Annotated in this window: 67 protein-coding genes and 2 pseudogenes (1 of these 69 running past the window's edge); 18 read left to right on the forward strand and 51 right to left on the reverse strand. The window is 42.8% G+C overall.

Annotated elements, in window-relative coordinates:
- Positions 1 to 30: 30 nt before the first annotated feature.
- The 8 genes from JOJ89_RS11780 to JOJ89_RS11815 all read right to left on the reverse strand — a co-directional run bounded on the left by JOJ89_RS11780 (position 31) and on the right by JOJ89_RS11815 (position 6,671).
- Positions 31 to 486, reverse strand: a complete 456-nt coding sequence (locus tag JOJ89_RS11780; protein WP_203287469.1) for a VOC family protein — start codon at positions 484 to 486, stop codon at positions 31 to 33.
- Between the two features lie 220 nt (positions 487 to 706).
- Positions 707 to 1,255 (reverse strand): 6-phospho-3-hexuloisomerase, encoded by a 549-nt coding sequence (gene hxlB / locus JOJ89_RS11785; RefSeq protein WP_203287471.1) that lies wholly within the window; start codon positions 1,253 to 1,255, stop codon positions 707 to 709.
- Positions 1,252 to 1,869, reverse strand: a complete 618-nt coding sequence (hxlA, locus tag JOJ89_RS11790) for a 3-hexulose-6-phosphate synthase (protein ID WP_203287473.1) — start codon at positions 1,867 to 1,869, stop codon at positions 1,252 to 1,254. The genes hxlB and hxlA overlap by 4 nt, the downstream gene beginning before the upstream one ends.
- 51 nt (positions 1,870 to 1,920) lie before the next feature.
- Positions 1,921 to 2,934 (reverse strand): LacI family DNA-binding transcriptional regulator, encoded by a 1,014-nt coding sequence (locus tag JOJ89_RS11795; protein WP_242524601.1) that lies wholly within the window; start codon positions 2,932 to 2,934, stop codon positions 1,921 to 1,923.
- A gap of 55 nt (positions 2,935 to 2,989) precedes the next feature.
- Positions 2,990 to 3,655, reverse strand: a complete 666-nt coding sequence (locus tag JOJ89_RS11800; protein WP_203287475.1) for a bifunctional 4-hydroxy-2-oxoglutarate aldolase/2-dehydro-3-deoxy-phosphogluconate aldolase — start codon at positions 3,653 to 3,655, stop codon at positions 2,990 to 2,992.
- 18 nt (positions 3,656 to 3,673) lie between these two features.
- Positions 3,674 to 4,954 carry an MFS transporter gene (locus JOJ89_RS11805; RefSeq protein WP_029280596.1) on the reverse strand — a complete coding sequence of 427 codons (1,281 nt, stop codon included), beginning with the start codon at positions 4,952 to 4,954 and terminating at the stop codon, positions 3,674 to 3,676.
- A 13-nt stretch (positions 4,955 to 4,967) separates the two neighbouring features.
- Positions 4,968 to 5,915 (reverse strand): sugar kinase, encoded by a 948-nt coding sequence (locus tag JOJ89_RS11810; RefSeq protein WP_203287477.1) that lies wholly within the window; start codon positions 5,913 to 5,915, stop codon positions 4,968 to 4,970.
- 6 nt (positions 5,916 to 5,921) lie between these two features.
- Positions 5,922 to 6,671: a sugar phosphate isomerase/epimerase family protein gene (locus JOJ89_RS11815; RefSeq protein WP_203287479.1), complete on the reverse strand. Its 750-nt coding sequence runs from the start codon at positions 6,669 to 6,671 to the stop codon at positions 5,922 to 5,924.
- Between the two features lie 259 nt (positions 6,672 to 6,930).
- Here JOJ89_RS11815 and JOJ89_RS11820 point away from each other — a divergent pair, with 259 nt between their 5' ends.
- Positions 6,931 to 7,149, forward strand: a complete 219-nt coding sequence (locus JOJ89_RS11820) for a hypothetical protein (protein WP_203287481.1) — start codon at positions 6,931 to 6,933, stop codon at positions 7,147 to 7,149.
- 126 nt (positions 7,150 to 7,275) lie between these two features.
- Here the strand turns inward: JOJ89_RS11820 and JOJ89_RS11825 are convergent, their stop codons facing one another.
- The 12 genes from JOJ89_RS11825 to JOJ89_RS11880 form a co-directional block, all read right to left on the reverse strand.
- Positions 7,276 to 7,590: a hypothetical protein gene (locus JOJ89_RS11825; protein ID WP_203287483.1), complete on the reverse strand. Its 315-nt coding sequence runs from the start codon at positions 7,588 to 7,590 to the stop codon at positions 7,276 to 7,278.
- 163 nt (positions 7,591 to 7,753) lie between these two features.
- Positions 7,754 to 8,050 (reverse strand): putative quinol monooxygenase, encoded by a 297-nt coding sequence (locus JOJ89_RS11830; RefSeq protein ID WP_203287485.1) that lies wholly within the window; start codon positions 8,048 to 8,050, stop codon positions 7,754 to 7,756.
- 20 nt (positions 8,051 to 8,070) lie between these two features.
- Complete coding sequence (locus JOJ89_RS11835; RefSeq protein WP_029280589.1) at positions 8,071 to 8,706, reverse strand: nitroreductase family protein; 636 nt, start codon at positions 8,704 to 8,706, stop codon at positions 8,071 to 8,073.
- Positions 8,707 to 8,727: 21 nt separating this feature from the next.
- Positions 8,728 to 9,171 (reverse strand): MarR family transcriptional regulator, encoded by a 444-nt coding sequence (locus JOJ89_RS11840; RefSeq protein ID WP_203287487.1) that lies wholly within the window; start codon positions 9,169 to 9,171, stop codon positions 8,728 to 8,730.
- A gap of 159 nt (positions 9,172 to 9,330) precedes the next feature.
- The gene (locus JOJ89_RS11845; protein ID WP_029565938.1) at positions 9,331 to 9,864 is read right to left on the reverse strand and encodes an NTTRR-F1 domain; all 534 of its coding nucleotides are present in this window, start codon (positions 9,862 to 9,864) and stop codon (positions 9,331 to 9,333) included.
- Positions 9,865 to 9,986: 122 nt separating this feature from the next.
- Entirely contained in the window at positions 9,987 to 10,823 is an 837-nt protein-coding gene (locus tag JOJ89_RS11850) for a hypothetical protein (RefSeq protein ID WP_242524603.1), read from the reverse strand.
- A gap of 45 nt (positions 10,824 to 10,868) precedes the next feature.
- Positions 10,869 to 11,138 (reverse strand): hypothetical protein, encoded by a 270-nt coding sequence (locus JOJ89_RS11855; RefSeq protein ID WP_203287489.1) that lies wholly within the window; start codon positions 11,136 to 11,138, stop codon positions 10,869 to 10,871.
- 277 nt (positions 11,139 to 11,415) lie between these two features.
- Positions 11,416 to 11,673, reverse strand: coding sequence for a hypothetical protein (locus tag JOJ89_RS11860; protein ID WP_029280582.1), 258 nt, complete (start codon positions 11,671 to 11,673; stop codon positions 11,416 to 11,418).
- A 160-nt stretch (positions 11,674 to 11,833) separates the two neighbouring features.
- Positions 11,834 to 12,700: a PPK2 family polyphosphate kinase gene (locus JOJ89_RS11865; RefSeq protein ID WP_203287491.1), complete on the reverse strand. Its 867-nt coding sequence runs from the start codon at positions 12,698 to 12,700 to the stop codon at positions 11,834 to 11,836.
- Positions 12,701 to 12,840: 140 nt separating this feature from the next.
- Positions 12,841 to 13,800, reverse strand: coding sequence for an ABC transporter permease (locus JOJ89_RS11870; protein ID WP_203287493.1), 960 nt, complete (start codon positions 13,798 to 13,800; stop codon positions 12,841 to 12,843).
- Entirely contained in the window at positions 13,797 to 14,501 is a 705-nt protein-coding gene (locus JOJ89_RS11875) for a hypothetical protein (protein WP_203287495.1), read from the reverse strand. Before JOJ89_RS11875 ends, JOJ89_RS11870 begins: the two co-directional genes overlap by 4 nt.
- Positions 14,501 to 15,352, reverse strand: coding sequence for an ABC transporter ATP-binding protein (locus JOJ89_RS11880; protein ID WP_203287497.1), 852 nt, complete (start codon positions 15,350 to 15,352; stop codon positions 14,501 to 14,503). The genes JOJ89_RS11875 and JOJ89_RS11880 overlap by 1 nt, the downstream gene beginning before the upstream one ends.
- Before the next feature lie 116 nt (positions 15,353 to 15,468).
- On the opposite strand from JOJ89_RS11880, the gene JOJ89_RS11885 reads away from it, so the two are divergent.
- Positions 15,469 to 16,065: a TetR/AcrR family transcriptional regulator gene (locus JOJ89_RS11885; RefSeq protein ID WP_203287499.1), complete on the forward strand. Its 597-nt coding sequence runs from the start codon at positions 15,469 to 15,471 to the stop codon at positions 16,063 to 16,065.
- A 45-nt stretch (positions 16,066 to 16,110) separates the two neighbouring features.
- Here JOJ89_RS11885 and JOJ89_RS11890 read toward each other — a convergent pair whose 3' ends face one another.
- The 3 genes and pseudogenes from JOJ89_RS11890 to JOJ89_RS11900 form a co-directional block, all read right to left on the reverse strand.
- A complete protein-coding gene (locus tag JOJ89_RS11890) occupies positions 16,111 to 17,871 on the reverse strand; it encodes a M3 family metallopeptidase (protein ID WP_242524604.1) in 1,761 nt (586 codons plus the stop codon).
- Positions 17,872 to 17,976: 105 nt separating this feature from the next.
- Positions 17,977 to 18,619 (reverse strand): annotated as a pseudogene (locus tag JOJ89_RS11895) (HAD family hydrolase).
- Between the two features lie 11 nt (positions 18,620 to 18,630).
- On the reverse strand, positions 18,631 to 18,867 hold the full coding sequence (locus JOJ89_RS11900; RefSeq protein ID WP_029280568.1) for a hypothetical protein: 237 nt from the start codon (positions 18,865 to 18,867) through the stop codon (positions 18,631 to 18,633).
- 262 nt (positions 18,868 to 19,129) lie between these two features.
- On the opposite strand from JOJ89_RS11900, the gene JOJ89_RS11905 reads away from it, so the two are divergent.
- Positions 19,130 to 19,414 carry a hypothetical protein gene (locus JOJ89_RS11905; RefSeq protein WP_203290331.1) on the forward strand — a complete coding sequence of 95 codons (285 nt, stop codon included), beginning with the start codon at positions 19,130 to 19,132 and terminating at the stop codon, positions 19,412 to 19,414.
- Between the two features lie 148 nt (positions 19,415 to 19,562).
- Here the strand turns inward: JOJ89_RS11905 and JOJ89_RS11910 are convergent, their stop codons facing one another.
- The 3 genes from JOJ89_RS11910 to JOJ89_RS11920 all read right to left on the reverse strand — a co-directional run bounded on the left by JOJ89_RS11910 (position 19,563) and on the right by JOJ89_RS11920 (position 23,234).
- Positions 19,563 to 20,729 (reverse strand): iron-containing alcohol dehydrogenase, encoded by a 1,167-nt coding sequence (locus JOJ89_RS11910; protein ID WP_203287504.1) that lies wholly within the window; start codon positions 20,727 to 20,729, stop codon positions 19,563 to 19,565.
- Between the two features lie 60 nt (positions 20,730 to 20,789).
- On the reverse strand, positions 20,790 to 22,211 hold the full coding sequence (locus JOJ89_RS11915; RefSeq protein ID WP_203287506.1) for an NAD-dependent succinate-semialdehyde dehydrogenase: 1,422 nt from the start codon (positions 22,209 to 22,211) through the stop codon (positions 20,790 to 20,792).
- A 171-nt stretch (positions 22,212 to 22,382) separates the two neighbouring features.
- The gene (locus tag JOJ89_RS11920) at positions 22,383 to 23,234 is read right to left on the reverse strand and encodes a LysR family transcriptional regulator (RefSeq protein WP_203287508.1); all 852 of its coding nucleotides are present in this window, start codon (positions 23,232 to 23,234) and stop codon (positions 22,383 to 22,385) included.
- A 145-nt stretch (positions 23,235 to 23,379) separates the two neighbouring features.
- On the opposite strand from JOJ89_RS11920, the gene JOJ89_RS11925 reads away from it, so the two are divergent.
- Complete coding sequence (locus tag JOJ89_RS11925; protein ID WP_029280555.1) at positions 23,380 to 24,045, forward strand: type 1 glutamine amidotransferase domain-containing protein; 666 nt, start codon at positions 23,380 to 23,382, stop codon at positions 24,043 to 24,045.
- A gap of 115 nt (positions 24,046 to 24,160) precedes the next feature.
- Here JOJ89_RS11925 and JOJ89_RS11930 read toward each other — a convergent pair whose 3' ends face one another.
- The 4 genes from JOJ89_RS11930 to JOJ89_RS11945 all read right to left on the reverse strand — a co-directional run bounded on the left by JOJ89_RS11930 (position 24,161) and on the right by JOJ89_RS11945 (position 27,575).
- Positions 24,161 to 25,171: an ROK family transcriptional regulator gene (locus tag JOJ89_RS11930; RefSeq protein WP_203287510.1), complete on the reverse strand. Its 1,011-nt coding sequence runs from the start codon at positions 25,169 to 25,171 to the stop codon at positions 24,161 to 24,163.
- 11 nt (positions 25,172 to 25,182) lie between these two features.
- Positions 25,183 to 26,388, reverse strand: coding sequence for an MFS transporter (locus tag JOJ89_RS11935; protein WP_203287512.1), 1,206 nt, complete (start codon positions 26,386 to 26,388; stop codon positions 25,183 to 25,185).
- On the reverse strand, positions 26,385 to 26,984 hold the full coding sequence (locus tag JOJ89_RS11940) for a DUF1349 domain-containing protein (RefSeq protein WP_203287514.1): 600 nt from the start codon (positions 26,982 to 26,984) through the stop codon (positions 26,385 to 26,387). Before JOJ89_RS11940 ends, JOJ89_RS11935 begins: the two co-directional genes overlap by 4 nt.
- 159 nt (positions 26,985 to 27,143) lie before the next feature.
- A complete protein-coding gene (locus JOJ89_RS11945) occupies positions 27,144 to 27,575 on the reverse strand; it encodes a hypothetical protein (RefSeq protein WP_203287516.1) in 432 nt (143 codons plus the stop codon).
- A gap of 92 nt (positions 27,576 to 27,667) precedes the next feature.
- Here JOJ89_RS11945 and JOJ89_RS11950 point away from each other — a divergent pair, with 92 nt between their 5' ends.
- On the forward strand, positions 27,668 to 28,222 hold the full coding sequence (locus tag JOJ89_RS11950; protein WP_029280547.1) for a TetR/AcrR family transcriptional regulator: 555 nt from the start codon (positions 27,668 to 27,670) through the stop codon (positions 28,220 to 28,222).
- Between the two features lie 43 nt (positions 28,223 to 28,265).
- Here JOJ89_RS11950 and JOJ89_RS11955 read toward each other — a convergent pair whose 3' ends face one another.
- The 4 genes from JOJ89_RS11955 to JOJ89_RS11970 all read right to left on the reverse strand — a co-directional run bounded on the left by JOJ89_RS11955 (position 28,266) and on the right by JOJ89_RS11970 (position 30,943).
- Positions 28,266 to 29,294: an alpha/beta fold hydrolase gene (locus JOJ89_RS11955; protein ID WP_203287518.1), complete on the reverse strand. Its 1,029-nt coding sequence runs from the start codon at positions 29,292 to 29,294 to the stop codon at positions 28,266 to 28,268.
- Between the two features lie 70 nt (positions 29,295 to 29,364).
- Positions 29,365 to 29,817, reverse strand: a complete 453-nt coding sequence (locus JOJ89_RS11960) for an NUDIX hydrolase (RefSeq protein WP_203287520.1) — start codon at positions 29,815 to 29,817, stop codon at positions 29,365 to 29,367.
- A gap of 61 nt (positions 29,818 to 29,878) precedes the next feature.
- Positions 29,879 to 30,349 (reverse strand): NUDIX hydrolase, encoded by a 471-nt coding sequence (locus JOJ89_RS11965; RefSeq protein ID WP_481825257.1) that lies wholly within the window; start codon positions 30,347 to 30,349, stop codon positions 29,879 to 29,881.
- A gap of 102 nt (positions 30,350 to 30,451) precedes the next feature.
- On the reverse strand, positions 30,452 to 30,943 hold the full coding sequence (locus JOJ89_RS11970; protein ID WP_203290333.1) for a lactoylglutathione lyase family protein: 492 nt from the start codon (positions 30,941 to 30,943) through the stop codon (positions 30,452 to 30,454).
- A 132-nt stretch (positions 30,944 to 31,075) separates the two neighbouring features.
- On the opposite strand from JOJ89_RS11970, the gene JOJ89_RS11975 reads away from it, so the two are divergent.
- Positions 31,076 to 31,402 (forward strand): winged helix-turn-helix transcriptional regulator, encoded by a 327-nt coding sequence (locus JOJ89_RS11975; protein WP_203287522.1) that lies wholly within the window; start codon positions 31,076 to 31,078, stop codon positions 31,400 to 31,402.
- A gap of 13 nt (positions 31,403 to 31,415) precedes the next feature.
- Positions 31,416 to 31,568 (forward strand): hypothetical protein, encoded by a 153-nt coding sequence (locus JOJ89_RS11980; RefSeq protein ID WP_203287524.1) that lies wholly within the window; start codon positions 31,416 to 31,418, stop codon positions 31,566 to 31,568.
- Between the two features lie 84 nt (positions 31,569 to 31,652).
- Here JOJ89_RS11980 and JOJ89_RS11985 read toward each other — a convergent pair whose 3' ends face one another.
- From JOJ89_RS11985 to JOJ89_RS11995, 3 genes are all read right to left on the reverse strand, one after another.
- A complete protein-coding gene (locus tag JOJ89_RS11985; RefSeq protein ID WP_203287526.1) occupies positions 31,653 to 32,096 on the reverse strand; it encodes a PaaI family thioesterase in 444 nt (147 codons plus the stop codon).
- A 131-nt stretch (positions 32,097 to 32,227) separates the two neighbouring features.
- Positions 32,228 to 32,797, reverse strand: coding sequence for a hypothetical protein (locus tag JOJ89_RS11990; protein ID WP_203287528.1), 570 nt, complete (start codon positions 32,795 to 32,797; stop codon positions 32,228 to 32,230).
- 10 nt (positions 32,798 to 32,807) lie between these two features.
- Positions 32,808 to 33,284: a DUF2975 domain-containing protein gene (locus tag JOJ89_RS11995; protein WP_203287530.1), complete on the reverse strand. Its 477-nt coding sequence runs from the start codon at positions 33,282 to 33,284 to the stop codon at positions 32,808 to 32,810.
- A gap of 199 nt (positions 33,285 to 33,483) precedes the next feature.
- On the opposite strand from JOJ89_RS11995, the gene JOJ89_RS12000 reads away from it, so the two are divergent.
- Positions 33,484 to 34,203 carry a polysaccharide deacetylase family protein gene (locus JOJ89_RS12000; RefSeq protein WP_203287532.1) on the forward strand — a complete coding sequence of 240 codons (720 nt, stop codon included), beginning with the start codon at positions 33,484 to 33,486 and terminating at the stop codon, positions 34,201 to 34,203.
- A gap of 39 nt (positions 34,204 to 34,242) precedes the next feature.
- Here JOJ89_RS12000 and JOJ89_RS12005 read toward each other — a convergent pair whose 3' ends face one another.
- On the reverse strand, positions 34,243 to 35,469 hold the full coding sequence (locus JOJ89_RS12005) for an MFS transporter (RefSeq protein WP_203287534.1): 1,227 nt from the start codon (positions 35,467 to 35,469) through the stop codon (positions 34,243 to 34,245).
- A 183-nt stretch (positions 35,470 to 35,652) separates the two neighbouring features.
- Between JOJ89_RS12005 and JOJ89_RS12010 the strand changes: the two genes are divergently transcribed.
- Both JOJ89_RS12010 and JOJ89_RS12015 read left to right on the forward strand, forming a co-directional pair.
- A complete protein-coding gene (locus tag JOJ89_RS12010) occupies positions 35,653 to 36,444 on the forward strand; it encodes a hypothetical protein (protein ID WP_203287536.1) in 792 nt (263 codons plus the stop codon).
- A gap of 189 nt (positions 36,445 to 36,633) precedes the next feature.
- Positions 36,634 to 37,092, forward strand: a complete 459-nt coding sequence (locus tag JOJ89_RS12015; protein ID WP_029280527.1) for a divergent PAP2 family protein — start codon at positions 36,634 to 36,636, stop codon at positions 37,090 to 37,092.
- Positions 37,093 to 37,307: 215 nt separating this feature from the next.
- Here the strand turns inward: JOJ89_RS12015 and thrS are convergent.
- The 5 genes and pseudogenes from thrS to JOJ89_RS12040 form a co-directional block, all read right to left on the reverse strand.
- Positions 37,308 to 38,978: pseudogene (gene thrS, locus JOJ89_RS12020) on the reverse strand (threonine--tRNA ligase); the annotation flags it as partial.
- Between the two features lie 923 nt (positions 38,979 to 39,901).
- The gene (locus JOJ89_RS12025; protein WP_203287547.1) at positions 39,902 to 40,525 is read right to left on the reverse strand and encodes a hypothetical protein; all 624 of its coding nucleotides are present in this window, start codon (positions 40,523 to 40,525) and stop codon (positions 39,902 to 39,904) included.
- A 64-nt stretch (positions 40,526 to 40,589) separates the two neighbouring features.
- Positions 40,590 to 41,399, reverse strand: a complete 810-nt coding sequence (locus tag JOJ89_RS12030; protein ID WP_203287548.1) for an alpha/beta fold hydrolase — start codon at positions 41,397 to 41,399, stop codon at positions 40,590 to 40,592.
- 17 nt (positions 41,400 to 41,416) lie between these two features.
- Entirely contained in the window at positions 41,417 to 42,100 is a 684-nt protein-coding gene (locus tag JOJ89_RS12035; RefSeq protein WP_203287549.1) for a hypothetical protein, read from the reverse strand.
- Positions 42,101 to 42,130: 30 nt separating this feature from the next.
- A complete protein-coding gene (locus JOJ89_RS12040) occupies positions 42,131 to 42,928 on the reverse strand; it encodes a TIR domain-containing protein (RefSeq protein ID WP_051827254.1) in 798 nt (265 codons plus the stop codon).
- 295 nt (positions 42,929 to 43,223) lie between these two features.
- On the opposite strand from JOJ89_RS12040, the gene JOJ89_RS12045 reads away from it, so the two are divergent.
- Positions 43,224 to 43,778: a peptidoglycan-binding domain-containing protein gene (locus tag JOJ89_RS12045; RefSeq protein ID WP_051827255.1), complete on the forward strand. Its 555-nt coding sequence runs from the start codon at positions 43,224 to 43,226 to the stop codon at positions 43,776 to 43,778.
- A 104-nt stretch (positions 43,779 to 43,882) separates the two neighbouring features.
- Here the strand turns inward: JOJ89_RS12045 and JOJ89_RS12050 are convergent, their stop codons facing one another.
- From JOJ89_RS12050 to JOJ89_RS12060, 3 genes are all read right to left on the reverse strand, one after another.
- Positions 43,883 to 44,017, reverse strand: coding sequence for a YjcZ family sporulation protein (locus tag JOJ89_RS12050; protein WP_081414138.1), 135 nt, complete (start codon positions 44,015 to 44,017; stop codon positions 43,883 to 43,885).
- A 99-nt stretch (positions 44,018 to 44,116) separates the two neighbouring features.
- Positions 44,117 to 44,899, reverse strand: coding sequence for a GNAT family N-acetyltransferase (locus JOJ89_RS12055; protein WP_203287550.1), 783 nt, complete (start codon positions 44,897 to 44,899; stop codon positions 44,117 to 44,119).
- Positions 44,892 to 45,278, reverse strand: coding sequence for a VOC family protein (locus JOJ89_RS12060; RefSeq protein ID WP_029565968.1), 387 nt, complete (start codon positions 45,276 to 45,278; stop codon positions 44,892 to 44,894). Before JOJ89_RS12060 ends, JOJ89_RS12055 begins: the two co-directional genes overlap by 8 nt.
- 215 nt (positions 45,279 to 45,493) lie before the next feature.
- Between JOJ89_RS12060 and JOJ89_RS12065 the strand changes: the two genes are divergently transcribed.
- A complete protein-coding gene (locus JOJ89_RS12065) occupies positions 45,494 to 46,300 on the forward strand; it encodes a DUF4397 domain-containing protein (RefSeq protein ID WP_203287551.1) in 807 nt (268 codons plus the stop codon).
- Positions 46,269 to 46,910 carry a class F sortase gene (locus JOJ89_RS12070; RefSeq protein ID WP_051865349.1) on the forward strand — a complete coding sequence of 214 codons (642 nt, stop codon included), beginning with the start codon at positions 46,269 to 46,271 and terminating at the stop codon, positions 46,908 to 46,910. Before JOJ89_RS12065 ends, JOJ89_RS12070 begins: the two co-directional genes overlap by 32 nt.
- A gap of 657 nt (positions 46,911 to 47,567) precedes the next feature.
- Here JOJ89_RS12070 and JOJ89_RS12075 read toward each other — a convergent pair.
- A complete protein-coding gene (locus tag JOJ89_RS12075) occupies positions 47,568 to 48,410 on the reverse strand; it encodes a sulfite exporter TauE/SafE family protein (RefSeq protein WP_203287552.1) in 843 nt (280 codons plus the stop codon).
- A gap of 104 nt (positions 48,411 to 48,514) precedes the next feature.
- Between JOJ89_RS12075 and JOJ89_RS12080 the strand changes: the two genes are divergently transcribed.
- Positions 48,515 to 49,348 (forward strand): LysR family transcriptional regulator, encoded by an 834-nt coding sequence (locus JOJ89_RS12080; protein WP_203287553.1) that lies wholly within the window; start codon positions 48,515 to 48,517, stop codon positions 49,346 to 49,348.
- 102 nt (positions 49,349 to 49,450) lie between these two features.
- On the opposite strand, the gene msrA is transcribed toward JOJ89_RS12080, so the two are convergent.
- Positions 49,451 to 50,398 (reverse strand): peptide-methionine (S)-S-oxide reductase MsrA, encoded by a 948-nt coding sequence (gene msrA, locus JOJ89_RS12085; protein WP_029565973.1) that lies wholly within the window; start codon positions 50,396 to 50,398, stop codon positions 49,451 to 49,453.
- A 235-nt stretch (positions 50,399 to 50,633) separates the two neighbouring features.
- Between msrA and JOJ89_RS12090 the strand changes: the two genes are divergently transcribed.
- Both JOJ89_RS12090 and JOJ89_RS12095 read left to right on the forward strand, forming a co-directional pair.
- On the forward strand, positions 50,634 to 51,062 hold the full coding sequence (locus tag JOJ89_RS12090) for a MarR family winged helix-turn-helix transcriptional regulator (protein WP_029280499.1): 429 nt from the start codon (positions 50,634 to 50,636) through the stop codon (positions 51,060 to 51,062).
- Between the two features lie 58 nt (positions 51,063 to 51,120).
- Positions 51,121 to 51,369 carry a hypothetical protein gene (locus JOJ89_RS12095; protein ID WP_029280497.1) on the forward strand — a complete coding sequence of 83 codons (249 nt, stop codon included), beginning with the start codon at positions 51,121 to 51,123 and terminating at the stop codon, positions 51,367 to 51,369.
- A gap of 69 nt (positions 51,370 to 51,438) precedes the next feature.
- On the opposite strand, the gene JOJ89_RS12100 is transcribed toward JOJ89_RS12095, so the two are convergent.
- Entirely contained in the window at positions 51,439 to 52,236 is a 798-nt protein-coding gene (locus tag JOJ89_RS12100) for an alpha/beta fold hydrolase (protein WP_029565974.1), read from the reverse strand.
- Positions 52,237 to 52,380: 144 nt separating this feature from the next.
- Here JOJ89_RS12100 and JOJ89_RS12105 point away from each other — a divergent pair, with 144 nt between their 5' ends.
- Both JOJ89_RS12105 and JOJ89_RS12110 read left to right on the forward strand, forming a co-directional pair.
- A complete protein-coding gene (locus tag JOJ89_RS12105; protein WP_029280494.1) occupies positions 52,381 to 53,148 on the forward strand; it encodes a DUF4397 domain-containing protein in 768 nt (255 codons plus the stop codon).
- A gap of 162 nt (positions 53,149 to 53,310) precedes the next feature.
- On the forward strand, positions 53,311 to 53,529 hold the full coding sequence (locus JOJ89_RS12110) for a hypothetical protein (RefSeq protein ID WP_029280493.1): 219 nt from the start codon (positions 53,311 to 53,313) through the stop codon (positions 53,527 to 53,529).
- 45 nt (positions 53,530 to 53,574) lie between these two features.
- Here the strand turns inward: JOJ89_RS12110 and ypmT are convergent, their stop codons facing one another.
- Both ypmT and JOJ89_RS12120 read right to left on the reverse strand, forming a co-directional pair.
- Positions 53,575 to 53,775, reverse strand: a complete 201-nt coding sequence (gene ypmT, locus JOJ89_RS12115; protein WP_203287554.1) for a protein YpmT — start codon at positions 53,773 to 53,775, stop codon at positions 53,575 to 53,577.
- A gap of 5 nt (positions 53,776 to 53,780) precedes the next feature.
- On the reverse strand, positions 53,781 to 53,886 hold the 3' portion of the coding sequence (locus JOJ89_RS12120) for a S1C family serine protease (RefSeq protein ID WP_029280489.1). It continues 1,016 nt past the right edge of the window; 106 of the gene's 1,122 nt are visible here — the last part of the coding sequence; the start codon falls outside the window, past its right edge — the gene reads right to left on this strand; it ends in the stop codon at positions 53,781 to 53,783.

The raw sequence follows: 53,886 nt of genomic DNA on the forward strand, positions 1-53,886 counted from the left end.
GTCAGGTTCACAAGAACTTTTCTAAGTATATTATTTACTATTCCCCAGCTCTTCCGCCAACCCAATTAAAATTCCTTCTGTTCCGCGAATGTAGCATAGCCGATACGACTCCTCGTACTGAACTACTTCACCGACGAGCTTAGCCCCCCGTTTTGTCAGTCTTGATACCATCTCATCAATGTCTTCAACAGTAAACATCACACGCAGATAACCAAGAGCATTTACAGGAGAATTCCGGTGATCTGATATAGTGGCGGGGTTTAGAAATCGCGAAAGTTCAAGCCGGCTATGGCCATCCCGGGTAACCATAACAGCAATCTCTACACTTTGATAACCCAGTCCAGTTACACGGCCAGCCCATTCATCTTCTACGGTTGCTCTGCCTTCAAGACTCAGGCCAATCTCTTCAAAAAAAGAGATAACGTTATCAAGGGATTCTACTACGATGCCGACATTGTCCATTCTTAACAATTTGTTTTTAGCCATAATTTTATCTCCTTGTGTAACTCAGTTGCCAATCATTTAAATAACTTCGGCTTTTCAGCAAACTATTCCTTCCCTTTACCCTATTAAATGGATGCTAAGATAACGAAGTAAAAGGGGAGAATAAAAAAACAGCAGGCGCATTTATAAAATCCGCCTGCTGAATGATGTTCGAAATACAGGAAAATCAACTGTCCATTGTTCCTTGTTTTGTCGTTTTTCCCTACTCCACATTACTATGCTTTAAAAAAGCCTGCTCATTTGAAACCTTCTTCAGATCAGCGTATTTCAGGCAGATTGCGTCAAAAAGAAGGTGGACACACTGATCGAATAATGAACCCAGGGGCTGGACCGTCGGCTGTTCGCCTTCTTTGCGGTACTTAGTGGCTGCGGGTACATGGAGAGACATGAATGCTGTTTCTGCAAGCGGACCTTCTGGATCAGCTGTAATTGCCAGAACGAAGCAGCCTAGTTCCTTTGCTTTTTCAGCTGTCCACAGAACACTTTTCGTTTTGCCTGAACCGGATACGGCAACAAGAATATCATCACCCGACATGCCTGGTGTGATCGTTTCTCCGACAGCATAAACCTCCGCTCCCAGATGCATCAGGCGCATGGCAAACGATTTTGCCATTAGTCCCGAGCGACCTTCTCCTGTGACAAAAATCCTCCTATTATTGTTTAATTCCTCAGCGATGGCGATCAACTCACCATTGTCTATTTTGCCTAATACGGTTTCAATCTCTTTTAAAATCGTGTCCGTTCCGCTCATTGCATTGCCTCCTTTTCAAGAATCAGGGCTCGCAGTTTTTCTGCTGCAAGACCGGGATATTCTGCATTTGTAATAGCCGACCCTATGATGAGAATGTCAGGAAGCTCTTTCATCCCGCTGATGGATTCAGGCGTCAGTCCGCCTGCTGCAGCTGTCTTAAGTCTTCCGCCAGTAAAGGTAAGGCTTGCTCCCGTCAGCTCTTGTTCATCCTTGCTCACATGCTCGCAGAAAACCGCATGTTTAAACACAGCAAGTTTTTCCCGCTGTTCTGCCGTGGTGTTCAACAGGTCAATCATTACCTGTTTCCCTCTTTTTTCAGCTTCTTTCACGCATGCTTCCACTGTTTGAATGGGACTTGCCCCCATCACGGTCATTATGTCAGCTCCCGCATCAAAGCACAGACCGCACTCGTATACCGCGTTGTCCATGGTTTTCATGTCCGCCAATACATACTTGTCCGGAAAAGCTTCCTTCAATTTCTGGACGCTGTTCATGCCAAATTCTTTAATTAGGGACGTTCCAGTCTCCAAAATATCAACATGCGGTGCAGCTTTAGATGCTACTTCTATTGCTTCTTCTATCGTCATTCGGTCGAGCGCAAGCTGTATCTTCATTTACACCCTCCTAAACCGGTTTAGTATTTCCGTTTTAAAAAAAGAGAATCATCAGGAAGATTCTCTTACAATTAATTCGCATTCAAACACTTCTTCGGCAGGGGCAACATGTTCACCATTGATTTTTTTCAGCAGGAGCTCTGCAGCTCTCTGTCCCATTCTGTACCCTGGCTGGTCGATCGTCGTCACCCCTGTTTCAGCCAAATGGGCAAGCGGAATATTATCGAATACGACCAGTGCCGCATCCTTTCCGATCTTCAGCTGATTGTCTTTGAAAAATTCAAGAGTTTCCATAAAAACCAAGTCATTTCCTGCAAACAGCGCGGTCGGGGGATTCTTCAGCGAGAACAGCTTTTTAAGTTCTGATTTCATCTGCTCTCTTTCTGTATGAATCATATACTCCTGTTTAAGCGGAATGCCTGCTTCACGAAGGGCTTCTTTGTACCCGCTCAGTCTATCGATCCTCGGACTGATGACAAGGGGCTGGGTTGCGATGGCGATTTCCCTGTGGCCACCAGAGAGCAGATGCCTGATGGATTCCGCAGCTGCAGCTTCATTTGCCGCCAGCACGTAGTTTGCTTTCAGTCCTTCCACCCTGCGGTCCATAAATACGACAGGATAGTTCTCATTGATCAATTTTTGATACAAATCCAGATTTCTGCCGGTCGGAAAAATGATCAGACCATCCACCTGCTTGGCGTGGAGCACTTCTATATACTTACGCTCTTTTTCCGGATCATCGTCCGCATTGCAGAGAATGGCGTGAATATCATGTTTATGGCAATAGTCTTCAATTGAACGGCTGACTTCAGTCGAAAGTCTGTGCATGATATTTCCGACAATAATGCCGATCATGGACGTACGTTTTTGCTTCAGGCTTCTGGCCAGATAATTCGGCTGATAGCCAAGGTCATTAATCGCTGCTTCTATTTTCTTTTTTGTGTCTTCTCCCATATATTCATAGCGCTTGTTGATAAACTGGGAAACCGTGCTTTTCGAAACTCCGGCTTTTCTGGCAACATCCGCCATTGTAATACGTGCCATTTTCATCACTCTTTCAAACATGTCTTCCCCTTCATTCTATCCGATAGATGAGGGGGAATCCACTGCTTTAGCCGATTCAGCCTCCCCTGACTTGCGAGTATTTCTCCGCGTGGCGGGCTTTGTTCACTTCTTCGATAAAGGCTGCAGCTTTTTCTGTCATTTGATAAAGTACCTGATCAGTAAGCTCTGCTTTTGTATTGACAAGTGTGCTCCCCACTCCTACGGCAATGGCGCCTGCTCTGATGTAATCCCCTGTGTTGTGGAGATCAACCCCTCCGGTCGGCATGAGCGGAATATGCGGAAGCGGTCCGGCAATATTTTTCAAGTAGCCTGGTCCGACTGAATCTGCCGGAAACACTTTTATCAGGTCGGCTCCATATTCAAATGCCGTCAAAATCTCTGTTGGTGTAAAGGCTCCGGGCACGCTGATGACTCCGTATCTTTTCGCCATGGCAATCGTTTCTTTTTTGACAGTTGGCGAAAAGATGAATTTTGCACCCGACATAATGGCAGCGCGCGCTGTTTCAGGGTCAAGAACGGTTCCTGCTCCTACAAGCACATCGCTTCCGAAATGAGAAGCTGCTGACTCAATTACGCTGGAAGCTTTCGGTGTTTCCATCGTAATTTCAAGGGCCGTTACCCCTCCTGCTTTCAGAGCACTTCCGATTGATAGAATGGATTCCGGTGTAGCCCCTCTTATGACTGCTACAACTCCGCGTTTTCTGATTTCTGCTGCTCCCATATAATTGGCCTCCTTTTATTATGAAACGTTTAATGCATTGTTTTTCATCTGTTTGTTACCGGACTGTTTTGTTGCCAGAATAGTTAAGATAGCTGAGATGAGCAGCGACCCTGCCATAAAGAGATAAGAAGCTCCAAATCCTCCTGTAGAACCATTCAAATAACCCACGACATATGAACCAACAAATGATCCTAGTGCCCCCATGGAATTAATCAGGGCCATGGCGCCGCCTGCAACATTTCTTGGAAGTATCTCCGGAATAATGGCAAAAAACGGACCGTACGGAGCGTACATGGCTCCTCCTGCTAAAACAAGCAGACCGAAGCTTAGCCAGAAATGATCAGGACCGATTAAATAGGATGCGTAAAAAGCAATCGCTCCAATGAATAGAAATGGCCAGACAAACTCTTTCCTCTTTTGAAGCTTATCTGAGTAATGCGAAGCTAGAAGCATCAGAAGAACGGCCAGCACATAAGGAACAGCCGAAAGCCATCCTGTTTGGACAATGCTCATATTCGGAGCTGCTTTTATGATCGAAGGCAGCCACATCACAAAACCGTATAGTCCGACGCTCCAAAGAGCATATTGTGCAGCCAGTAAAATAACAACTTTTGATTTAAACGCCTCTTTATAGTTTTTAACCGGCTTGATGCCCTGCTGTTCCCGTTCCAAAGCATACTGCAGGTCCGCTTTTTCTTTCGCGCTCAGCCATTTAGCATCTTTTGGATGGTCAAATACGAGTTTCCACCAGAGGAACGCCCAGATGACCGCAGGCAGGCCTTCGATAATAAACATCCATCTCCATCCGTAAGCTTCAAGCAGGTAACCTGAAACAATCGACATCCACAGCACCGTCACAGGATTTCCAAGAATCAGGAACGTATTGGCTCTTGAACGCTCTGCTTTGGTAAACCAGTGACTTAAAAAGACCAACATAGCAGGCATAACGGCACTTTCAACTACTCCGAGCAAAAAACGGATCGCAAACAAGTAGTTGACATTTGAGACCATTCCGGTCAAGGTGGCAAGAATCCCCCAGCCGATAAGCGACCAGAAGATTAATACCTTGGCACTCTTTTTTTCCGCATAATGCGCGCCGGGCACCTGAAAGAAAAAGTAGCCGAGGAAAAACAGGGAACCGAGCAGAGATGAAATGGCAGGCGTAATCTGCAGATCTTCTGCAAGGCCCCCCGCTGCTCCGAAAGCGTAATTCGCCCTGTCCAGATAAGCAAGGCTGTAAGTAATAAAAACAACGGGTATTAAGCGGATCCATCTTTGCTTTGCAAGCGGCTGATTCATGGAAACGTCCTCCTCAAATAGTCTGATTCATATAGTCAAATAAAGCATGCCTGTCAGGGTAGCCATCATTATCTCCCTGGGACTGAACAGCAAGTGCGCCAATTGCATTTCCCCGCAGAACAGCATCGTGCAGGCTGAGGTTTTCGAGCAGACCGCTGATGAGCCCGACTGCAAAACCGTCTCCCGCACCTACGGTATCGACAACGGCTTCTACCGGGAAGGGACTGACAACCCCTTCTTCTTTAAAGGTTTTGTAATAGGCTCCATCTTCTCCAAGCTTGATGACAACTGCTTTTACACCTTGATTTAAATAAAATGCAGCAATTTCCTCCGGACTGCTCAAACCGGTCAAAACCTTTCCTTCCGCTAAACCGGGAAGGACATAATCTGCCTGAACGGCCATTCTGTTCACGGTTTCAATCATTTCCTCTTCGGAAGCCCATAATGCCGGCCGCAAATTCGGATCAAATGTTATGCTTTTTCCAAGTGTTTTCATGTGCCTCTGTGCTTTTTCTGCAAATGAACGGGTATGAGAAGAGACGGCAAGCGGAATGCCTGTCATATGTAAATGTGCCGCACGGCTGAAATAGTCAGGCCTGAAATCTTCTTCGTTCATATAACTTGCTGCGGAGCCCTTTCTGAAAGACTGAACGAAAGGGTCACCCGACAGAACTTTTTCCTTCAGCTGGAACCCTGTCGGATACCGTGAATCTTTAAAAACATGCTCTACATCCACTTTTTCCTCTGAGAGCCTTTTCATAATGTAGGTGCCAAACGCATCTTCCCCGACCTTGCTTGCCCATCCGGCATTGAGACCAAGCCTTGCAAGTCCGATCGCAACATTCGTTTCAGCGCCTGCAAGTTCACGGGTAAAGTGCTTTACTTCATCAAGCGGTCCCGTTTCATCAGCCATGAACAGCGCCATCGCTTCACCAAACGTCACAACATCCAATGGATTCATACCCTCTCACCCTTCCATCTGATTTTCTCTTGCTAAACCGATAAATTCTTTTAATCTTTCGTGGGGCTGTATTGGGAATTCCAGTGCAGCCGGCACAGATTTCCCCGTCCTGTTGTGAAACATCCTCCACCCTGCATGTTTTGCCGCTGACAGTCCGGCTGGGTGAAGCTCTCCATCTCTTAATGCCACTTCTTTTAAATGTAAATAGGAAATGTACTCTCGTAATCTGCTAAATGCTGATTCCGGCTTCTCACCTGTAAAGTGCCAGTTTCCAATGTCAAACGTCATCCTAACTGGAATCTCTATCTTCGAAGCGCTTTCAAAAAAGTCGGCCAGATGCTCAATTTTACCTCCGTGAGGTGTCTGATCATTTTCAATCAGGAGCTGTATCTCTTGATAATCCTTTAAAAATAGATCCAGTTCAGCAAGATCAGAAACTCCGTGTAAATAATAACCGAGTGGGAGTTTCAGCCATTTTGCCCCAACTGCAAGAGCCTCACCGAACACTTTTACTAGTTCATAAGAATTTAAGCGTCCCCCCTCACCCCATACCTCAGACGGGGCAGAGTAAACTGTGAACATAGCTAGACGAGTAAGTTCTTCTTTCAGATGCGACAATGAGTCACTTTCTGAAAGCAGCTCCTTGCGTATCTCAATTCCATCCGCTCCTGCTTCGGCTGCTTTTCGGATAAAATCCAGCTGGCCACTCTCTAAAACTACTTTTCTGTCAAAAACATTCATTGGAATGATAATCAAGCAGCGATCAGCCTCCTAATTTATTGATAAATCGGTTTAGTAAATCGGTTTAGTGAAAGTATAATCTTTTTGAAAGCGTTTTACAACTACTATTCATAATTTTTTAAAACAATGGATCAGCCGCCGCTATTTTCATCATTTTTAATCCTTGTATCCTTCCTGCAATTGTGCAGATTTTCAACATCCTGATAAGTCTCATGGAATTCATGTTAAAATTAAGGTTACGATATCATGATCAAGTGCGGACGGTGATCGAAAAGTGACTAACATTAAAATACGAGTTCAAGATACGATTATAGAAATTGAAGAAAACGAAAGATATTTTATTGAAGTTAAAGATAGGAGCTTTACCGGTTCAATCCTTGAGAATATGAATTTTGAGTTCGGCGGACGGGTATTCTTTTACATCCTCACTGATGCAGAAAACGAAGATTATCAACTTGCAGAAGATGAAATCATAACCATTAAAAAACTTTAAGTTTGCGAGAATGGAATCATATCCACAATCTTTACGAAAACAGACTTTCAAAAGTACTGTTTTTATCCAAGAAAGCCCCTGCATGAAGAAATTGAAAAGGGACCGCTCAAATGCAGTCCCTTTATTTTATCTATAATATTTTAAGTACTTGGTTTCAAGGTATTTCCCATTTTTATCGTAATAGACATTTTTTATGTAGTGCCATACCGCATCAAAATCTTCGTAGACCTTATAGTAACCAGCAGAATGATATTTAGTCGTAACATACGTCCAAGTATATCCTCCGCCGCCCGGATCTTCTACCGCCTGAATAGAAACGCTTTCTCTATTTGGGGTAGTTGATGCATTCAGCTGCTTTGCCGATGCGCTCTCCCCCGCAAATCCTGCAGTCAAAATCCCTACTGATAGAAAAGTGACTGTCTTTGCAATCATTTTTTTCATATCTTTCTCCTCCTCTAAAGTATTTTACTTCTTTTTCCAGTTTAATATGTTACTAAATACAATCAAAGGGTATATTATACTATTTTGTATTATTTTTCTATCTCTCTCTTATTTTTCTATTTAAAAACCCAGTCCTTCTAAAGGACTGGGTTTTTAAATAAAATTATGATTTTACTTGCTCACCATTGAAAACTTTAACCTCAGGCGGTGCAGCCAAAAACTGCATCGCTTTTCCAGAAAACACTTTAAAATGCTCGCTGCTGTTATGAAGTTCAACTGCTTCTGCATCCTTCCACAGCTCGATCATTTTGTACGCTCCTGCTGTTTCAGTGTCTTTCATTAAATCATAAGAAATGTTGCCATCCTCTTCTCTTGAAGCTGCAACAAGCTGACGAATTTCGCTTAGAAAGTCAGCTTCCTTTTCAGATAATACCTTAAAACCTGCATGTATAATGATCATTTTTATATCCTCCTCTTTCGTTATTTCCACTCTGTAATTTTTTCAACAGGAAGTCGGACAGACTGATAGCCTTCATCTGCTGCTCTACCAATTGAAATGAGCATAACAGGATAGTAGCGCTCTTTATCGAGTCCGTAAGCTTCTGCAATCTTATCTTTTTCAAAACCACCAATCGGATTTGTATCAAAGCCGTGTGCTCTTGCAGCAAGCATCAGCTGCATGGAAACGAGCCCTGCATCAATTAAGTTCATATCTTTTAGCTGATCAAATGTCATTACCTCAAAAAAGCCTTTTATGGCCGCAACCTGCTGATCGCGTACATCCGCAGGCATAAAGCCTTTTTCCACAGCAGTGCTGTAGATTTCTTCAAGATATTCATCGCTTTTCATATCTGCAAAAACAGCAATTACAGCGGCTGACGTTTCAACTTGTCTCTGATTAAATTTGGCAAGCGGCGCAAGCGTTTCTTTTCCTTCTTTAGTGTCAATGACAACAAAGCGCCATGGCTGAAGGTTAACTGATGACGGAGCAAGTGCTGCTTCTTCAAGAATCTCAGCCATTTCCTCTCTGCTGATTTTAACGGACGGATCATAATTTCTGATGGATCTGCGGCCTCTTACAATTTGCTGGTAGTCATTAATAAGTGTTTGATTCATGATGTATGTTCCTCCCTGATGCTATTCGTTTATTTTTTCAACATTCTCTTTAATGCGGGAAAGCATTCCCAGCAGGACTTTACGTTCATCTTCTGAAAAGTCTGCGAGCACATTTGAGATAAATCGCTGTTTTTCTGAGCGGTATGCAACAATTTTCGATCTTCCTTCTTCGGAAAGACTTACGTAAGTAAATCGCTGATCGTCAGGGTTTTTCCTCCGGACAACCATTCCCTTTTCCTCAAGCTGCTTAAGGTGCCTCGTCACAGCTGCATGATCAATGTGAACAAGCTTTTGCAGAGCCCTCTGACTGATCTCGTCCACTTCATAAAGCTGGTGGAGCAGATCGAGACGGGCCTGGCTGATGCCTGTACAGCGTTCAAACTTGCTCATCGTCTGTTTTGTAATTTCAAAAACCCGGTACAGTATCTCTTCTTCTTCTTCTTTGCAGAAACGAGGCAATCGCATCCTCCACCTTATATAATTGATAAGTCAATCATTGACCTGTCAACTACTATAAACCATCTATTTTCAAAAGTCAAAAGAGAAGATTTTTGTTTTGACTTCATTAAAAATAGCGCTCCGCCAGGGAACGCTCATTAGTTTTTTCCGACTTATACATATAATTTATTTTTGACCTCTTCTCTGAATCTCCTTGTACAAGTTCACAAAAGTTGTACGGCCATTGCGAAGGTTTTCAGGTCCGTCATTTCCAATTGGATAGAGCTCAAGATTCTCCACAATAACATCAGGCGCCCCTACTTGCGGCATTTTATTGATCATGACAAGCGCCTGGGTTGTTCCAGGAGGTGCAGGTGATGCAATCCATACCCACTCTCTGCTTCTTTTATCATTCAGTCTTCCAGCAGGAATCGTTCTGATCAAACCGTGTCCAAGAAGCTTAAATGCCGCATTATAGTATGCTATGGATACACTGATCTGCGGGCTGCTGAAAGCCCCGCCATTTGATAAAGCTGCATTGAGTTCAAAACTTTCCCCCGGAAAAGCTTTAACATATTGAGTAATGAAACTGTTTAATTCCCCGCCAAGCAAACGGACAGCATAGATTCCGCTGCGTTTGGCAATGACCGCATGAAATCCTGTCCATGGTGAAAGGCCGCCTGTTTTAAAGTTGCCGTTTACAATCCGATTATCTGTCACGCTGGTTCCCCCGAATCCATCAAACTTAATTCTTATTAATGTATGTCCATTAACGGGAGTTGACAGTGCGTATGACTACTTGAGTTAGTTGAATAAAAAATAGATATAAAATCTCTGATGAGTTATTGAATCTTGGCAAGAATCCGTGAAACGGAATCGCTATTTTCATCAATCTTCATGTGAGCACACAGCCTTTTATGAACAGCTATGAATTCAGGGGTCATTTCATGAAGGACACAAAGAATTTGCTCTTTTTCTCTCCCCGTGTACCACCCATTTAAAAGCAACCGCTGATTTTCCGTAAGCTTACCCCTTGCCCCTTCTATTTTTGCCCAGTCTCCAGGATTATTAGGCGGATATCCCTTTTCCATATACCAGCCTGCAGCAATCGACCATCGCATCATGTCCAAACAGTGTAAAGCATAATAAATTTCATTCCTCATACATCTCCGGTAAGCTTCATGTGCATATGCAAAAAACTTGTTTCTCCAAATGTCAAATTCAGCCTCACTGGCCTTATACTTTAGAGGTTTTGATTGACTGCGAAGATTTTCCAGAAAACACTCATGATCTTTAACTATTTTTATATCTCTCAACCACACAGAAGGAGATAAATCACCGCTCTTGTAATAAAAGGAATCAACTTTAATAAAACAGTCAAAGTGAGCAATACTGTATACTGTCCACGGAAAGTCTTCAAAAAACAAAACATTTCCCCATCTTTCTGCCCGATTCTTTTTATTTTGCCGGTACTGCTCAAACTCGTCATCTTTAACCACAATACGCAGATCGATATCTGAATAGAGGTCTGTGTTTCCGGCTCCTATTGATCCCCCATAAAAGACCGCTGAGACGCTATCATCGAGAAGAAGATCCTGCTCTACTTCTGCCATCAATTCTTCCCGCCATTTTGGCAGATTTGAATCCCTCTCTTCAAATTTCATTAATGACATAGTCATAAAAAAGTACTCCCTCCCCTATTAATCTTCCTTGCTGTTTAAGGATTAAACAGCGAGATAAAAACTCATAAATATACACATTATGCCCGTGGTGAGTAAGAGGATGCAAAACAGCCTGCGCCATAATCCGCCGATGAAATAAAGTGCAAGCAAGAGATAATAAATCCCAGCAATAATGCCTAAAAACAACAAAAATTCAATTTGTTCATTTGGAGGAAGAGGATTTGTCAGGGCTGTCAACGCTGAACCTCCAATTAAGAGGATGCCAAAAAGCATCAATAGGTTCTTCATACTTTGCTCCCTGGATGTATTCATTTTATCAGTCTCCCAGTTTTTAAGTTTGCCAGTGCTGCAAAACTCTTCACTTTTCCAATTATGCAAGATAGGTAGTGTCACGAACAATCCTTACTGGAAAGAACGGTCTAGATTCATTGAATGCCGTGTAATAATTAGCCGTTCTTAAGTACTTGGGCTTTGAAATACAAATCAAGCTAATACTTATTTCAGCCTGTCTAAAATCGAGCAGTAAAATTGTTGATATGATAAGAAAAGCATAATAAAAAGCCACTTCAATAGAAGTGACTCTATCGTTTTATGGCGTGTTCCAAAATAGGGTAGAAGCAGTCGGGATTACAACAGCCCATAATAGCACAAACGAATTCCCAACCAGACCCACTATTTTAAGAGATGTTATCTTAGTAAGCAAGGCTGTCATGATTCCGATAATCGGCAGTACTCCTGCTATAATTATGGCTGAATTTGAGAATAAATCTTCGTTAAAAAACCAAGCTGTATACACAAGCATAGAAATTAAAAAAGCCGTAATTGATATGATGCCTGACTTTCTCATATCCATCCCCCTCTCAGGTATAAATCAATTTGTTATCCTTACTTATTTTACCACTTGTTATTTGTTATTAAAAACAAAACAACAGCAATTTTCAAAAAACAGTCTATATAAAACATAAAAGAGCCCGTCACATGGATGGCGGGCTCTTCCTGACTAAAATTCATTCTTTTTCACTTTCAAGCATCTCAATGTAGTGATCCAGCTTCTCTTTGTTCTCCTGAGAAATTTCAGGGAACTGCGGATCTATCTTTTCCAGGCATTTATTCATAACTTCAGAAATGATGTAGCGTGAATACCATTCATCATCTGCAGGGAGTATGTGCCAAGGGGCATATTCCGTTGATGTATGGTTCAGCATGTCTTCAAAAATGTCCTGGTAGCTGTCCCAATGCTTCCGCTCTTCCACATCGCTGAAGGAAAACTCCCAGTTCTTCTTTGGGTTTTTCATCCGCTCGAGGAGTCTTTCCTTCTGTTCTTTTTTCGACATATGAAAGAAGAATTTCACCACTTCAAAGCCATTTTCCGTTAAATAGCGCTCAAAGTCATTGATTTGTCTGTAGCGGACTGCCCATGTTTCTTCTTTCTCCTTCTCATCAGGCACCGATTCTTCTTTAAGCAGATCATGAACTCTCGGAGCTATAACTTCTTCATAGTGGGAACGATTCAGAATCCCGATTTGACCTCTCGCAGGAAGCGCTTTATGGATTCTCCAAAGATAATCATGCTTTTGCTCTGAGTCCGACGGCTTTTGAAAGGAAGTCGTTTTCAGGCCCTGAGCGGTTAAGTTAGAAAAAATGTAGCTGATGGCTTCATCTTTTCCTGCAGCATCCATAGCCTGCAAAACGACGACAATGCCCTTCTTCTCTTCCGCATGAAGGCGCCAGTGCAATTCCTTCAGCCTGTCTATGCTTTCAGGAATAAGATTCTCCAGCAGTTCTTTTTCTGAGTAATCATGCTTCTCACTCGGTGAGTAATCTCTTAATTTTAATTGTTTATTGCCTTCAATTCTGTATTTGTTTACGTTCATTTTTTCCTCCTAGGTCCGCTGAACAACCATTTCCTGATGCCGCTGAAAAGCTAGCGCATTTTGTGTTCATTCCTCCATCTTTACCCAAGTTCATGAAAGCGTAAACGGGAAACGCAAATGGTATCTCTGCCTCATAACTTTCAATAAGTTTTTGCCTTCTTTATGCCATATGGCGTCCTATGCCAGTTGGCTGCAATCATGCACAAAGCAGCGGCGGATAAACCAAGGCTCAAGTATACATACGTGTAGTTCAAGTCATTCATATACAACCCATAGACTAGCTGCAGCAGCCAGTAGAATGGGTCTGCCATCGCAATATTATGCATGATTTCTCCCTCTAAAAAGAATCCCAGTCCGGGAATCGCCATTAAAAAGACAAGTGTGACAGGTTTTAATATAGCAAGTGCCTGCGTTTCAGTTGATGCGTAAAAAGCCATTGCCATTCCAAGAACGGTCCCAAGCAAAATACCGATTAGGATGATAAGTCCCGCTGTCTCCCAAACAAAAGGCAGTTTTAATAAATAACTGCAGATCACAAAATCAAATAATGTAATGAATGAGGCAATAGTTATTTTAGAAAGAATTGGTACTGCCGGATGTACCGGCTGGACATTTTGAAGCTCTGTTGTTTTATTCTTCCGTTCTTCTACCAGACTGAACAAAATGATGATGCCAAAGAAAAGAAAGGATCCATAAAGGTTAAAAGCATACACTTTTTCAAATAGACTGGAACTCAAGCTGTCTGATTCAATAGGTTTTTCTTCAAGGATCCGCTTTGCTTTCTCAACCGCTTCAGCCGGTTCACGGCCGTCTGTAACCAGCTTTCCTTCAACAAAGCCGATCTTGGCATCAATATCGTTTACCTCCTGAATTAAATCTTTCTGAGTAGCTGAAATCAAAACTTGAACTCCATCCGGAATGCGAAATTCATTTTTTTCTTCTTCAAGAACGACAATTTTCGGTGTATCCGAATAGGTTTCTGTGATGCCGGAAGCCCCAAATGCCGTAATGATTGGGAAAAGGACAATAAGCCAAATGAGCATATTTCTTCTTGAAAGCGCAAAATCTTTTCTTATATAAGCTGTAAACACTTTTTTCATAGCCTGAACCCTCTCTCGAACGTTACTTTTTTAAAAATCAAAAGACTGATAACGTAAATCACTACGGCAAAAATAGTGAGTTCGATATAAGTACCTGCAGAAGGCCCTTCCGGCAAATATAAGGAATAGTATGCCCCAATGAATGGTTCAAATGGGTTAAATGGTACAGGCTTAATATTCCACATCGGCAAAACGAGACGTATCATGACCGCAAATATGAACCCTGTCACAACACTTCCGGCAAGCATGACAACACTTTGTTTTTTAACAATCATCGCCAGAAGCATCCCGCTTGCAATCATAACGATTGAAAGAATGAGGGTTAAAAACAGGAATTGCAGCAAAAACGCGATTTGATTCACTGCAGGTATGAGTGCCAGGAAGGCTGCTGCAACAATAATCATCAAAAGCAAAACATGCTTACTGAAAAAATAGTGTGCGACCGTTCTGCTTGTTCTCATAACTTGAATCATATTTGTCTCCATATCCTCTGAAATCTGCATAGCCGCCATCCAGAATAAGAGGTCAATAAGAATAATGATATAGAAAATTGTAAAAACCGGAAGCCACGATTCAACCCATGAAACTTCCTGAAATCCAAATGCCAGAATGTTGATTCCAAGCGACATTAAAAGGATGTAGCCGAATATCAATGCGACGATATTATTCCGAATAAGCTTAATCCATTCCATTTTCAGCATCACGCTTCCCCCTTCAGCCCCCGGCCGACAACCTTGATGAAAATTTCTTCCAGGCTTGCTTCCTGAGTATGAATGCTGTCGAAGTGCCTGCTTTTAATGATTTCGGTCAGTTTCGTCAAATCATCTTCTTTAGAAAAAGTTATCTTCTTTCCGCTTTGTTCAATTGACACAGTCTGCTTGCCAAAACGCTTCTTATAGTTTTCAGGAGTATCGAGTTCAACAATCTTTCCATTATTAAAAAAGGCAATTCTGTCACAAAGTTTTTCTGCTTCATTCATATCATGAGTTGTCAGGAACATGGTGGTGCCTCTTCTATTCATGTCCTTTACCACCTCGCGTACATAGGCTGCAATTTCAGGATCCATACCTGATGTCGGTTCATCCATGAACAGGATTTCCGGATTAGTGACAAGCGCTCTTGCCAGAACAAGTCTTGTTTTCATTCCTTTTGAGTACTCGCCTGCTTTTTTATCTTTCGATTTATAGAGATCCATTTTTTTCAGTATGTCATAAACCTCGTCTTTCCCTGTCCCATACAATCCTGCATGAAAGATCAGGTTCTCATAACCGGTCAATGTCGGGTAAAGCACATCATTTTCGAAAGCAATGCCTATTCTTTTGTAAAAAGAGTGATTTGCTTTTGACATATCCTGCCCCAGAATAAACACTTTTCCAGGCGGAGGTGCAATCAGTCTGGTTAACAGTTTAATCGTAGTGGACTTCCCAGCGCCGCTCGGTCCCAGGAAACCAAAAACCTCTCCCTTCTTCACTTGGAATGATAATTGATCTACTGCATTGCTTTTTCTGTCATATGAATAAGTCAATCCTTTTGCTTCAATTGCAAAGGTCATCTCTCCACTCTCCTTTTTGAAACAATTTAATTAATTTGTTTCATTTGTTATAAAATCAGTATAGTACTTTTTGAAACAAAGTCAACAATTTGTTATAATATTTACGAGGTGAAGGAATGGACGGCTTTAAAGCAAGAACAGATAAAAAAAGAGAACTGATTATACAATCAGCTCTCATGCTATTTACACATTTATCTCCAAGTAAAGTTTCTATCAGGGAAATTGCTGCAAAGGCACAGGTCTCGGTCGTGACCATTTACAATTATTTTGGAAGTAAAGAAGGGCTGATGCTTGAAGTTGTCAGGTCTGTACTGGCAGCGCAATTACAGCTGGCAGAAGAAATCACGCAATCAAATGACCCTGCTGATAAGAAGATATCAAGACTGATTTTTACAAAAACTGAGCTGCTCAGTCAATTTCATCCTGATTTTATTTCTTTTATCATGAATGACTCCAGCATGAAAAAATTAATAGAAGAAGAATTTCTCACCAGGACTTACGAGCTGATTAAGGATTTTATCCACCAGGCTAAATCCGAGGGCGCTTTTTCCAAAGAGCTGCCGGATGAAATGATCATGAAAGTGATCGAACTTTACCGAAAAGATATCTCTTCTGAAAACAGTATTCTTTTTTCAAGTCAGGAAGAGTTGAAAAGCCATGAAACCATATTAAAAATTCTGCTGTACGGAATAGCAGGCTATAAGAATCTTTAATATAGACAGACGTGTAACAGCCTCCCTAATAGGAGGCTGTTTCAGTTATTTCGAATGAACAGGTAACTCTTTATATTGATCAATATCTTTTATCATGTTTTTCAACGGTCTGATCCAAAAATCTGACTCTGTTAAATCAATAGCAAAATGTTTTTTTACTAGCTGTTCTAGCGGAAGTGTTCCCGTTTCACCTAGAAACTTCAGAAATTTCCCATCAAAATCCTCATCTATTTTTGATTTCTCCAAGAGACCTGCACTCAATAAGAAACCAAATGTATAGGGATAATTATAAAAAGGAACATCCGCCTGATAAAACTGCCCATATTTTATCCACACGTAAGGTTCATATTCACTCAAAGCTCCGCCAAACGCTTTTTTCTGGCACTGCAGGGAGAGCTGCTCCATTTTCGCTGCATCAATGTCTTTTGTCTTATTGAGCTCATAAAAGCTTTTTTCGAATAGAAAGGCCCCTCTGATTGACATAAGATAATTTAATTGACGTTCAATTTTCCAGCCTAGAATGGCTTTTTTTGTTCGATTATCTTTTGTGTTTTCAATGACGTAATCAATTAGTGCTGTTTCAAATAAGATGGAAGCCGTTTCGGCAGCAGTCATTTCAAACGTCTCATCTGAAAAGTGCAGGGACGGAACAGCTCTCATTTGTTTGAAATGCCAGGCATGGCCTAATTCATGAGAGAGTCTTCTCGCACTTTCTAAGCTGTTGTCAAAGGAGAGAGAGATTCTTGACTCACCTTCTGCAAGAAATGGTGCACAAAATCCCCCCGGCGGCTTTTCTTTCCGCTGTTCCAAATCCACCCACCCATTGGTGATCACATGATGGATAAATTCAGGAATTTCACCGTCAATCCTTTCAAGAGACTTCGAAATTGCGTCAACAGCGTCAGAAACCGAAAATTCAAGGTGCACATCTTGTGTTGAAGTCATTGCCTCATGCCATGTGAGCTTCTCCTTATTAGCTTCCTCCGCTTTTACCAGTAAATACTCTGAAAGTTCAGCTGAACATTCATCCACCGCAGCCCACATTGCTTCTAGTGAATGCTTTGAAATTCCGTTCTGTTCGAGAGAGTGATCAAAGAAATGAATATCTTTTACTCTATATTCATTTAATTTTATTTCAGCCATTTGGCCATAGATAGCCGCAAATCTTTCTCGTTGTTTTTCCAGTGTTTTATTCAAACTTTTGAATGCATTGGTTTTCACTTTCAAATCTGAATGAGACATGGCCATATAACTGGCTTCCCCATAAGTGAACGTTTTTTCCCCATCACCGGCATGAATACTTATGTTCAATTGATTCCGCAGCTGTTCATAGTCGTATTGAAGCCCTCTCAACTTTTCTTTAGATAGACGTGTGTTCTTATCTTCTTTACGATTTATCTTATTGCTTCTCAATTGACCTATTAATATGTCTTTCTCAGTCATTCGTATGGGCAATACTCCCTTCTCCTGACGATCCTCATTGAAAAGGTTTTCCGCCAAATTGAACCGAATATGAAGCAGTCTTGTTTTCAGAGCTGAAATTCGGCTGTATACGTCTGCTAACAGAGAAGACTCTCCTTTCTCTGTAGTCAGACAATAATAAAATGATTCCAATGATTCAATTTGACGGATGCTGTTCGAAAAATCGGAAAGTGTGTTTTCATTTATACCATCCGATTTAGAAGCTGATTCCAGAAACGATACTGTTTCTTCTATATTGCCGGCATACTGGCTTACCTTTTCCAGGTCTGACCCAGTAAGAAGAGTGTCTAGATTCCAACGGGTTTTATAATCGGCGGTCTTCAATCCCAATCCTCCCATTTAACCGTTATCATTTTCATCCAGTTTAAAAAACGCATAACACTTTATGTCATGCGTTTTCAAGAGTTAAAATTTTCCGATTTTATACTCTCAGTTATTTCTAACAAACAAACGATTTAAAATCTGATCTGCTTCCATTAAATCGGCCACCACATAATCCGCCTGCGCTAATTCTTCCCTGTCGGAAAAGTCAAACCTGCACCCGATTGCTTTTAGGTGATTGTCTTTCGCAGCAAGGATATCTGACAATCTGTCGCCGACAACAGCGCCTGCATTCAGATTGTATTTATGTAGGATTGATCTTACGAGGTCTGATTTGTTCTGGGAAACAATCTGCTGGATGCTGAAGGTTTCTGTGATCCACTCCGCAAGTCCATAGTGATCAACGATTGTCTGAAGGTAACGTGTCAGCCCGTTGCTTGCAATAAACAGCTGAAATCCAGAACAAGCAAGCTTCTCCAGCAATTCCTTCGCATTTGGATATAATGCCCCCTGATCCGCTTGTATCGCCACAAGCAGTTTGTCGAGAAAATATCCGTCTGCAAAATCACGGTCTTCCTGCGGATGATTCGGCAATAATGTCTCCCATACAACCGGAAGAGGCACACCCATGATTTTCGTTCTCCCATTTTCCAAGTTCCCTAAGCTGTACAAACGTCTCCTCAAGAGCCCATTCCAAAATAAGATCGGTTTGAAAAAGTGTTCCGTCCATGTCAAAAATCACAGCTGTCATATGTATACTCCCTAAGCTTTTTTATTTAAGTCTTCTTTTTCAGCAGCAAGCAAATACAGGATTCCTGCAATCAGTGCCAGAATGCTGAATGTGTTAAGTGTAAATCCCACACTTTTAATCATGGCATCATAAATTTTTTCATCCCATGTGGTAACTCCTGACCCGAACATGGCCGCGCTGATATACTTAGCGGCAAGCAAAAAAGCGGAAATAGCTAAAAAAGAAACACCGGCACCCCGTTTGTTCATCTCACATTCCCCCAGCACTTTTATAAAGACTTGTTTTCTCTCATTATAGCATTTATTTCCACTTTATCTTCAAACTATTTTTCTATTGAAAAAACAGTGACATGTAAGGTGCAAACAAGGAAATATTCATTCAAAACATACTGTATTTCTCATTGAAAACTAGAAAAATATGTTAAAATATACATGAGGAATATGCTTATCACCAGTCAGGAAACGGACAGGATTGCACAAATTTAAATGAAAATACAGTGGAGGCATCATGATGTGGTTACTATTAGGACTTATTGCCATTGCAGCAACATTTATAAATCTTTATATGTATAAAACAGGCAAAGATTATAAACTTGCTATGGCTGCAGGCTTATCATTTACAGCATTAACACTTTGTTCAGAATACAGCCTGGTGTCCCGGTGGGTAAAAGCGGAAGATTGGTCAGCTCTGCTTGATGTAGTTCCTGGCATGGAAAGGGGATTATGGTTTTTGACAATTGTTTCGATTTTGCTGAATATAGCACCTGTTCTTTTAGAACTAAGGAATAAAAAATAATCATTTAACGGTAAATGATAACTAACTATGATACCTATATAGTAAAAGGCTTAGAGAAAAATCCTCTAAGCCTTTTTGAGTGATTTGGTTGTTTGCACCTCACAAATAAACTCTCTTAACGTGTGCTTCACTCGTTATTTTGTTTATCTTATAAGGAATTCACTAATATCGTTCTAACATCATCTTTGTTTAACGGCACATAGCTTCCAATCGTGTCTCCCACCATGGAGCGCTCAACCATCAATTCTATTTCACGGCTGTCAATCCCGTAATCTGACAGATTTTCAGGGGCGCCAATTGATGCCCAAAACTCTTTAACACGCTGAATTGTTTCTCCTGCAAGATCATTCAGTGATTTGCCTTCAGTGTTCAAATCAAATACACGAATACCGAGCTGAGCGACTTTTTCAGGCTTTGTCTGTGCGACAAACTCCATCCAGCGCGGGAATAAAATGGCTAGTCCCCCTCCGTGCGGAATATCATGAACAGCAGAAACCGCATGCTCAATCATGTGGGTAGCCCAGTCTGTTTTGACTCCCATTGTTAAAACCTTGTTTAATGCAAATGTCGCATTAAGCATAATCACTTCACGGAAGTCGTAATTTTCAAGATCCTTGATCAGTTTAGGCGCAACATCAATGGTAGTTTTGAGAATAGACTCCCCGAAACGTTCCTGAAGAGGTGCGTTTTCTGATGCATGGAAGTATTGTTCAAATACGTGTGACATCAAGTCAACAATCCCGTATACCGTCTGATCTTTAGGGACAGTATATGTGTTTTGCGGATCCAGGACACTGAATTTAGGGTATGTGTGGATGGAGCTGAACGCACGCTTGTCTTTTTCCTCCCAATTTGTGATCACGGAATTTCCGTTCATTTCTGTTCCTGTTGCAGCCATAGTCAGAACCGTTCCAAGCGGCACAGCCGATGCCGGAGCTGCTTTTCCGGTCACAATGTCCCAGACATCTCCATCATAATGAACGCCTGCTGCGATTGCTTTTGCACAGTCAATGACGCTTCCGCCGCCGACAGCAAGGATGAATTCCAGATTATTTTCTCTGATTAACTGGATTCCCTTGTTTACTGTTGAAAGTCTCGGATTTGGTTCAACTCCGCTCAATTCAACTATTTCCGCATCTGGAATGGCTTTCAGCTGCTCCATGACGGTATCATACAAGCCGCTTTTTTTGATGCTGCCTCCGCCATACACAAGCAGAATTTTATTTCCATACTGAGCTGCCTCGTCCTTGATGGCAGCTGTCTGATTTTTTCCAAAGATAAGTTTTGTAGGGTTTACATATTGAAATTGATCCATTTTTTATTCCTCCAACGGGTATTTTTTAGTGATTGGCGTTGCATAAAACTTTGAGATTTTTTAAAAACCAAGCGATACATATTTTACTTCCAGATAATCATGGATGCCATGATCTCCGCCTTCACGGCCAAGTCCGCTTTCTTTATAGCCTCCAAACGGGGCCTGGGCTGTTGAAGGAGCACCGTCATTCACTCCGACAATTCCATATTCAAGCGAGCCTGACAGCTTCATGATTTCAGCAATGTTTTCTGTGAAAACGTATGCGGCAAGCCCATACGGCGTATGGTTCGCACGGCTGATTACCTCATCCATTGTTTTAAAGGTTGTAATCGGTGCAAGCGGGCCAAATGTTTCGTCATACATGCAGAGCATGTCATCTGTCACATTGCCAAGGATGGTTGCTTCGTGGAAAAAGCCTGCTGAGGATTTACTTGCTCCTCCTGTAAGCACAACAGCTCCTTTAGCGGTGGCATCTGCAATGTGTTCTTTTACTTTTTCAACTGCCTTCTGATTAATCAGCGGCCCAAGAGTTGTGCTTTTCTCCATGCCGTTGCCGGTACGCAGTTTTTTCACTTCCTCAACAAAACGGTTTGTAAACTCCTCTGCGACACGTTCATGTACGTAAAAGCGGTTGGCAGCAACACACGCCTGACCTCCATTTCGGAATTTAGAACTCATGGCCCCTTGCACAGCTTTATCAATGTCTGCATGTTCTGTCACAATAAACGGCGCATGTCCGCCAAGTTCCAGTGAAATTTTTTTCATGGTATCGGCAGCGTCTTTCATGATTTGCTTGCCAACAGGTGTAGATCCCGTAAATGTAATCTTTCTCACTCTGCTGTCTGCCTGCCACACACCGGTAATCTCTCTTGAACTACCTGTAAGGATATTGATGCCTCCTGCCGGAACGCCTGCCTGCTCAGCAAGTTCTACAAGTCGGATTGCTGTTAGAGGTGTTTCCTGTGACGGTTTGAGCAATACCGTATTTCCTGCTGCAAGTGCAGGAGCAAGCTTTCTTGTAATCATGGCAGCCGGGAAATTCCATGGTGTGATCGCAGCAACAACTCCGACAGCTTCCTTTTGCACGAGAATTCTCTTATTTTTAGAAGAAGCTGGGATGATTTCACCTTTTATCCGGGTTGCTTCTTCTGCGTAGAATTTTACATACTGATTGGCATAATCCACTTCTCCGAGAGCTTCATCAAACGGTTTGCCCTGTTCCATCGTCATAATCTCTGCTATCTCTTCCCTGTGCTCCGTTATGAGCTGATGCCATTTATATAAAACATTTGAACGGGTTTCTGCTGTTTCTTTTGACCATTTCAAAAAGGCTTCATAAGCTGCATCGGCTGCTTCAGCCGCCTCGGCTTCTCCGCTCAGAGGTACGCGGGCAAAGACTTCTTCAGTAGCTGGATTCGTCACTTCCATGTAATCAGAAGTGCTGAACCATTTGCCATTTATTAAATTGAATCCTTGTTTCATTTCGTTCATCTCCTTCGCTTGATTACACTCCCTATTAAACACCCGAAAAGCCTTCTTTTGTACTTCCAAGATATTTGAAGGGTAAAACAGAACGTTATGGCCCATTATTCCATGCGATGGTCTTTGCTGTTTTTAGGTGCCATTAAAAAGAGACGCCCCAATTGGAACGTCTCAGTCTTTCAAATAGTTTTTGATGATTTTACCTGTCTCTTTATTATTACTGATCAAAGAAATATGACGGTTTAACGCAATATCCCTGATTTCAACAGCTCTGATTTCAGGAGAGATCATCCCGGAGAATAGCTTTGGCAATAGGGCAATGCCAAGGTTTGCGGAAATGAACCCCAAAATACTCTGCCCGAACTCTATTTCTGAAGCCACGTTATACGGTTTTCCTTTTTCTTCAAAAGCTTTTTCAATAATAATCCTGCAGTCACACCCCTCAGGGAGAGATAAAAAGGATGCTCCTTCAATATCAGAAAACGTCACTTCTTTTTTCTCGGCGAGGGGGTGATCTTTATGAAAATAAAGCATAATCGGTTCGATAAAAAGCAGCTCCGAGAGAAAGTGATGCTCTACAAACCGGTCGTCCATTAAAATTCCGTCGTATACATTCTCTTTTAGTCCCGTCATTAAATCGGAGAAGGTGTGGGATGTTTTAATGCTGATTTTTTCTGCCCTGAAATTTTCAGACTGCCTGAATTTCTGAGGAAGAAACGAAGAAGCAATACTTGGCCACGAGCCGATGACGACCTGCTTCTCTTCATTAAGCTCAGCCAGTTCCCTGTGCGCTTTCTGCACTCTTTCTACAATCTCATTTCCCGCTTTTATTAAAAGCTCGCCTTCTTTTGTCAGGACCACGCCGCTTGCTGAACGGACAAAAAGCTGACAGCCGAAATATGATTCAAGGCTTCTGATCTGTTTACTCAAAGCAGGCTGGCTCATGTGCAGCTGTTCGCTGGCCTTTGTAAAGCTTTTCGTCTCAACGGTTTTTTGAAAGGCTTCAAGCCACTCAATTCTCATCTTCTCACTCCAGTCAAAACCTTTTGTTATCGCCGCATAACGATGCGGAAGTACTCCTCTTGCCGTTTACATTGTAAGCTAAGTTTGTGCTTAAAAATGAGCATTTTGCTCAAAACAAACGAATTTTATTTGAGGAGGAAATAGAATGGCAAACGTATTGATGGTTGTCTCAAATGCAATTAAAGTAAAATCCTATGAAACAGGGTACTGGTCTGAAGAATTTCACGTGCCTTTGAAGGCGCTTGAGGATGCAGGCCACAAAGTGACCATTGCTTCTCCTAAAGGCGGAGATGCTAAAGTGGACACATTCAGTTTGACTGACCAATGGGATCCACATGGCGTATCCAAAGCTTTTGAGGAGCTTGGACGCTGGAAAGAGACAAAACGTCTGTCAGATTTGAGCGGCAAAGACTTTGATGCTGTTGTTTTTGTAGGAGGCCACGGCCCGATGTTTGATGTTGCCTATGATGCCCATGCACACCGCATCATCAATGAAATCTATGATAATGGAGGCATTGTGGCAGCAGAATGCCATGCGCCTGCTGTCCTTGCATTCACGGTAAGACCTGATGGAACCTCGATTATCCAGGGCAAAAAAGTAACATCCTATCCTGATGTGTATGAGCCGGAAAATGTCCTGGAATTCCTTCCATACAGTGTGGAGCAGGAACTAAGCAAAGTAGCGGAGTATGTAAGTGATTTAGATTCTCCCCAGCTTGCCATTTGGGCTGATGACCAAATCATAACAAGCCGTGACCCGGTTTCTTCAGAAGCGATTGCAAATGAGCTCCTGAAAGCATTGGATAAATAATGAAAGATCTGCAAGAAAAGACGGGCATCTATGCTCGTCTTTTTTCGTTCTTATTAACTGATTCTTGCCATGCCGTTAGAGTATAATTCCCTTCTGCGTTCATTCTTTCATCCGATTATAGATCTGTTTCAATTCCAAGCAGATCGTTTCTCCCTTTTTCAAGTAATCCCTCGCTGTAGAGCTGATGATAGTCTGCAGAAAATTGGATTTCCGGGACGGCAACCTCCGGAATCCTCTGTTTACACGCATCAACAATATCCGGAATAAGTTTTCGGACTGATTCTTCTCCTGATAAGATAAGAGTTTCGGGATTCAGCATAATGGAGATAACAGAGATAAGATATGCAGCATTTTGAACAGTCTCTTCTTGTGTTTGAGGCTGTGTCATTTTATCCTGCAGCGTATCCCCCTCTCCAACCTGCAAAAATCCGACTTCGCCTGCGAAAGCAGAAAAGCCCCTCAGGATTCTTCCATTAATAAGAGAAGCAGCACCTGGACCGTCATCCGTAAAAATTAAAAGTGATGCATTTTTCGTTTTCTCGCCGTCAGCTCCAAGCACCCAGCCCTGCAGCATGGCATTCACATCACGTTCCACTGAAACCTGCACGCGGAATTCTTCTTCCAGGATCTTCTTTACATGCAGTCCCTGCAGATCATCATAGTAGTTCATATATTTGATTTCACCATCCATCACACCTGCCGGCACACCGATGGAGATGGCGTTCAAATTTGTGAACCTTGTTTTCATTTCATTTATAATGGCTTTTATCGTAGACAGGTAATCCTGTCCGATCATCCGCGCCTCTTTAAAAAGAACGTCTTTTTTTGCATCAGCGACTAAAATCCAAAAACGGGAATACTGAATATAAAGGACAAGGATTGTTCCATATTCGGGGTTGATTCCGTAAATAGAAGCCCGCCTGCCATTGCTTGATGAAGCCATTCCTGCATGCATAATCACGCCTTTTTCTTCCAGATCATCCAGCACTTTGCTCACAGTAGGAAAGCTGAGTCCAAGCTTTGAAGCCAAATCTTTTTTAATGAACGTATCCTGCTGCACAAGCTCTTTTAAAATAAGCTGTTCATTTGACCGTTTTATGAGATGTGATGAATCGTATGGCGGCATTTTTTCACCTCTTAAGTTAATTGATTTAATGTTTTTATAACGAGAGCAAGAGCTGCTACGCTGACTGCAGTAAACACCGGAATAAATTCAAGAGTCGTGCGGCTTGCGATATATCCGATCAGCGGAACAAATGTCAGCAGGCTGATGTAGGAAAAAGCCACTTGATAGCCAATGATTTTTTTCGCCTGCCCGCTTCCGTAGCGCTTTGACGTTTCATGCATCATGGCCGGATAGAGCGGAGCAAAGCCCAGGCCTAAAAGTATGATTCCCGTTCCATAAATCATCACGTTCTCCTGATAGAAAAAAGCTGCTGACCCGGCTGCAGAAATAGCCAGCCCAAGGACAATCAATTTTCGGTTTCCAAGTGCATCTGCAATAAACCCCATCAAAAACCGGCCAATCATGATGCTTCCGAAAAAGGCTCCTGCCAAAAATCCTGCAGCCGAAAGATCCAGCCCTCTGCTCTCAACCAGCAAAACGCTCAGCCAAAGACCAATACCGCCCTCTACAGCTACATAAATGATATAAGCCATTACAGATAGGTATGGAGCTATCCCACAGATCCAAGGTTTATCCTCTCTAATTTCTTCTTTTGCACCGCCTTGCCGTTTTTGCTTCCAAAAGGACAGGGTCATAAATAAAGACAGGGATAAACAAAAAATAACCACACCGATAAAGCCATACCCGGCCTTCCAGCTCCCAAATTGTGTGATGCCGATTGTCAGTATAACCGGGCTGAGTGTTGCACCGATCCCCCAGGAGCTGTGAAGCCAGTTCATGTGTTTAGAAGAAAGATTTTCAGCGGCATAGCTGTTCAGGCCGGCATCAACCGCCCCGGCTCCAAGACCGAGAGGAACCGCAAGCAGAAGAATCAGCCAGTACGATTCGCTTAAAGAAAAGCCAATGATGGCAAGTGCAGTCAGTGTACAGGAAACAGCAGTCACCCTGCCTGTTCCGTAGCGTGCCAAAATCTTCCCGTTTAAAAATCCTGATATAGCCGAACAAACCGTGATTGTCATCGTAATAAATCCTGCGTACTCAAGGGGCACACCAAAGTCCGCCCTCATTTGGTTCCAAGCCACCCCAAGCCCCGTATCAGGAAGGCCAAGTGCAATAAAGGACAAATATAAAAGCAAAAGAAACAAAAAGGCAGGTTTATGCTGGACGTTTTGGCTCATGATCTGATCTGGACATGCCCTCTTTTCCATTTGACTCATATATGATTCTCCTCTGACCAAACGGATGGTTCGAGCTTCATGCATGAGAAGACTGTCTGAAATGAAGAGTCTTTCGGACTGCAGGCATATAATCCAAACTGGATTTCATTTGACGCTCTGAATAGATGGGACATTCGAATCTGCCTGAACGATTTTCCGTCACGGGAAACTTCTGTGAGAAAGTCGTTTTGTTTTCTTGTCAGCCTGTACCACATAACCGTATCCTCATCTTTTTCTTCCTGAGAAATGACCCAGTCGGAATAGCCGTGATTTGTCACTACTGATCCAAGCAGCCATTCTCCTGATTTTCCTTTTTCTACTGATGCTTTCAGCCAGTTTTCCGAATCCATGAATACCATGATCCCGCTCTGGTCATAAAGTTCATTGCCGCTAAACTGAACTTTGACCGTAAAAGAAAATTCCTTTTCCCCAGTAGAAAACAGGTACGCATGCCCGTTATCAGTCCGGTAGCCGTAATTGGTGCGCTGCCAGAAATCCGTAAACGGCATGGACGTAAACGACAGGCTGTGATTGCTGATTTCAAACTCGTCAGGGGCATTAAGCCATTTTCCATCTTTTATGTTTAATGTAAGCATGGTAATCTCCTTTATTAAAAAAGTTATTAAAACCATTTTAATAACTGTTTAAGGAAATGTCAAAACAGCCGCTGGTTCTTTTCTGCCGGAAGCATCTATTTCTATAACAGCAATAAAAAAATGATCTATCCCTAAAAGAGACAGATCATTTTTTGGCCGTTAAACGAGCTTTATGCCACTCCGCCATGCTTCAATAAAGGCACATGCAAGGAATGTAAATGCCCCCCATAGAATCCAGGCTGCGCCAAGCCCGATCAGGCCATCATCTGTACCGTACAGCTGCGTTCCCCACGTAAGAACAATTCCGTCTAAAAAAGTAGCAGTTAATAAACCCAAGCTGACGCCGGGAATTATTTGCTCAGCCTTTAATTTTGCTGCTTTAATGATTAGCAGCACAGAAATCCAGGATACCGGCAAAGCTATAAGAAAAGAAAAGAAGCTGCCTGTTTTTCCAAACCAGCCGAAGCCTGAACCAAATCTTACGGCCATCGCTCCGCAAAACCAAAAAGCCATTCCAAGCAAGATCAAAATGAAGGTTTGCTGTTTAGTGAATAATCGCTGATTTTGACTGTTTTCTGTATTTACAATCAACCTGCTCATCTCCCCTGAATAAATTATGTAGCACTTGCTACATAATAAAAATGTAGCATATACTACACAAAAAAAGCAATGAGGAAAATGCAATGAAAAAAGGTGAACTTCGCAAGCAGACGCTTAAAAACAAATTGGCAGAATACATCCTGCATCATGGGCTTCAAACAGCAAGCCTGCGGAATCTGGCAGAGGCAGCAGAGACGAGCGACAGAATGCTGCTGCATTATTTTCATGATAAAGAACAGCTTCTCACAGAGGTTCTGACGCTCATATCCGATAATCTGATCACGATTCTAAAAAAAGCGCCAGCAGATCCCATGCCTTACAGCAAGCTGGTTCCTCATATGTACCATTTGATGAAAGAACCGGAAGTAAAACCATTTATGAGACTATGGCTTGAATTAATTGCGTTTGCGTCAAAAAAAGAAAATCCCTATTACTCGGTTGCAAGAATGATAGGAGAAGGCTTTAAGCACTACTTTGCTCTTCTTCTCGATGCGGAAGATGATGAACAAAAAGAACGGCTGGCAGCTTTGACACTGGTCACCGTTGAAGGAATTGCACTGCTTGATGCCATAGATTTTGACGCAAACATCGAAAAAGCAATTGAGAGCATTACTTCCAATAACGAAAAATATTTATAAAATGGAAAAAGGGTTTCTGCTTGGAGCAGAAACCCAGAACACACTAATTTTTAATTTTTTCAGCGACAGACAATATGGCTGCTACCAGCATTTCAGGCTGATCATGCATGATGGAATGGCTGCTGTCAGAGATTTTTATGAGTTCGCTGTTATTGGATAGTGAAGTTAGATTTTGCTGCGCTTCCAGCCATTTTTCCTCAAGTTTTTTTTCCTCCAGTTCTGTAAAGCCCATCGCTTTTGCCTGCATATCCGGCTTCTCAGGTGTAATGACTGCCAGAGGTTTATCTCTTAACAGCCTTGTTTCTGCAAGCCTTCTTTCAAGGATATTCATTTGCTTAATTTCTTCATTCATTACACTGAAGAATGGTACATCCCAGTGTACTTGAACATATTTCGCAGGAGAAAGAAATTCTGGTGCTTTATCTGAAAACATCTTCTCGCCTAACAGTCTGACGAGTCCAATCCTTGCGAGAAGGCCGTTCATTGTTTGGTCCTGAGTTTCAAAGAATACATCGTTGTAAGCTTCAGCCTGCTCGGCAAAAAATTCATTTCTGGCATCTACCAGCACCATGCCCGCTACTTTTTCCGGATATCTTTCTGCGAAATGCCTTGTATAAATGCCTCCTGCTGAATGTCCTATTAACAAAATGGGTCCCTTTATTTCTGTTTTTTCTAAGACAGTATATAAATCCTGAATAGTGGAGTCGACCGAAAAACCATCCTCTGGAGAATCACTATATCCGTATCCTGCACGGTCATAAGTAAGAACTTGGGTATATTTAGACAGCTCCTCTTGAATGTTCTTCCAGTCATATGACCATTGTCCGGCACCTGATTCGATGACAATCGCCGGCAGATCAGTCTTTTCTCCCCTGATCACTGTATGAATGGACCGATCCCCGATTTTAATCATTTGCCCATTCGAAGGATAATTGTTTTTTACCTGGCTATACCCATACCATTCATAAATTGAACCCATAATACAAACCAATAGAATGATTCCTGCCGCTGCAAAAGAAATTGCTTTAAGTATTTTGCGTTTTTGGGATCCGGTATCCTTCTTAGGGTTCATGACCCATCTCTCCTCGAATGTGTGTTTTTATAAAGGCATTCATCCTTGCAATAAGATGTTAATGGATTCATCATTTGCTTCGTATAAATGCTCTCAAAAATTTTACTATGTACGACGTTTTAATTGATTCCTTTACCATGCCTTCTGCAGACAGAAAGTCTCTGATTTGCCGTTTTCGGTTCGGTACCATAAGGAGCGGCAGTTGTTTCGGATCAAACCAGCCTGTCTGAGCTGTTTCTGGGCCGTGAGCGATCAGTTCACCACCTGCCTGTACAGCGGAATAAATATGCTGTATATCATTTTCATCAGACATATGATATTCACCTATTTTTGCTTCAATTTTAATGCAGCACCCTGTTTCCTCTTCTGCCTCTCTAACCGCACATTCCTCCAAGACTTCGCCCGCATCAACCCTTCCACCGGGCAAATCCCAGATTGGATAATCGCGGCGCTTAACTAATAAAATGTACCCTTCGTTATTTTTGATGATTGAAAAACATCCTGCTGTGGCAATTGAATTCAAAGCCCTCTTAACTCCTTCCAGTACTGAGCTTCAACATTATTATGCTGATGTGCTTTTTAACTCATTTAATGACTGGTGTCTTTGCACCTTGTACCCAATCTTTGATAAACGGAAGCTGATGCGGATTAAATTTATTTGGCAGGTCGTGTTTCTCTATAAAAACAACTCTCTTACTTTCATCATTTTGAGTTAAATGCCCCGAGAACTTCTTTGTAAAAAATATGACTTGTACGCTGTAAACCTTGTCGCCATTTTCATATTCTGCAAATCCGTTTTTTCCGGAATAAATGCCAAATAAATTCAGGTCTTCCAAGGTTAATCCTGTTTCCTCCCACACTTCTCTTTTGACAGTTTCTTCAAAGGTCTCTCCCAGTTCAAGCAATCCCCCGGGAATTCCCCATTCTGAATGATCTGTTCTTTGCTGAAGAAGGATTCTGCCTTTATCATCTTCAATAATGGCTCCGCATCCCACGGTTAATAACGTCTCGTTGCCGATTAAATTTCTCATCGTTTGAATATAGTTGCTCATCATTGATTCCTCTCAATTAGCATTTACACTTCCAATTTTAGCATAAATATCCATTTGTTCATTAAAAAAAGACACATCATACTAAATGATGTGCCTCAGTGCTGGTTAATAAGCTCCCTCTGAATAGGTCAGCTCATAGCTGTGTGTATAAATTTCAAAAATATTGCCGAACGGATCTTCCACATAAACCATTTTGAACGGCTTTTCCCCAGGATAGTATTCCCGGATCGGCATGCGCTGTTTCCCGCCATGTTCAATGATTTTCTGAACCATGCCCTCGATATCAGGATCCTGGATGCAGAAATGGAAGATGCCCGTTTTCCAGTATTCAAAATTGTTCTCAGGCTTTTCATTATGGGGAAACTCAAACAGTTCAATTCCAATTTTGTCTCCAGTTGAAAGATGGGCTATGCGGAATGTTTCCCACTCATTTCCGAAAACGTCCCTGCACATTTGTCCAATTGCAGAGTCATCGTTTTCTACTTTAGAAGGTTCCATTAGGACATACCATCCGAAAACCTCTGTATAAAATTTGACTGCCTTGTCCAGGTCAGGAACAGAAAGTCCGATATGTGAAAATGATCTTGGATACGTCAGCATTGATTAAATTCCTCCTCAATTGTACGATAAACTTTTGGTACAAGATTAGTGTAACGAAATACGCTGAATGATGTAAGTATGCACTTTTATGTCAGATACTATCATTGAGGTAAGAAAGGAAGAAGATAATTGGACACAAATAAAGGTAAATTAAAATGTTCTATTGAATATACACTAAATAAAATAGGAGGAAAATGGAAAACGGTCATCCTTTGGCATCTGGGCACTGATGGAACGCTAAGATACAGCGAAATCCAACGGCTTCTGACAGGTGTCACCCATAAAGTACTGAGCCGGCAGCTGAAGGAACTTGAAGATGATGGGTTTGTAGAGCGCAGGCAATATAATACAATGCCTCCGAAAGTGGAATATAGCCTCACTTCAAAAGGAGAAACGCTAATGCCGATCCTTCAGCACATGCATGTGTGGGGAAAAGAAAATTGGGACGCTGAATAGAGGAGTGATCACGATGGGATGGATTGTTGGATTACTGGCCGGAACATTAGGGCTGGCTTATTTCATTGACCGAAAAAGAACGAACAGAAAAACCGTATCTCATAATCCCGGTGAAGAGAAAAACTTTATGATGGGCGACAATCGTTATTCAGGCGGCGGAGAATAACAATTGCCGCCCATTGTTTATTTTAAGGTGTTTCAAAAAGTAAAAAAACAGCTCCTTTCTTCCGAGCTGTTTTAACTGCTGAATTTATCGCCGCACCCTTTTATTGCCGTCTTTTTCCCGTATGATCATACATGTACTTGTTGAATGAGCTACAAGACTTCCTTTTTCATCATAAATGTGGCACTCAAGCAATCCCATTGTTGATCCCTTTTTAATGAGCCTGCCTTCAGCTCGAAGTACTGTATCCCATACAGGCTTCAGAAAGTTTAACTTTAACTCTACCGTTGTAAATAATTCATCGTCGGCAAGCGTGCTTCCAAATGCATAACCCATAGCTGCATCTGCGATGTCACCTAACACTCCGCCGTGAAGAGTGCCCATTGGATTGTGGTGTCTCTCTTGAGCCTTCATTTCAATTGTTACTCTTCCTTCTTCCACACCTGTGATTTTAAAGCCGAGAAGCTGCGCAATGGGTGCATCCGGAATCTCACCCTTCATCATCTTTTTCAGGCCTTCTAACTGATTCATATAATCGCACCTTCCACTATCTAATACTTAATAATAAGGATAGATCAAAGAATATTTCAAGATTATTCTGTTATTTAACTTATAAATTTACAATTATACCAAAGACATCTATTAGTAATATCAATAGAAACCTATTTTTCCCCTGTTATCGGCACCCTTTTAAACCAGTATTCCAAAGACTCCATCGGCTCTTCCCTCACATGCGCATAATAGATCTCCAATTCCTCAGCCTTAACACCATCTGGCAAAGTAAATGAGAAATGAAAGTCTTTCTCTGTTTTCACATCATAGATTTGAGGCTCCAGTTCTGACAACCCTTCTCTTTTGATTGCATGCTCAACATCTTCAATGAGATATTTCCAGTCCATCTTGGTATGCATATCTGTCCGGCTGCGGGAAACCGTGCCCGCACTCTTATTTTCAGGAATATAGAAAATGAGATAATCGGTTGGAAAATGGTAGTAATCAAGTCTTTCTGACCAGCTTCCGCTTACATGCACCCTGCCGTTTTCGATGGATGTTTCAAAAATAAGTGAATCTGGCTTTACCCGATCAATGGAATGAAACAGAAAGAAACTGAAGAATAGGATGCAGATGACTATTGGACTGAACAGCAGGATTGCAGCCAGTTTGTTTTTCTTCCATTTGCGGATGCCGGTTACTAATAAAAGTATCAGTATTAAAGCTACTATCAGTGTCATTGTACAGCCCTCAAACTGTCATTTCATTTTCGTATTTACATTCGAGAGCATGGACTAACTGAGCATTAAGTACGTCTGCAAAAAAGCCAATTGAGAGTGAAACGAGAAAAATAGTACCCCCCACTAAGGCTAAACTAGGGTGAAGAATGCCAATGATTATAAAAAGCAGAATCCCTGCCGCATAAATGGAAGCAATCATCCAAGCGCACCCTTTAATTCTGCGGAGACCTGTTAAAGCTGCTTCTGAAAAAGCCTTCCTTTTCTCGATAAGCCTAAGTAAATGCACAGCCTGCTGCAAAGCGATGGCAAAAGGGATGACAGTCAAATAAATTCCAGCCAGTACGATCCCTTTTAAATAGGCAAACTCCGGAAATTGCTCAGCAGACAACTCAGCCAGACCAGGAAGCCAGAAAAAACTCAAACAAAAAACAGCCACCCCTACCAGGAGCACAGAAGCTTTCAAAAAAAGGATATATCCATTTTGCATAATGCACCTCATTCCAATGTTTTCCTATATATTACCCTGTTATTTATTGTAATTCAATAAATTTTTGTTGTTAAAACAAAAAAACAGCCAACTTCCATGAAAAAGAAAGCAGCTGTTTTATGGGATGAAAGCTTATGCATAAACACATCTCCTCAGTGAAAAATAAGGAAAAATCAACTAAATAGAGAAGGAGAAGTCCATGATTATCCTTTATATTCTTTTGGCATGTATTTCTATGCCCCAATCGATTGCCGGTGATTTAAATTTTTTGCAGACACATTCCTCAAATACTCATGAGAATTATCAACTAACAGAATTTTTCCATCATCAAAACCAGACTGCCATTTCCTACCCCCAGCTATCCGGTATGAAGGATTCTTATAAGCAGGAAAAATTAAATAAGAATATCAAAACCGATGCCTTAAAAGTCTTTCACTATTATCCTGATGGAGCCATGACGGATGGATTGACTTTAGACATCAAGCACACGATTAAAAGAATGGACCGTGAACTGCTGAGTATACAGTATGATGGACTCGGCAATGTATCGGGCACAGCCCACCCCTCTAATCATTTTTATACCTCAACGTACCTGCTGACTGATGGAGAGCGGGTAAAATTAGATCAGCTCGTAACTCTGAACGAGGCTTTTGCCGAAACGCTTAAGAAAAAAAGCAAGGCATTATCCCCTGCCATGGAGGGCTACCTTGATGGACTTTCGAATCAGGACCTGCTTGCTAAACTTCAAACCGCCGATCAGCTTGAAAGGATCGGAGAAAACAATCAGTCTGATGTTTTCAGCTATTGGACAGAAGATTCCTTAGGCATCAGCATCGGAGTAAGCCATGCACAGGGAGACCATGCGGAATTTGAAGTGAAAACGAAAGATATCATTCCTTTTTTGAAAAAACCTCTTTAGAGAAAAAAATTGGTTTTGACGTGTCAGGGCACTTTTCCATTAAGCATTAATTGTACGATTTGATTTTTCATCAAAATAAGTTGCCTTAGAGGGCATCATCACAGCAACAAGCAGACCTGCCGCAAACAGGACGCTTGCACCAGAAAAGACGAGACAGACTGTCTGCAGGGTGAACCATTCTGCTGCTAATCCTAATAGGAGCGTCAGGATAATTTGCACGATTCCCTGAAGCATATCAGCAGCGCTTCCAAACCTGCCCATAATGGCGACAGGGACATTCAGCTGAAAGAAAGTCGCATAGCCCGAATTGGCGAACGCCATAAAAAAGCCAAGAAAGACAAAGGAAAGAGTGGCTGTCATAAATCCGTTTGAGCTGTAGAAAAACAAATATCCAACATAAGTCATCAGCATGCCTGTCCCCATATAGAAGCCTAGCTTCATTTTGGAAGCAAGTGCTGCTGATGCGGCAGCGCCGGCGAGCGCACCTAGTCCTGTCAGACTGACGATTATTCCGTAATCCTGATCTGTCAGCTCAAGATGCTGCTTAATAAAGGTTGCCTCCTGAGAATCAAGGGCAAAGCCAATCAGCATGGCTGCCTGAAAGAAAACGTATACCGCCATAAAATAAGATGCCTTTTTTCCAAATTGAAAGACAGTCCTCCAGTCATCGACAATCGTTTGAAATCTGCCGCGTTTATTCGATTGATACGGTTCTTCCTCTAGCTCAGGCAGGAAAAAGAGAATAAATCCGCAGGCAATAAAGGACACGGCATTAATAAAAATGCAAATGTCAGTTCCAAAATGCATAATCAGAAACCCTGCAACTGCAGGACCGGTCAAAAAAGCTCCGGAGCTTGCCATTCCCATTATAGAATTAAATCTCTTTCTCTTTTCAGAAGGAATCATTTTCGTTATGTAAACAGAAGAACTTGGACCAAAAAAAGAACCTGCCATATTAATAAGCAGAACAGCCAGATAAATGAACCAAAGCGAATCCAAAAACGGGATGACAGCCACCATTCCGCCTCTGAAAACGTCAGTGTAAATCATCAGCTTCTTTTTATCCATCCGGTCAATAACACTGCCGGCCCATGTGTTTGTCATCAGCATGGCAATCGGCCTGATTATATAAAGTCCTGCAACCGCCGCCGCCGAACCTGTTAAGTTCAAGATGGATAAATTGATGGCAATCAGGTAGATCCAGCTGCCTAAATTTGATATGCCGATTCCTGAGATCAGCAGAGACGGCACTTTCCATGCATTCATTAACCCACCCCATATAAAAGAATTATGTAAAGATATCTTACCACTTTTCACCAGTCGTTTTTTCTTCAATTGTGAATCTTCTCCAAATTATAGAATTTTTTCAAACAATTCTTGCCGGCATTCTCAATCCCTTTTTTTCATTCAAAAGAGAAGGTACAATAGACCAAGAAAGGATGTGCTAAAATGGCTGTCGTTCTGCCGCATATTGAAGATGCCAACACAACGGGCTATATCCCTCCTGCTGGAGATTATGAAACATTTGAAAATGAAACGGATTATGAAGAAAAAGTAAAAGAATGGGGTCTTCGCGTAAAAAAAGAGTACTGGTATAAGGAACGTACACACCAGAGACTTGTTGCAATTAAAGGATACCAGTCTTCCGGTGCATCACATACAACGCTTGTCATCCAGTTTCAAGACGGCAATCTTTCGTGCATTCACCCGGCTTACTTGAAAGAAATGCAGTCGGGAAATTTCGGCAAGGAAGTAAAAGAGCCTGCTCCTGATGCTGCTCCTGCTATGAGGACAGAAGAAACGGCATTAAAGGCTCCTTCAGAACCTGCCGTGACACTTTCTGCCAAGCAGGCTGAACCCTCTGAAGAACCTAAAAAGCCTGCAGCTAAAAAAGCAAAGCAGCCAAAGCTCGCTCTGCCTGATGACAAGGTCCAATTTACGGCAAAAGTAAAGCAGCTGGCGCTCAGCTGGAATCATTTTAATGAAGAAAACGACGAAGTAGTGATACTTGAAGATGTAGTAATTGGAGGCGAAGATCCCCTTGAAGTCGGACTTGCCTGGTGCTCCCACAGCAAAACCCTGAAAAAATATGAGCTTGCAGCTGGTGACAGCCTGAACTTTAACGGGAAGATCGTCAAAAAAACATTGCCTAAAGGGAAAGATGTAGAAGATGAATCCATGCTGCTCGACGTTTCTGTACCTTACAAAATCAACAATCCGTCTAAAATCGTCAAAGACTGATCAGCGCACCATTATTGGTGTGCTTTTTCTTATTTTGCCTCCTCTGCAATGGCTGATTTTTCCCCGGAGAGCTTGAAATATTTCACCTCCATTTGCGGATACTAACGTTTAGAAAAGGACGCGAGGGGTATTTATGCTACATCAATGCTTCCGACTACTATTTCAAGAGGTGACGACAAAAAGATGAGCATGAATCGAGGAATCATAACAGCAGTTGGTGCGATAGCCATTGCACAGGGATTAAAAATATTCACCTACAAACGTCTTTCAGGAAAATGGGATGTGAAGCAAATTGTCACGACTGGCGGAATGCCGAGCTCCCACTCAGCAGGTGTAGCTGCTCTTTCCACTTATGTTGCAGCCAAAAATGGGACGACATCCATTGAAACCGCAATTGCCGTCATTTTCGGCATTATTGTCATGTATGATGCCCAGGGCATAAGGCGGCATACAGGCGAAATCGCCAAACTGATCAATGACATTGACGGAGAGATGGCCGTTATTTCAGAGCACCTTCCCGGACTTGGCCACATTAAGCGCGAAGAAGAACTGAAAGAGGTGCTTGGACATCAGCCTCTTGAAGTTGTTGGCGGAGGTATTTTAGGTGTGGTTCTTGGGTTAATCAGTGCAAAACTTGAGGATAATTAAGAGAGAGAGCAAATAGCTCTCTTTTCTTTTTGTGAAGAAAGATTTCGTAAAGAGAAAAACCTTACTTACATCGTTTACTTCCAACTACCACTGTTTTACTGCCAACTTTGGATTCTTTACTACCAACTTTCATTCGTTCACTGCCGACTTTTACCGAATAACTACCAGCTTCATTGGATTCGTTGCCATCCGGCTTCTGCTAAAGGATGATTATTTCAGCTCAATGCCCGCTTCTCAATCTTCTCCATGAGATGATCCACCAGCTGATCGATCTCCATCGACAGAGACTGTTTCTCCCCGTGTTTCCTGACATTAACACGTCCCGCACTCTTTTCCTGATCGCCCAGCACAATCATGTACGGCACCCTGCTTTTTTGTGCCTTTCTTATTTTATAGCCAAGCTTTTCCCCGCTTGCATCCAATTGAACGCGTATGCCCTTTTCTGCCAGCTTATTTTTGACTTCTTCTGCATAGCCCAGGTGTACTTCTGCAACTGGAAGAATCACAGCCTGAACCGGGGCAAGCCACAAAGGAAACACACCTGCAAAGTGCTCGATAAGAATACCAAGAAATCTGTCAAGAGAGCCTGCAATGGCGCGGTGAATGACAACTGGACGTTCTTTTTCATTTTTTTCGCTGATATAGCTGCAGTCAAACTTCACAGGCATCTGAAAATCAAGCTGCACTGTCGCACATTGATGACTTCTCTTCATGGCATCCTGGATGTGAAAATCAATCTTTGGTCCGTAAAAAGCTCCGTCGCCTTCATTTATGCGGTAAGGCATCCCCATTTCGTCCAGCACTCCTTGCAGTGCCGCTTCCGCATCCTGCCAAAGCTCATCATCTCCCATTGAATTTTCCGGTCTAGTTGAAAGCTCGACCGAATAGTCAAATCCAAGAGTACGGTAAACATAGTCAATCATCCCAAGTACGCTTTTTACTTCCTCCTGTATTTGATCCGGACGCACGAACAAATGAGCATCATCCTGACAAAAAGTCCGTACTCTCAGCAGGCCGTTTAAAGCCCCGCTGTACTCATGCCGGTGGACCTGCCCGAATTCCGCATATCTGACCGGCAGATCTCTGTAAGAAAAAAGCTGCTGGTTGAACATGATCATGTGTCCTGGACAATTCATAGGCTTCAGCGCAAATGTTTCTTCATCCACATTTGAAAAATACATATTTTCGTGATAATGATCCCAGTGGCCGGACTGTCTCCATAACCGCTCATTCATCATAAACGGGGAAGAAACCTCCTGATAGCCTGCTGCACCCTGAACCTCCCGGAGCAGCGACTGCAGCTCGTTGCGCATCATTTGACCGTTTGGCAGGAAAAAGGGCATGCCGGGTGCTTCTTCAGAAAACAGGAAAAGCTCCATCTCTTTACCAATCTTGCGGTGATCCCGCTTCTTTAATTCCTCCTGCTCTTTTTCAAACAAAACCATTTCTTTTCTGCTTGCAAATGCTGCACCGCTTATCCGCTGAAGCACATGTCCTGACTTGTCACCCTTCCAGTAGGAGCCAGCAACTGCGTGAAGTTTAAAGGCTTTAATGTCAGAGATGAAGAGGGATTCATTCGATATGTTCATATACTCCCCGTGCCTGCAGACGGACACACTCTCCCCGTCCATTTCACGCAGCTGCTCCGCTTTTAAAAACTCTCCCTTTTCAGAAAATAAATCTGCGGCGTCTTTTGGGGATAAAGAAATGCAATCCCACTTCTCTCCCTGATCTAAGATGCGTTCCATTTCCGCTTCAATGTCTTTCAGTTCTTTTTCTTTTATGCTGTGCGGAAGCAGAAACTCTGCATAAAAACCTTGCTGATGAGAAGCCTCGCCCCCAAGAACCGCTCCCGGATACAGTCTGCTGACTGCCCTTGCGAGAAGCTGTGCACTTGAATAATTGATGACCTCCTGATTTTTTTCCTTTTTCTGATTTTCCATCATAATCCCTTCTTTCGCAGAAATATAAAAAAGCGCACTCATCCCTATAGCAGGGACGAGCGCGCTTTACCCGTGGTTCCACCCAGATTCCTGATTCAGAAAAGCGTAAGTGCCCGTTCAGCTCCGACAGACAGATAAAAAATCCGGCAGAGGAGTTGGGCACTGAAGCTGGACAAAGATGCTAGATCATTTACCCATACTTCTCTAAAAACAGCTCCAGAGCTTTAACGCAGCGGCTGCGGCACGGCATTTCCTCCGTTCGGTTCAAAGGCGGTAAGTTCATGCTCCTGCGCCGGGAAATTCTCAGCCATCCTTCCCTCTCTGTTGCGCGGCGTTCATGCCTCGTGTCCTTTTCGAAACCTTTAAAATATAAAAAGCGCACTCATCCCTATGACAGGGACGAGCGCGCTTTGCCCGTGGTTCCACCCAGATTTCCGAACTAGAAAAGCGTAAGTGCCCGCATCGATGTGCAAACCTTTACCCAAACTTTCCCAAACAACGGCTCCAGAGCTTTAACGCAGCGGCTGCGGCACGGCATTTCCTCCGTGCGGTTCAAAGGCGGTAAGCACATTTTCCATGTTGGGAAGTTTCCAGCAGTCCTTCCCTCTCTGGCAACCGGTAAAAATGGCTCGTGTCCTTTTCATCACGTTTTCTAAATTAACATGATTTTACAATGTGAGTGAAATGATTTCAACTGTTTTTTTAGTTTATGTAAAAAATCTCTGATAAGTGATGAGAATTTTTCACTGAGCAACCAGTCTTTTCAGGTATGTTTTTCTGAGGTTCACTGCCCTTTTACAGGGAAATAACTCTCAACGATGGAAGTTTTTTTAAAAAAAGACGCATGTCTGCGTCATTTTTTCCGGCTAGGAAGCCAGATGCGTTTCAAAATTTTTATAAAGGATATATCGCTGAAGCCCTCTTGTCTGCTCGAATGCCATGGCGGCTCGCTCTTTGGCTTCGCTATTTTTTCCTTGTTTTTCTGCCATTTCTGCAAGAATGCTGTTTTTCATCCATCCCTCCGGCAGCCTGTCTGCATGGTCTTTGGCCTCTTTAAATTTTCTGCTTTCAGCTGCAATCAGTCCCTCATAATAGGTTCTGTAGACATGAGATTTAATCAGATGGACGTATTTTTTCGCTTCGGACGGCTCGTGTTTATATAAGGCATAAGTCGTTTGAATCAATGCCCGGCGCTCTGAGTTTTTGTATTTTGACTGAAATTTCCCCATAGCCTCTTCGGCTTCAGCATCCAGGTTGTTCGCCACTGCATAATAAAACTGATACATTGGATTACTCTGATGCTTGAGAATATAGGATTCAGACTTCCGGATATCCTTTGAAAACAGGACAGGACTTATCTGGACATACATGTACCACCCCATTGACAGAGTAAGCAGTAATCCGATCAGGTAAATAGGCGCTTCAAAAAATCCCATTAAAAAGCATCCGAGAAAGATAACCGTATAAAAAATGATGTGCTGTTTCAACATTGTGCCTCCCCTTTATGTACACTAGCTTCATCATAAAGTGTGACGGAAAGGGAAGCAATAGCATTTATTCCAAAAATCGAACGAGTTCCCGGTTGAACTTTTCCAGTTCATCATAGAAAAGGCCATGGCCGCTGTATTTAAACGGAATGAGTTCAGAATCAAGTATGCCTTTATGCATCAGCTCTGCGAAAATAAACGGGCATATATGATCTTTCATGCCATGGAAAATAGCTGTCGGAACGGTGATTTTCCCTAGATCCCCTCTCAAATCCTCATCACGGAGGGACTCGGCTGTCTGTGCCGTCCCATGTCCGGATGCATCAAGACCAAGGCTCTGGAACCAATTTTTAAAGCTTTCTGAGATGTACTTGGCGAAAAAAATCTGCCCGAATCCTGTCAGCATGTCCGGTCTGTCGGTATAGGTCTGCTGAATCAGTTTGGTGACTTCAGATTTAGCCATTCCTTGCGGATAGTCAGGCCGCTTTGTAAATGATGGAGCCGCTGCCCCAAAAAGGGCGAGCTTCCTGACCCTGTAACCTGAATGCCTCGCCATATACCGGATGGCAATGGCACCGCCCATTGAAAAACCGCCAAGCGTAATATCTTTTAGCTGGAGGATTTCAATGACGGCCTTAACGTCATCAGAAAGCCGGTCATAGGAATAACCGGTATAAGGTCTGTCTGACTTTCCAAATCCACGTAAGTCTATGAGAACGCACCTGAAACCAAGCTTAGGAAGCTGATCCAGCTGATATTCGTACATCCTGTGGTCAACCGGCCAGCCGTGGATCAAAAAAAGCACCTGGCCATCACTTGGCCCCACATCTTCAACGAAGATCTTTACAGCATCATCCGTCCCAATAAAATATCCCATATTTACTCCTTTCCCGGTTACGAGAAATACCCTTTTTCCTCATTTTCCAGCGCGATATGACTTGGATAGTTCTGCTCTGTCATTGTAATCCAGTCGGCGACTTCATTAAGCATTGCCTGAACCTTTTCCCGCGTCAGTCCTTCTTCGGCTGCACGGTACCAGATATCCTCCATGATGGTGCTCAAATTACGCGGGTAAGAAACTTGGTCATATCTGAGAACGTAGCTCAGAATCGGCTCAGCATCCCTTCCTCCCTGTTCTGTTTGGGATGAGTGCCTGACAAGCCATCCCTCCTCATTCCGGATCAGAGTATACCTGTCACTCCTGCCCCATTTGCGGGTGAAAACATTTAAATAAAACGTCTCGCCGAGAGTCTGATCACACGGTTCATCGTTCGCCTGCTGATCATTAAGGTAATTCAGCAGTTCCTGAACAGGCCGGATGTGCTGGTAAAACTGGGGATCCCCAGGCGTCATTTTGCGCAGCCGGACTGTTTTTTTCAAATGTTTTGGTTTTGGATTCAGGGAGAGATAAAGAGAGTGGGCGGCTATTCCCATTTCGTCATAAACCTGCTCAATATGACGGTACGACTGAACCTGTCTTTCTTCTCTGGACAGCGAAAGAAAGTGAAGGATTTCCTCAAGCTTAGATTGAATCCTGTTTTTCAGCTCTGACTGTTCGGCACTTAATTCTACTTTCATCCAGTTACCCTCCTAACTAGCAGCAGCCCGCTACCAGACATCTCTGCTGAATTTCAAATCAACCGTTTCCCTCTGATGGATATATGGCTCGTAGTTTGAATCACCGATCTCAGCAGATAGAAAAACGATTTTATTTTCCTTGCTGTAAAGCTTCAGATTTGCAGGCTGCAGTGTTTGCGAAAAGGTTTCACCGTTTTCATCTGCTGCCTCAATTTTTATGACATCGACCCGGATATCAAATTCTTCCGGATTCGAAAGCCTCAGCCTGAACTGAAATTTCCTGCCGTCTTCTGGATCCAGGCGGATGCCTTCAAGGGTGCAGCCGGCCATTTTCCTGTTTCTGCGTTCATCATCTGCAAGCTGATTTACATGTTTGACTGCCTGCTCGCAAATTTTCACAAGAAATGTGCCGGACTGCTTTTCGACCTTAAACACATCCCTTGCATTTTCAAGAAATTCATACAGCCTGTCCAGGTCGTTCAATTTGAAGGAAATCTGATTTGGATTTATGGCACCCTTCATCTCTTTGTAGTCAAAAGACGGGGTCAGAATCGCCGTGTATTTTTTGTTCAGGATCCAGCAGGCTCCCATTTCATTCAGGCAGGCAGGACTTTTATAATAATGTTCAGACAGCACATAGATAATCCACGAATTTCCGCTCAGTTTTTGATGAAGATAATCATAAATGTCTTCATCGTTAGGAATGTGATAGCCGGGATACGAGCTGCAGACAATATTCGGCACCTTGATCATTGTCAGCAGATTAACAAGCTCTCTGACATATGCCTCATCACGGTGCGCATGACTGATAAAAATGGTATCGATCAAGTGCAGTGTCTCCTTCCTCCTAAACTCTTACATGCAGTCTTCTTCACATTCTATTCCTCTTTTCCGGCAGATATGAGCGGAAATGGACATGCCCGGGACAGTAAAAAGCGCTCTCCAGTGACAGGAAAGCGCACATAATTTGAACGGCAATGATGAAATTTGAGGATTATGCTCAGAATTTGACCGACCGCCGGTTTGTTTTTTATATTTTTTCTTCTTTTTTACAATTTTATGAAACAATGAATCTCTTCGCTCCGTCTCATGCATGTAAAACGAAATAAAGGGGAGAGAAATAATGAAAAAATGGAAAGTTGTATCAGCATCTGTCGTAACCGCCGCAGCTCTATGGATGTCAGTGCCTCAGGCAAGTGCACAGGAAAATGTACCCTACATCTTCACACTTCCTGAATCAGGTATCATCAAAGAAGGCGCAAGAGGAGAAAATGTAAAAATTCTGCAGCGCGGTTTGAACGAAGCAGCGGAAGCTTCACTCACAGTTGACGGTGTTTTTGGGCCGAAAACAACCAATGCCGTATTCTTTTACCAGAAAGCTAAAGGCCTCAAGGCAGATGGCGTTTATGGCCCCAACACTCACAAAGCATTGTCCATTGACGTTAATACCTTCGGACTGCCAAATACTGTACTCAAGCTTGGAAGCAAAGGAAGCGACGTCCTGAAACTTCAGCAGGGATTGAATGATATCGGTTCTGGACTGTCTGAAGACGGCATCTACGGTGAAAAAACAAAAGCCGCCGTCCTTAAATTCCAGCAGCGCTTCCCTGATCTGGCGGATGACGGAATCTATGGACCCAAAACACGCAGTGTGATGGAAAAAGTGCTGAATAGCTGATTTATGAAAAGCAGAAATATATTTTCTGCTTTTTTTCATTGGTTTTTTGATTAATAATGTTCATTGAATTGAAAAAAAGCCTCATACAGAGGCTTTTTCAGGTACTAGCAAATATAAGCAGAACCGACGATGATAAGCAAAATGAATAGAACAACAATCAATACAAAGCTGCTTCCTAGTCCGCCTCCGCAATGAACCGGATAAGAAGGATATGAACATCCGCAGTCATAACCGTACATGAATCAAACACCTCTTCATTTTGTTTTTCTTTACATCCTTACATTATGAGGTAGGTGGCTGTCCTGTATGTGCATTCGCCCATTTTTCTTAAAAAGCTTTTAAAGTAAATTTTTGAAAACATTTTCCTGTTCAAGCACCTTTACAAAACCAAGCTTTTCATAAAAGGCTTTTGATCCCTCATCATTCATGGTGACAAGATAGGCAGACTCTGCCCCGAGCTGCGCCGCCTCCTGCAGCAGGCACTTCATGAAGGAAGAACCATAGCCCATCCGCTGGTATTCATCAAGAATGGCTACTTCCTCAATCTTTGCAATTCGTGTTACAGGTGAAAGATACAATTCCGCACTTCCAATTGGAACGCCGTTTTCATAGCAGACATAAAGACGCACAGTCTTAGCCAGATAATACGGCTTTTTGCGCTGAAGCTTGGATTTTGCAAAAGAAGCACTTATATGGCGGGCATCGTACAGCTCCATGGCGAAACAGGCATCCTGCAGCACATCTCCTTCTCCGAGCTTTGTCATGACCCTTGAACATGATTCAATTTCTTCAAGCGTATGAAAATAATACAAATCCAGATCACAGTAATACTCTTCTTCATGCAGATAAGACCGGGTCCGTTTGTCCACCCTGCTGTTAAACGGAAGCTTAACATGGACAAAGCTCCTGTTCAGGGCTGATTTGGAGTGAGCAAGCACTTCTTTTAGCAGGATCGGGTGATAGGGTGTCGTCATTTTTGCAAAATGATGACTGTACATGCCTTTTAATGCATCGTCTGTATATGCTTTGTAAAGGGCCGTTTTTTTGACCTTGCAGAACAATTGCAAATATTCATCTTCTGCGGCATCAAGCACCTTTTCGAAATGGACGGCCTTATTCATTCATCGGTTCGAAATATTCAATCCATTCCCCGTCTGGCCCTTTGAAGAACAGATATTTCGCTCCATTCGGCAGAGTTGTAATTTCATCATAGATCAGCTCTGCACCTAATTCCTTCAGCCTTTCCTCTTCCCCCTCAATTCCGCTGACCTTTAAGGCAACGTGATGAACCTTTCCTTCTGCAGGAAGATCTGGGTTGTACCCTTCAATCAATTCAACAATAATGGATCCCTCCACTCCTAAAAAAGCCAGTTTCATATTTCCATCTGTATGTAAAAATCGGTCAATCAGCTGCAGTCCTGCAACCTGCTGATAAAATTCAATCGATTTCTCAATATCTCTTACTTGTATTCCCACATGTTCAAATCCTTTGACTGCCAAAGTGATTCACTCCTATTCTTGGATGATGTCTCGATTATACCAAATCTTCTGGTAAATTCCTTTGTTTTTCTGTACATTCAGCGCCAGAAAAACTGGAAAAAACTTCTCCAGCACATTCAGTGCATCAAAACTGTATACATTTTGTATAGGTTTTGTTTATATTTAATTCAGGACATACGTCCAAATAAAAAAAACAAAAAATGAGGAGTGGAAAAATGAGAAAGATTTTTTCAGTAGTAGCAGCAATGGTTTTATTATTGGCATTTGGAGCAGGTGCTTCTGCAGCAGAGAATGACGCAATGGTCAGAATCGTTCACGCTTCTCCTGATGCTCCTGCAGTTGATGTTGTTGTCGACGGCAAAACAGTTGTTGAAGGTGCTGAGTTTAAAGCAGCTACCGACTACATGATGCTTCCTGCAGGCGACCACAAGGTTGAAATCTTTGCAGCCGGTACAGTTGCTGACGGCGAACCTGTCATCTCAGCAGATTTGACAGTTGAAGCCGGTAAAGCTTATACAGCAGCAGCAATCAACACACTTGATTCTCTTGAACTAAAAGTTCTTAACGACGATTTGAATGTAACTGAAGGAAAATCAAAAGTGCGCGTTGCCCACTTTTCACCTGATGCACCTGCAGTTGATGTAGCTGTTAAAGGCGGAGATGTCCTTTTCCCTGGAGCTGAATTTAAAGGTGTAACAGATTACTTGGAAGTAGACCCTGGATCATATGATCTTGAAGTCAGAGGCGCTGGAACAGAAGATGTAGTACTTGACCTTGCAGGCACTGAACTTAAGGCTAATATGTCTTACACGGTCATTGCAGTTGGACTTGCCGGCGGAGAGCCTGCTCTTGAAGCACTTGTTCTTGCTGATCCGGCAATGATGCCTTCTGAAATGCCGAAAACAGGAATGGGCGGCACATCTGAAACTGAAACAAACTACTTGCCAGTTGCAGCAGCAGCTATCCTTGGATTAGGTGCTTTGATGGCATATGGAATCAAGAAAAAAGCAAGCAGCCATTAAATCGGCAGCCCTGATTCTCCTATTGGCCGGATGTGCACAGACTGGCGAAAACGCCTCACCGGATAAAAAAGAAACGCGTACAGAACAAGCCTCTGCCGTCTCCGTTTCAGCTGAGACTTCAGGGGCAAAGCCTAAACCCGTTCAGCAAAAACAACCCGAAGGAATCAACCCAAGCCGAATTTCTATTCCGTCCCTTAATATCAGTGCAGGCGTCGAATCTGCCGGCCTGAGTGAAGACGGGATAATGGAGCTGCCTTCAAGTGACTCGCTCACTGCATGGTACGAAAACGGCGCGATGCCAGGCGAGCAGGGAAACGCTGTTATTGCAGGGCATGTGGATAACAAAACAGGCCCGTCGGTGTTTTTTAATCTCAAAGAAATCAGCGCTGGAGATGAAATCATCGTCTCCGGAGAAAATGGCGAAGCCCTGACATTTGTTGTACAGGAAATCAATTCGTACCCGTATGATGATGCTCCTCTTCCCGCTATATTCGGGTTCAGTCAGCAGAGAAAGCTGAACCTGATTACATGCACAGGCGAATTTGACCGGAAGAAAAAGACGCATTTGGAGAGGCTGGTTGTGACCGGGGTTTTAAAAGAAGAAAGCTAGACTCATGGACTTGCAGAATTGAAGTCTGTATGAAAACCCCGAACCGATTGATCGGTTCGGGGTTTATCTGTATTTTAGAATCATTTGCGGCTATACTACACAAAATGCTGCCACTTTTTTCATGTCTTCACGTCATTTGTGGTAGCACTATCCAGAGTCCTGCCACTTTTTCTCGTGTGCTTACTTCATTTGTGGCACCATTACCCCGAGTGCTGCCGCTTTTCTTCATGTCTTCACGTACTTTGTGGCACCACTATCCAGAGTGCTGCCACTTTTTCTCGTGTGCTTACTTCATTTGTGGCGCCATTACCCCGAGTGCTGCCACTTTTTCTCGTGAGTTTACTTCATTTGTGGCACCATTACCCCGAGTGCTGCCACTTTTTCTCGTGAGTTTACCTCATTTGTGGCACCATTACCCCGAGTGCTGCCACTTTTCTTCATATTTTCACTTCGTTTGTGGCAGCACTATCCAGAGTCCTGCCACAAACGAAGTGAGTTTACCTCATTTGTGGCACCATTACCCCAAGTGCTGCCACTTTTCTTCATGTCTCCCCTTCGTTTGTGGCTCCACTACCTTTTCTGTCCGTTCTTTTTGTTCAAATCTATTTTCAAAATGAACAAGTGTCGTGAAAAACGTTGAAATTTATACCCTTCCTTTTATTCAGCAGCCAGAAACCTCCTTGCAGACTTAAAAAACAGCAAGGTAAAAAAGATCATGCAAGCAGTGCCGATAAGGACCAGTGAAACACCCGGGAAGGACATAAAAGTGAAGATAACACTTCCGGCAACAACCAGATAAAGAAAACCAAGCATCTTTTTCACATGTTCTTCAGGGAATTTTTTAAGCTGCATGGAACCGGCCGGCGTTCCAATCATAGCACCTATAATGAGAAGGGCGCCGTGTGTGTAATCCAGTTCCGCTCCGCTGAAAAAATATGAGCCTATTCCTGACAGGACAATAACGGATGCTGCGGCAATGCTGGTTCCAATCGCTTTATTCAGTTCCATTTCTCTAACATTTTTTAATAGAGGAGTCATAACAAATCCTCCGCTGACTCCCATCAATGAAGAAACAGCACCGGTAAGAAGTCCGATCAATGGAATTGATCCCTTTTTTTGTTTCTTTACCTCTTTCTCCCTCCGTAAAAATTGATATGAAAACCATCCTAAAATTCCGATATAAGCAAGTGAAATGACAGCCGATGCCGAATGAACCTCCTCAAGCAAGCGGACTGCAGGAGCAGTGGAAACTGCCCCAATCATGCCAAACAGGCCAAGCCTTGCCGCTAAAGAGACATGTATATGTTTAAGACGGAAATGCGTAATCGTTCCAGTTATCGTTGAACCCAATGTAAGCATGAGAGACAAAATGACGGCTTGACTTGGGTCATACCCAAGGATCAACAAAACCGGGGTAAGAATAATTCCTCCCCCAATACCGAAAAATCCGGACATGATGCCAATTGCCGCTCCCCCTGCGAGAAATAAAATGGTTTCCATTTCACGTCACAACCTTTCTCTTTCATTGTATCTCTCTCTTCTTTATAATAGAAATAAATATATATAATGTAATTTATTACGTTTTATAATTAACGGAGGGTACTATGCAGCTAGACTGGATTCGAACCTATGTAACGCTTGTACAGCTTCGCCACTTTACAAAAACAAGTGAATTCCTTAATCTGTCACAGCCTACAATCAGTATTCACCTGAAGAAACTGGAGGACTTTCTCGGAACAAGTTTAATAAAGAGATTGGCACCAAACCGGCCATTTGAATTAACAGATGCGGGAAAGCACGTTTTCGAAGAAGGGAAAAAAATGCTTGAGATCAGCATGACCATCGAGAGAATAAAAGAGAAAAATAACGAGGTATTATTAAAACTTGGAGCAACGCATACAGTCAGCGACGTCCTTCTTCCTGATTTTGTTAAAAAAATAAAAACCATCTATCCTCATGTGCGCCTGCAGCTCACCATCAAAAATCATGAACAGATTGTTGACGGGCTTAAGCAGCACAAGCTCGACCTCGCCCTAGTTGAAGGAAAACGAGGACTTGAGCCATTTAAAGTGAACGTTATCAGCAGGGATGAACTGCGATTTTATGCCAGTCATCACATTTCAATCAGGACTTCTCCTCTCCTCCTCAGAGAGAGAGGCTCAGGCACAAGAGAATACGCTGATCAATTTCTTCTGTCTGAGAGAATCGATCCTGTTGAAGTGATTGAGGCAGGCAGCCACTATCTCATTAAACAGCTTGCAGTAAGAGGGCTCGGTGCGGCGTTTCTGTCCCATTCTATGGTCAAAGATGAAGTTGAAAACGGAAAGCTCGTTCCCCTTGAATCTCATGTCGTATACCGGCCGTTTTATGCTGTTCATGATGAAATAGCTGCAGCTCCTTTCATAGAAGAACTGCTTCCCTTGCTTCTATATGCATAATTGGTTTATGAAGACGAAAAAAAAACCACCAGAACCGGAGAATGACACCTCCGGCTGCTGATGGTTTCCATCACTCTAAAGCACTTTTCTGCAAGAGCTTCCTTACTGAAATAGCCCTGAAAATTTACCATATCCCTCTTTTTCGAGGTCTTCCTTTGGGACAAATCTGAGAGCTGCTGAATTAATGCAGTATCTTAAGCCGTCTGGACCCGGACCGTCGTTAAACACATGCCCTAAATGAGAATCCGCAGATTTGCTTCTTACTTCTGTACGGATCATAAAGTGAGAGAAATCCTTTTTCTCGACAATTTCATAATCTGACAGCGGACGTGTAAAGCTCGGCCAGCCGCAGCCTGCATCGTATTTGTCTGTTGAACTGAAAAGAGGTTTTCCAGAGACGATGTCCACGTAGATGCCGTCTTGTTCGTTGTCGTAGTATTCATTTTGAAACGGGCGCTCCGTTCCGTTGTTCTGAGTGACTTCGTATTGAATCGGCGTCAGTTTTTCTTTCAGGCTGCTTTTATCCCAGTGTTCTTTAATATACGTGTCGCGGCCTGAGCCTTTGCGGTACTGATTATAGCGAACCGGGCTTTTTTGGTAATAGTCCTGGTGGTACTCCTCTGCCGCGTAAAACGTTTTTGCCGGCAGAATTTCAGTCACAATCGGCTTTTTGAAGCGGCCGCTATCTGCAAGTTTTTGTTTTGATTCTTCGGCAAGCTGCTGCTGCCTTTCGTTATGGAAGAAAATAGCTGTGCGGTAGGAATCCCCGCGATCAAAGAATTGGCCTCCAGCGTCTGTCGGATCAATTTGCTGCCAGAATAATTCAAGCAGGCGCTCATACGGAAAGATGTCAGGATTAAATGTAATCTGCACAGCTTCATAATGGCCTGTCGTTTCACTGCAGACTTCTTCATAAGTTGGGTTTTCTTTGTGGCCTCCAGTATAGCCGGAAACGACTTTTTCAATGCCGGGCAGCTCGTCAAACGGCTGCACCATGCACCAGAAGCATCCTCCTGCAAAGGTAGCAAGTTCAAATGTTTTTTCAGTCATCCTGTTTCCTCCTCCTGCACTGTTCTGTGACTTCACCGGCCGCGCAGTCAGAGCTGCTGCCGGGACCGGGTTTGTCCGTTATTTAGCTTCATTATATCATTTCCATTCCATAATCCCAGAATTCTGCTCTCTGGTCCGGGTTTTCCTTGACAAGACAGACACGTTTCTTTACATTAAAATTATTTAATCAGATGAACAGTCTGATTTCAGCTGTTCTCCACCCGGAGGTTTTGTAGTGAAAAAACGCGAAGATAAAATGTATGAATTAGAGTCGCTCATGAGAAGCATTTTCCGCCAGCTGCGGAATGAGATAAACGTTGTCCTTGGAAGCGTTCTGTCAAGGAATGAATTTATCATCTTAAAATCACTGAAAGAAAACGGACCCCTGAATGCGTCGAATCTTGCAAAAGAGCTGGACGTCTCCGCAAGCCATATTACTGCCGTAACAGATTCCCTGCTGTCTAAAGAACTGATTACGCGCAAACGCTCTCCCAGCGACCGAAGAATTACATTAATCGATTTGACCGATGCAGGTCAAACCGTCCTGCACGAGCTTGAAAAGAAGAAAACGGAGTACTTCTCCGAAAGATTCGACTGCTTCTCTGATGAGGAGCTTCAAAACCTTATCCTGCTGTTTGGAAAGCTCGACCGGACAAAACCATGATACATAGTCCTGCCTCCTTCTGGAAAAAATAAATCCATCGACAGAAGGAGGTCCTTTTATGACTGCACCATACTTATGCCCGAACTGCAAGACAAACCGCACCCGCTTTAACCTAATTGAACAGACGCCAAAGTCTGTCAAGCTGGATCCCCAGACAGGCGATGTCATTCAGGAATTTTCTCAGGAAGCTCTTGATCCGTTTCATCTCGCATATAAAGGGCCGCATTATAAAGTGCAATGCGGTGTGTGCGGACTGATTGAAGATGAACTGACGTTTGTAAAGCTTGCCGAATTAAACCAGAAATAAAAAAACGCTTATTTCTAAGCGTTTTTTTCGTGGTACGGCTTCGTTATGTTCAATCCCGGGCCCAAGCGGCTATTTTCCGTTCTTTTTAATAAATGTCAGCAATGCCTCTGATACTTTATCTGGCTCCTCTAACATTCCCATGTGCCCGCTGTTTTCAAGAAGGACTTCTGTTATATGGTCCCCCCTATGCAAAAAGGTTTTCTCAGTCGGTACAATCTGATCTTTTTTGCCGGCAATCAGCAGGACAGGCAAGTCTTCATTATGAAGGACCTTTTGCCTGTCCGGACGGTTTTTCATCGCGTGCAGCGCGCCTGCTGCCCCTGTTTCAGGTGTTTTATATCCAATCTGCCTCACTGTCTCCATTTCAGCATGGAATGAGTCCATGTTTTCTTCGGCAAACAGCTTTGGCACTAAGTCATTAATAAAGCCTTTCATTCCTTCTTGTTCAATTCTCGCAATGCCTTTTTCCCGGCCCGCTTTCCCGTTTTCATCATCCGGGAGCGCTGTAGAATGCAATAGCCCGTAAGAATGGAGCATGTGCGGATATTTTTCAGCAAATGCAAGGGCAATATATCCTCCAAGCGAGTGTCCGATCATTGTGACTTTCTCAATTTCAAGGACGTCAAACAATGTGGCCAGATCATCCGCCATTGATGTGATGCTGTATTCATCTTTCACTGTGCTTGAATGACCGTGTCCTCTTAAGTCACAAGCGATGACTCTGTAGTTCTCAGAGATGTCCGGTATGATTTTGTTAAAATATCCCCTGCTTCCGCAAAACCCGTGAAGCAGCACGATGCAATGGCCCTCGCCATCATCTGAATAAGATAAAGATACGTCTCCGATATTCTGTTCATAATTTGCCATATGATCTACCTCCGGATTTAGACATCAAACCTATATTTTCCCTTCTTGGATTCATTTAAAACTACATTCACATCACTTTTTTGTGACAATCACCCATCTCCTTTCATATGTTAATGACGAATGAATAGATGGGAGTGCGCGCTAATGAACGAACCGAATAAGTATGCCGAAAAAGCGATGATGTATGACCTGCTTGCCTGCTACTATAAATATACAGACCCGCAGAAGCATGTCATGTATTATCAAAAACACTTGAACGCCATGCAGAAATGGATGTACAGCATGCAATATCAGGCAGCCTCGAGAGTTCCGCAGGGAGGCCAGCTTGAGCCTGGCATGTCACGTGTTAGAGTCATCCATGCTTCACCTGATGCCCCGGCAGTTGATATTTATGTAAATGGGAAACTGACCCTCCAAAATGTAAAGTATAAGGAAATCAGCGACTACCTGAAGCTGCCGACCGGCCAGTACCGCGTGGATGTCTACCAGGCAGGAACGACGAACGGCCCTGTACTGAGTGAAATGTATATGCTTCTTCCAGGCATCACGTATACGATCGCTGCCGCCGGAAACCTGAATTCCATCAGGCTGCTTCCGTTTGTGGATAAAACGTTTGTGCCTGCAGGAGAAGCAAGCGTGAAATTTGTCCATCTTTCACCTGATGCACCTGCCGTTGATATTGCGGTTAAAAACGGGGATATACTCTTTAGTAATGTTCAGTTTACACAGGCAACCAAAAACGTGAAAGTTCCTCAGGGAAAATACGATCTTGAAGTGCGTGTTGCCGGCACAGACAATGTCGTGCTGACGGTTCCAAAAGTACAGCTTAAAAATGATACTGCCTACACGATTTTTGCCGTTGGCTTTGCTAATGGTACACCTGAGCTCGAAGCACTTGCTGCAATTGGATAAAAATGTTTAACGTCATGTAAAGATGATAAGCCAATGTAAAAAGCATGTTCAATTTCTGTAAAATCTCTATTTTTCCTCCCGGAATCGATTATGATGAGGTTGACCAGCAGGAATGCAGGTTAAAAAACTTATTCAGACAGGTTACAAGGGAGGAAAAAGAAAATGAAGAAAGACATGCTGTTAAAAGTTGGGGCTTCTTTATTGGCTATCTCATTAATGACTGCTTGTAACGACACAGAAACGGATGCACCTGAGGAAGACAACATGGAAGAAACAGAAGGCACCGAAGAGGAAACAACTACTGAAGAGGGTACTGAAGAAGAAACAACTGAAGAAGCACCAGAGGAAGAAGAAGGCGCTGAAGAAGAAGAAGGTCAATAATTTTACCATAAGCAAAAAGGAGGCTCACAGCCTCCTCTTTGTCCGTTAATTATTTTTCTGCGCTTTCTTTTTTTCATCTTTCAAATGCAGAGAATAAACCGAAGCACTTAGAAAAACGGCACAGTACGATACGTTCATAAATACTTCATTGTACTTTTCTTCTGCATAGGCAAAGTACGCCATTCCCCCAAAATACAAAGAAATCATCAGCCCCGCTGCGCTGATCATCAAAAAAAGATCCTTCAACCCTTTCACCTCTTATCCTCTTTTATCTCCTGGTCAATAATTTTGGCCTGTTCGTTTTCATAGGCCACTGTATAGGAAGCTTTTAACATCTGTTCCGAAGGCTTTCCGCCC

It is taken from the genome of Metabacillus sp. cB07 (assembly GCF_016839225.1).
Lineage (GTDB): Bacteria > Bacillota > Bacilli > Bacillales > Bacillaceae > Bacillus_P > Bacillus_P indicus.

Excerpts from the sequence above, each read along its gene's own strand:
- JOJ89_RS11905 (WP_203290331.1), top strand. The coding sequence starts at position 19,130 with ATGTGGTTACTATTAGGACTTATTGCCATTGCAGCAACATTTATAAAT.
- JOJ89_RS12065 (WP_203287551.1), top strand. The coding sequence starts at position 45,494 with ATGAGAAAGATTTTTTCAGTAGTAGCAGCAATGGTTTTATTATTGGCA.
- JOJ89_RS11825 (WP_203287483.1), bottom strand. The coding sequence starts at position 7,590 with ATGAAAAAAATGATTGCAAAGACAGTCACTTTTCTATCAGTAGGGATT.
- JOJ89_RS11950 (WP_029280547.1), top strand. The coding sequence starts at position 27,668 with ATGAAAAAAGGTGAACTTCGCAAGCAGACGCTTAAAAACAAATTGGCA.
- JOJ89_RS11795 (WP_242524601.1), bottom strand. The coding sequence starts at position 2,934 with ATGTTTGAAAGAGTGATGAAAATGGCACGTATTACAATGGCGGATGTT.
- JOJ89_RS11920 (WP_203287508.1), bottom strand. The coding sequence starts at position 23,234 with ATGAGAATTGAGTGGCTTGAAGCCTTTCAAAAAACCGTTGAGACGAAA.
- JOJ89_RS12105 (WP_029280494.1), top strand. The coding sequence starts at position 52,381 with ATGAACGAACCGAATAAGTATGCCGAAAAAGCGATGATGTATGACCTG.
- JOJ89_RS12010 (WP_203287536.1), top strand. The coding sequence starts at position 35,653 with ATGGCTGTCGTTCTGCCGCATATTGAAGATGCCAACACAACGGGCTAT.
- JOJ89_RS11870 (WP_203287493.1), bottom strand. The coding sequence starts at position 13,800 with ATGAAAAAAGTGTTTACAGCTTATATAAGAAAAGATTTTGCGCTTTCA.
- JOJ89_RS11800 (WP_203287475.1), bottom strand. The coding sequence starts at position 3,655 with ATGGGAGCAGCAGAAATCAGAAAACGCGGAGTTGTAGCAGTCATAAGA.
- JOJ89_RS11915 (WP_203287506.1), bottom strand. The coding sequence starts at position 22,211 with ATGAAACAAGGATTCAATTTAATAAATGGCAAATGGTTCAGCACTTCT.
- hxlA (WP_203287473.1), bottom strand. The coding sequence starts at position 1,869 with ATGAAGATACAGCTTGCGCTCGACCGAATGACGATAGAAGAAGCAATA.
- JOJ89_RS11990 (WP_203287528.1), bottom strand. The coding sequence starts at position 32,797 with ATGACACTGATAGTAGCTTTAATACTGATACTTTTATTAGTAACCGGC.
- JOJ89_RS12030 (WP_203287548.1), bottom strand. The coding sequence starts at position 41,399 with ATGGGATATTTTATTGGGACGGATGATGCTGTAAAGATCTTCGTTGAA.
- JOJ89_RS11900 (WP_029280568.1), bottom strand. The coding sequence starts at position 18,867 with ATGAACAAACGGGGTGCCGGTGTTTCTTTTTTAGCTATTTCCGCTTTT.
- JOJ89_RS11965 (WP_481825257.1), bottom strand. The coding sequence starts at position 30,349 with ATGATGAGCAACTATATTCAAACGATGAGAAATTTAATCGGCAACGAG.
- JOJ89_RS11840 (WP_203287487.1), bottom strand. The coding sequence starts at position 9,171 with ATGCGATTGCCTCGTTTCTGCAAAGAAGAAGAAGAAGAGATACTGTAC.
- JOJ89_RS11995 (WP_203287530.1), bottom strand. The coding sequence starts at position 33,284 with ATGCAAAATGGATATATCCTTTTTTTGAAAGCTTCTGTGCTCCTGGTA.
- JOJ89_RS11940 (WP_203287514.1), bottom strand. The coding sequence starts at position 26,984 with ATGCTTACATTAAACATAAAAGATGGAAAATGGCTTAATGCCCCTGAC.
- JOJ89_RS11850 (WP_242524603.1), bottom strand. The coding sequence starts at position 10,823 with ATGACTATGTCATTAATGAAATTTGAAGAGAGGGATTCAAATCTGCCA.
- JOJ89_RS12100 (WP_029565974.1), bottom strand. The coding sequence starts at position 52,236 with ATGGCAAATTATGAACAGAATATCGGAGACGTATCTTTATCTTATTCA.
- JOJ89_RS11810 (WP_203287477.1), bottom strand. The coding sequence starts at position 5,915 with ATGAATCCATTGGATGTTGTGACGTTTGGTGAAGCGATGGCGCTGTTC.
- JOJ89_RS12005 (WP_203287534.1), bottom strand. The coding sequence starts at position 35,469 with ATGAATGCATGGAAAGTGCCGTCTCTGCTGATCTCAGGAATCGGCATA.
- JOJ89_RS12110 (WP_029280493.1), top strand. The coding sequence starts at position 53,311 with ATGAAGAAAGACATGCTGTTAAAAGTTGGGGCTTCTTTATTGGCTATC.
- JOJ89_RS11885 (WP_203287499.1), top strand. The coding sequence starts at position 15,469 with ATGGACGGCTTTAAAGCAAGAACAGATAAAAAAAGAGAACTGATTATA.
- msrA (WP_029565973.1), bottom strand. The coding sequence starts at position 50,398 with ATGACTGAAAAAACATTTGAACTTGCTACCTTTGCAGGAGGATGCTTC.
- JOJ89_RS11835 (WP_029280589.1), bottom strand. The coding sequence starts at position 8,706 with ATGAATCAAACACTTATTAATGACTACCAGCAAATTGTAAGAGGCCGC.
- JOJ89_RS12080 (WP_203287553.1), top strand. The coding sequence starts at position 48,515 with ATGCAGCTAGACTGGATTCGAACCTATGTAACGCTTGTACAGCTTCGC.
- JOJ89_RS11910 (WP_203287504.1), bottom strand. The coding sequence starts at position 20,729 with ATGGATCAATTTCAATATGTAAACCCTACAAAACTTATCTTTGGAAAA.
- JOJ89_RS12015 (WP_029280527.1), top strand. The coding sequence starts at position 36,634 with ATGAATCGAGGAATCATAACAGCAGTTGGTGCGATAGCCATTGCACAG.
- JOJ89_RS11780 (WP_203287469.1), bottom strand. The coding sequence starts at position 486 with ATGGCTAAAAACAAATTGTTAAGAATGGACAATGTCGGCATCGTAGTA.
- JOJ89_RS11935 (WP_203287512.1), bottom strand. The coding sequence starts at position 26,388 with ATGAGTCAAATGGAAAAGAGGGCATGTCCAGATCAGATCATGAGCCAA.
- JOJ89_RS11925 (WP_029280555.1), top strand. The coding sequence starts at position 23,380 with ATGGCAAACGTATTGATGGTTGTCTCAAATGCAATTAAAGTAAAATCC.
- JOJ89_RS12075 (WP_203287552.1), bottom strand. The coding sequence starts at position 48,410 with ATGGAAACCATTTTATTTCTCGCAGGGGGAGCGGCAATTGGCATCATG.
- JOJ89_RS11830 (WP_203287485.1), bottom strand. The coding sequence starts at position 8,050 with ATGATCATTATACATGCAGGTTTTAAGGTATTATCTGAAAAGGAAGCT.
- JOJ89_RS11875 (WP_203287495.1), bottom strand. The coding sequence starts at position 14,501 with ATGCTGAAAATGGAATGGATTAAGCTTATTCGGAATAATATCGTCGCA.
- JOJ89_RS11805 (WP_029280596.1), bottom strand. The coding sequence starts at position 4,954 with ATGAATCAGCCGCTTGCAAAGCAAAGATGGATCCGCTTAATACCCGTT.
- JOJ89_RS12000 (WP_203287532.1), top strand. The coding sequence starts at position 33,484 with ATGATTATCCTTTATATTCTTTTGGCATGTATTTCTATGCCCCAATCG.
- JOJ89_RS11930 (WP_203287510.1), bottom strand. The coding sequence starts at position 25,171 with ATGCCGCCATACGATTCATCACATCTCATAAAACGGTCAAATGAACAG.
- JOJ89_RS12095 (WP_029280497.1), top strand. The coding sequence starts at position 51,121 with ATGACTGCACCATACTTATGCCCGAACTGCAAGACAAACCGCACCCGC.
- JOJ89_RS12025 (WP_203287547.1), bottom strand. The coding sequence starts at position 40,525 with ATGTTGAAACAGCACATCATTTTTTATACGGTTATCTTTCTCGGATGC.
- hxlB (WP_203287471.1), bottom strand. The coding sequence starts at position 1,255 with ATGAGCGGAACGGACACGATTTTAAAAGAGATTGAAACCGTATTAGGC.
- JOJ89_RS12045 (WP_051827255.1), top strand. The coding sequence starts at position 43,224 with ATGAAAAAATGGAAAGTTGTATCAGCATCTGTCGTAACCGCCGCAGCT.
- JOJ89_RS11980 (WP_203287524.1), top strand. The coding sequence starts at position 31,416 with ATGGGATGGATTGTTGGATTACTGGCCGGAACATTAGGGCTGGCTTAT.
- JOJ89_RS11955 (WP_203287518.1), bottom strand. The coding sequence starts at position 29,294 with ATGAACCCTAAGAAGGATACCGGATCCCAAAAACGCAAAATACTTAAA.
- JOJ89_RS11985 (WP_203287526.1), bottom strand. The coding sequence starts at position 32,096 with ATGAATCAGTTAGAAGGCCTGAAAAAGATGATGAAGGGTGAGATTCCG.
- JOJ89_RS12035 (WP_203287549.1), bottom strand. The coding sequence starts at position 42,100 with ATGAAAGTAGAATTAAGTGCCGAACAGTCAGAGCTGAAAAACAGGATT.
- JOJ89_RS12050 (WP_081414138.1), bottom strand. The coding sequence starts at position 44,017 with ATGTACGGTTATGACTGCGGATGTTCATATCCTTCTTATCCGGTTCAT.
- JOJ89_RS12070 (WP_051865349.1), top strand. The coding sequence starts at position 46,269 with ATGGAATCAAGAAAAAAGCAAGCAGCCATTAAATCGGCAGCCCTGATT.
- JOJ89_RS12055 (WP_203287550.1), bottom strand. The coding sequence starts at position 44,899 with ATGAATAAGGCCGTCCATTTCGAAAAGGTGCTTGATGCCGCAGAAGAT.
- JOJ89_RS11855 (WP_203287489.1), bottom strand. The coding sequence starts at position 11,138 with ATGAATACATCCAGGGAGCAAAGTATGAAGAACCTATTGATGCTTTTT.
- JOJ89_RS11880 (WP_203287497.1), bottom strand. The coding sequence starts at position 15,352 with ATGACCTTTGCAATTGAAGCAAAAGGATTGACTTATTCATATGACAGA.
- JOJ89_RS11865 (WP_203287491.1), bottom strand. The coding sequence starts at position 12,700 with ATGAACGTAAACAAATACAGAATTGAAGGCAATAAACAATTAAAATTA.
- JOJ89_RS11860 (WP_029280582.1), bottom strand. The coding sequence starts at position 11,673 with ATGAGAAAGTCAGGCATCATATCAATTACGGCTTTTTTAATTTCTATG.